The 57,671-nt window shown below is 53.1% G+C and carries 43 protein-coding genes (1 of these 43 running past the window's edge); 17 read left to right on the top strand and 26 right to left on the bottom strand.

Going from position 1 to position 57,671, the window contains the following annotated elements:
* Positions 1-923, top strand: the 3' portion of a protein-coding gene (locus C7445_RS08450) for a transglutaminase-like domain-containing protein (protein WP_134159635.1). Its footprint begins 205 nt before the window's first position; only the last 923 of its 1,128 coding nucleotides appear in the window; its start codon lies off the left edge, out of view; it ends in the stop codon at positions 921-923.
* Here C7445_RS08450 and C7445_RS08445 read toward each other — a convergent pair.
* The 3 genes from C7445_RS08445 to gmk all read right to left on the bottom strand — a co-directional run bounded on the left by C7445_RS08445 (position 908) and on the right by gmk (position 5,562).
* The gene (locus C7445_RS08445; protein WP_243835070.1) at positions 908-2,857 is read right to left on the bottom strand and encodes a sensor histidine kinase; all 1,950 of its coding nucleotides are present in this window, start codon (positions 2,855-2,857) and stop codon (positions 908-910) included. The genes C7445_RS08450 and C7445_RS08445 overlap by 16 nt on opposite strands.
* 65 nt (positions 2,858-2,922) lie before the next feature.
* Positions 2,923-4,668 (bottom strand): putative bifunctional diguanylate cyclase/phosphodiesterase, encoded by a 1,746-nt coding sequence (locus C7445_RS08440; RefSeq protein WP_134159634.1) that lies wholly within the window; start codon positions 4,666-4,668, stop codon positions 2,923-2,925.
* A gap of 105 nt (positions 4,669-4,773) precedes the next feature.
* Positions 4,774-5,562, bottom strand: coding sequence for a guanylate kinase (gene gmk, locus C7445_RS08435; RefSeq protein WP_134159633.1), 789 nt, complete (start codon positions 5,560-5,562; stop codon positions 4,774-4,776).
* Positions 5,563-5,726: 164 nt separating this feature from the next.
* Here gmk and C7445_RS08430 point away from each other — a divergent pair, with 164 nt between their 5' ends.
* Together C7445_RS08430 and C7445_RS08425 are read left to right on the top strand one after the other, a co-directional pair.
* Positions 5,727-7,013 (top strand): APC family permease, encoded by a 1,287-nt coding sequence (locus tag C7445_RS08430; RefSeq protein ID WP_134159632.1) that lies wholly within the window; start codon positions 5,727-5,729, stop codon positions 7,011-7,013.
* Positions 7,014-7,540: 527 nt separating this feature from the next.
* On the top strand, positions 7,541-8,731 hold the full coding sequence (locus C7445_RS08425; RefSeq protein ID WP_134159631.1) for a glycosyltransferase: 1,191 nt from the start codon (positions 7,541-7,543) through the stop codon (positions 8,729-8,731).
* Here the strand turns inward: C7445_RS08425 and C7445_RS08420 are convergent.
* On the bottom strand, positions 8,728-9,486 hold the full coding sequence (locus C7445_RS08420; RefSeq protein WP_134159630.1) for a trigger factor: 759 nt from the start codon (positions 9,484-9,486) through the stop codon (positions 8,728-8,730). The genes C7445_RS08425 and C7445_RS08420 overlap by 4 nt on opposite strands.
* Before the next feature lie 155 nt (positions 9,487-9,641).
* Here C7445_RS08420 and C7445_RS08415 point away from each other — a divergent pair, with 155 nt between their 5' ends.
* The 5 genes from C7445_RS08415 (at position 9,642) to mctP (ending at position 15,368) form a co-directional block, all read left to right on the top strand.
* Positions 9,642-10,769: an FUSC family protein gene (locus tag C7445_RS08415; RefSeq protein ID WP_134159629.1), complete on the top strand. Its 1,128-nt coding sequence runs from the start codon at positions 9,642-9,644 to the stop codon at positions 10,767-10,769.
* Between the two features lie 429 nt (positions 10,770-11,198).
* The gene (locus tag C7445_RS14995) at positions 11,199-11,717 is read left to right on the top strand and encodes a DUF5317 family protein (RefSeq protein ID WP_208320871.1); all 519 of its coding nucleotides are present in this window, start codon (positions 11,199-11,201) and stop codon (positions 11,715-11,717) included.
* A gap of 373 nt (positions 11,718-12,090) precedes the next feature.
* Entirely contained in the window at positions 12,091-13,383 is a 1,293-nt protein-coding gene (locus tag C7445_RS08410) for an ATP-binding protein (RefSeq protein WP_166669054.1), read from the top strand.
* A gap of 228 nt (positions 13,384-13,611) precedes the next feature.
* Complete coding sequence (locus C7445_RS08405; protein WP_134159627.1) at positions 13,612-13,824, top strand: DUF3311 domain-containing protein; 213 nt, start codon at positions 13,612-13,614, stop codon at positions 13,822-13,824.
* Between the two features lie 32 nt (positions 13,825-13,856).
* Positions 13,857-15,368: a monocarboxylate uptake permease MctP gene (mctP, locus tag C7445_RS08400; protein WP_134159626.1), complete on the top strand. Its 1,512-nt coding sequence runs from the start codon at positions 13,857-13,859 to the stop codon at positions 15,366-15,368.
* Positions 15,369-15,499: 131 nt separating this feature from the next.
* On the opposite strand, the gene C7445_RS08395 is transcribed toward mctP, so the two are convergent.
* The 16 genes from C7445_RS08395 to C7445_RS08320 all read right to left on the bottom strand — a co-directional run bounded on the left by C7445_RS08395 (position 15,500) and on the right by C7445_RS08320 (position 38,648).
* Complete coding sequence (locus tag C7445_RS08395) at positions 15,500-16,150, bottom strand: DUF2306 domain-containing protein (protein ID WP_243835069.1); 651 nt, start codon at positions 16,148-16,150, stop codon at positions 15,500-15,502.
* A gap of 95 nt (positions 16,151-16,245) precedes the next feature.
* Positions 16,246-19,773, bottom strand: coding sequence for an AAA family ATPase (locus tag C7445_RS08390; RefSeq protein ID WP_134159625.1), 3,528 nt, complete (start codon positions 19,771-19,773; stop codon positions 16,246-16,248).
* The gene (locus C7445_RS08385) at positions 19,770-21,047 is read right to left on the bottom strand and encodes a metallophosphoesterase family protein (protein ID WP_243835068.1); all 1,278 of its coding nucleotides are present in this window, start codon (positions 21,045-21,047) and stop codon (positions 19,770-19,772) included. Before C7445_RS08385 ends, C7445_RS08390 begins: the two co-directional genes overlap by 4 nt.
* 47 nt (positions 21,048-21,094) lie before the next feature.
* Positions 21,095-23,140, bottom strand: coding sequence for an alpha-glucuronidase family glycosyl hydrolase (locus C7445_RS08380; protein WP_134159722.1), 2,046 nt, complete (start codon positions 23,138-23,140; stop codon positions 21,095-21,097).
* Between the two features lie 83 nt (positions 23,141-23,223).
* Positions 23,224-25,320, bottom strand: coding sequence for a glycoside hydrolase family 52 protein (locus tag C7445_RS08375; protein ID WP_134159624.1), 2,097 nt, complete (start codon positions 25,318-25,320; stop codon positions 23,224-23,226).
* A 44-nt stretch (positions 25,321-25,364) separates the two neighbouring features.
* On the bottom strand, positions 25,365-26,132 hold the full coding sequence (locus C7445_RS08370) for an SDR family NAD(P)-dependent oxidoreductase (RefSeq protein ID WP_134159623.1): 768 nt from the start codon (positions 26,130-26,132) through the stop codon (positions 25,365-25,367).
* Between the two features lie 25 nt (positions 26,133-26,157).
* Entirely contained in the window at positions 26,158-27,378 is a 1,221-nt protein-coding gene (locus tag C7445_RS08365) for an enolase C-terminal domain-like protein (protein WP_134159622.1), read from the bottom strand.
* A 48-nt stretch (positions 27,379-27,426) separates the two neighbouring features.
* Entirely contained in the window at positions 27,427-28,149 is a 723-nt protein-coding gene (locus C7445_RS08360; RefSeq protein ID WP_134159621.1) for a GntR family transcriptional regulator, read from the bottom strand.
* Between the two features lie 266 nt (positions 28,150-28,415).
* Positions 28,416-30,299, bottom strand: a complete 1,884-nt coding sequence (locus tag C7445_RS08355; RefSeq protein ID WP_134159620.1) for a S53 family peptidase — start codon at positions 30,297-30,299, stop codon at positions 28,416-28,418.
* A 140-nt stretch (positions 30,300-30,439) separates the two neighbouring features.
* Entirely contained in the window at positions 30,440-31,540 is a 1,101-nt protein-coding gene (locus C7445_RS08350) for a DMT family transporter (protein WP_243835067.1), read from the bottom strand.
* Between the two features lie 65 nt (positions 31,541-31,605).
* On the bottom strand, positions 31,606-33,318 hold the full coding sequence (locus C7445_RS08345) for a glycerol-3-phosphate dehydrogenase/oxidase (RefSeq protein ID WP_424922999.1): 1,713 nt from the start codon (positions 33,316-33,318) through the stop codon (positions 31,606-31,608).
* Between the two features lie 161 nt (positions 33,319-33,479).
* The gene (gene glpK / locus C7445_RS08340; RefSeq protein WP_134159618.1) at positions 33,480-35,024 is read right to left on the bottom strand and encodes a glycerol kinase GlpK; all 1,545 of its coding nucleotides are present in this window, start codon (positions 35,022-35,024) and stop codon (positions 33,480-33,482) included.
* A 41-nt stretch (positions 35,025-35,065) separates the two neighbouring features.
* A complete protein-coding gene (locus C7445_RS08335; protein ID WP_134159617.1) occupies positions 35,066-35,899 on the bottom strand; it encodes an MIP/aquaporin family protein in 834 nt (277 codons plus the stop codon).
* Positions 35,900-36,236: 337 nt separating this feature from the next.
* The gene (locus tag C7445_RS08330) at positions 36,237-36,830 is read right to left on the bottom strand and encodes a transposase (RefSeq protein WP_341770546.1); all 594 of its coding nucleotides are present in this window, start codon (positions 36,828-36,830) and stop codon (positions 36,237-36,239) included.
* 261 nt (positions 36,831-37,091) lie between these two features.
* The gene (locus tag C7445_RS08325; protein WP_134159616.1) at positions 37,092-37,640 is read right to left on the bottom strand and encodes a glycerol-3-phosphate responsive antiterminator; all 549 of its coding nucleotides are present in this window, start codon (positions 37,638-37,640) and stop codon (positions 37,092-37,094) included.
* Between the two features lie 3 nt (positions 37,641-37,643).
* On the bottom strand, positions 37,644-38,648 hold the full coding sequence (locus C7445_RS08320; protein ID WP_243835087.1) for a LacI family DNA-binding transcriptional regulator: 1,005 nt from the start codon (positions 38,646-38,648) through the stop codon (positions 37,644-37,646).
* Between the two features lie 304 nt (positions 38,649-38,952).
* Here C7445_RS08320 and C7445_RS08315 point away from each other — a divergent pair, with 304 nt between their 5' ends.
* The gene (locus tag C7445_RS08315; protein WP_134159614.1) at positions 38,953-42,330 is read left to right on the top strand and encodes an alpha-L-arabinofuranosidase; all 3,378 of its coding nucleotides are present in this window, start codon (positions 38,953-38,955) and stop codon (positions 42,328-42,330) included.
* 57 nt (positions 42,331-42,387) lie between these two features.
* Here the strand turns inward: C7445_RS08315 and C7445_RS08310 are convergent, their stop codons facing one another.
* Positions 42,388-43,011 (bottom strand): LysE/ArgO family amino acid transporter, encoded by a 624-nt coding sequence (locus C7445_RS08310; RefSeq protein ID WP_134159613.1) that lies wholly within the window; start codon positions 43,009-43,011, stop codon positions 42,388-42,390.
* Positions 43,012-43,193: 182 nt separating this feature from the next.
* Between C7445_RS08310 and C7445_RS08305 the strand changes: the two genes are divergently transcribed.
* Complete coding sequence (locus C7445_RS08305) at positions 43,194-43,616, top strand: acyl-CoA thioesterase (protein WP_134159612.1); 423 nt, start codon at positions 43,194-43,196, stop codon at positions 43,614-43,616.
* 46 nt (positions 43,617-43,662) lie between these two features.
* Here the strand turns inward: C7445_RS08305 and C7445_RS08300 are convergent, their stop codons facing one another.
* A complete protein-coding gene (locus C7445_RS08300; RefSeq protein WP_134159611.1) occupies positions 43,663-44,295 on the bottom strand; it encodes an MBL fold metallo-hydrolase in 633 nt (210 codons plus the stop codon).
* 31 nt (positions 44,296-44,326) lie between these two features.
* Positions 44,327-44,893: a cysteine hydrolase family protein gene (locus C7445_RS08295; protein ID WP_134159610.1), complete on the bottom strand. Its 567-nt coding sequence runs from the start codon at positions 44,891-44,893 to the stop codon at positions 44,327-44,329.
* A gap of 221 nt (positions 44,894-45,114) precedes the next feature.
* On the opposite strand from C7445_RS08295, the gene C7445_RS08290 reads away from it, so the two are divergent.
* The 4 genes from C7445_RS08290 to C7445_RS08275 all read left to right on the top strand — a co-directional run bounded on the left by C7445_RS08290 (position 45,115) and on the right by C7445_RS08275 (position 49,938).
* The gene (locus C7445_RS08290) at positions 45,115-46,206 is read left to right on the top strand and encodes a BMP family lipoprotein (RefSeq protein WP_134159609.1); all 1,092 of its coding nucleotides are present in this window, start codon (positions 45,115-45,117) and stop codon (positions 46,204-46,206) included.
* Positions 46,207-46,349: 143 nt separating this feature from the next.
* Positions 46,350-47,876 carry an ABC transporter ATP-binding protein gene (locus C7445_RS08285; RefSeq protein ID WP_134159608.1) on the top strand — a complete coding sequence of 509 codons (1,527 nt, stop codon included), beginning with the start codon at positions 46,350-46,352 and terminating at the stop codon, positions 47,874-47,876.
* Positions 47,873-48,943: an ABC transporter permease gene (locus C7445_RS08280; protein WP_134159607.1), complete on the top strand. Its 1,071-nt coding sequence runs from the start codon at positions 47,873-47,875 to the stop codon at positions 48,941-48,943. Before C7445_RS08285 ends, C7445_RS08280 begins: the two co-directional genes overlap by 4 nt.
* A 74-nt stretch (positions 48,944-49,017) precedes the next feature.
* Positions 49,018-49,938, top strand: coding sequence for an ABC transporter permease (locus tag C7445_RS08275; protein ID WP_134159606.1), 921 nt, complete (start codon positions 49,018-49,020; stop codon positions 49,936-49,938).
* Positions 49,939-50,036: 98 nt separating this feature from the next.
* Here the strand turns inward: C7445_RS08275 and gndA are convergent, their stop codons facing one another.
* Positions 50,037-51,470 carry an NADP-dependent phosphogluconate dehydrogenase gene (gene gndA / locus C7445_RS08270; RefSeq protein ID WP_134159605.1) on the bottom strand — a complete coding sequence of 478 codons (1,434 nt, stop codon included), beginning with the start codon at positions 51,468-51,470 and terminating at the stop codon, positions 50,037-50,039.
* A gap of 257 nt (positions 51,471-51,727) precedes the next feature.
* On the opposite strand from gndA, the gene C7445_RS08265 reads away from it, so the two are divergent.
* From C7445_RS08265 to C7445_RS08255, 3 genes are all read left to right on the top strand, one after another.
* A complete protein-coding gene (locus C7445_RS08265; protein WP_134159604.1) occupies positions 51,728-52,576 on the top strand; it encodes a methyl-accepting chemotaxis protein in 849 nt (282 codons plus the stop codon).
* Between the two features lie 517 nt (positions 52,577-53,093).
* On the top strand, positions 53,094-54,863 hold the full coding sequence (locus tag C7445_RS08260; protein ID WP_243835066.1) for a peptide ABC transporter substrate-binding protein: 1,770 nt from the start codon (positions 53,094-53,096) through the stop codon (positions 54,861-54,863).
* Between the two features lie 424 nt (positions 54,864-55,287).
* Positions 55,288-55,485 (top strand): hypothetical protein, encoded by a 198-nt coding sequence (locus C7445_RS08255; RefSeq protein WP_134159603.1) that lies wholly within the window; start codon positions 55,288-55,290, stop codon positions 55,483-55,485.
* Between the two features lie 286 nt (positions 55,486-55,771).
* Here the strand turns inward: C7445_RS08255 and C7445_RS08250 are convergent, their stop codons facing one another.
* Together C7445_RS08250 and C7445_RS14990 are read right to left on the bottom strand one after the other, a co-directional pair.
* The gene (locus C7445_RS08250) at positions 55,772-57,022 is read right to left on the bottom strand and encodes an L-lactate permease (RefSeq protein ID WP_134159602.1); all 1,251 of its coding nucleotides are present in this window, start codon (positions 57,020-57,022) and stop codon (positions 55,772-55,774) included.
* Positions 56,934-57,254 carry a hypothetical protein gene (locus C7445_RS14990; RefSeq protein ID WP_424923001.1) on the bottom strand — a complete coding sequence of 107 codons (321 nt, stop codon included), beginning with the start codon at positions 57,252-57,254 and terminating at the stop codon, positions 56,934-56,936. The genes C7445_RS08250 and C7445_RS14990 overlap by 89 nt, the downstream gene beginning before the upstream one ends.
* Positions 57,255-57,671 lie beyond the last annotated feature (417 nt).

The following is a 57,671-nucleotide window of genomic DNA, read 5'->3' as shown; positions in this document are numbered from 1 at the left end:
TTCCCACATGGCTTACACACCTAGCCATAGCATGGCAACAAGCACCGCGCATGGGCAACTTGATCTGTTTTGCCGCGCTGTACCTCGTCCTTTCCAATTTCATCATGGCCATCGTGCGTCCAATAGGGAGCATGATATTTGCAAGATCGCAACGCACACCAGACATGTTCGGACGTATCGGCGGCGGAGGCATCGGTGCCATCGCAGGGTCCATTCGCGCGATGGCACTAGGCGCCTGCATTTTCCTTGCAACGCAATACTTGTCGCTACCCGCTCTCGCACAGGCGACAAACGCCTCCACTCCTTACACGATACTTGAACGCGACGTCTACAAACCATGGCTACAGCCGTTTGCCACACGTGAATTGCCTGTTCTTGCACAGGGTGCGTTACATCCCATCGCCGACAACATCTCGCTGTTTGCGATCCCGACGCCAGGCGCCGCCACGGAGACCGGTATCCTGATTGTTCCAAAAGCAGTTGCCGAGAAGGCACGACAGATCACCAAAGGAGACACGACACCAGAGCAAAAAGCCCGGGCATTGTACGAATGGGAAATCCACCATATCTCTTACAACTGGGCCAAATACGACGACTATGTGGAGCACGGTAAATGGGATGCTCAATCTCCTTTGCAGACCCTGAAAACCGGCAAAGGCGTCTGTGCCGATTTTGCCCTGTTGTACGCCGATATGGCCCATACCTGTGGTCTCACCGTGCGGATTGACGAAGGCTTGGGCGGTATCGCAGGGAATGAAGGGAGCCACGCTTGGAACGAAGTTTACCTACCGAACGAGCATCGCTGGATGCTCATCGACACCACGTGGGGCTCGGAGCAGGATGTTTGGTTCGACGTTCCACCTGCACAGTTCGACCAAACCCACCACGCAGAGACGTCCATCACGTTTTATGCCTCGTCTTGAACGACGCCGTCGATGAGCGGCAGGCGCATTCGCATGCGGGTGCCGCCAGGTCCGCTGTCGACGACTTCAATTGTTCCGCCATGTGCAATCGCGACCAAACCACTGAACGTCAGACCGAGCCCAAGCCCGTTTTTCTTCGTCGAACTATAGGGCATGAAAATAGAATCCCAGCGCTCCCTTGGAATGCCCACTCCCGTATCCACGACATCCAGGAGCAACTGTTCCCCTTGCACACCTGTTTCAAGGCGAACTTGGCGCACGGGTGCAGTTTCAGGTATCGCATCCATCGCGTTTTTCAACAAATTGACGATGGCGGCGAACAGTTTGTCGGCGTCGACCTCCAACTCGACGCGGCCCATCGCTGTCCGATTGTCCAGCGTCAAGTTGATGCCTTTGGCCTCCATCATCGGTCGACACATCCCCGCTGCATCGCTCACGATGGCAAGGATGTCGGCCCGTTTGACAGACAATCGGCCATGTTTAAGGAAGCTCGTGAACTCGCGGGAAACGCGATTCGCATAGTCAGAGGCCGCATGCATACGCTCGACGATCTCAATCGCCTTGCTGTTGAGCCCCGGTTGGACGCGCGGCAACAGTTCCGACATCTGGCGGATCGCCGCCAGGGGGGTACCGAGCTCGTGCACCAACGCGTGCGTTGCCATCACGAGATAATCCATCCCCTTGCCGCGCTCGCGAAGGGAAAGCTCGCGCAGATAACCAACCAACTTACGCGACATTTCATTGACGTGATCGGCCAATACGCCAATCTCGTCCGAACGGTGCACCTGCACCTGAGCCTCGAAATTGCGATCCGCAATCTCGTCCACGGCCTTTGTGATACGACGCAGTGGCTTCGCAATCAGATCCGACCCTAAGTAACTCAATAAAGCGGTGGCAAACAGCAATATGGCGGAAACGACCACCAGATTGTGGATGAGGAGCGTCAAGGTACTGCTGATGACGCGATAATCAGTCACCACTTCGACAACATAGCGAGTGCCTCGTACACTCTCCGGGATAAACGTCTTTAATACGCTGTGTCCGGACGCGCTATCGATCACACTCACCGTTCGATTGGAGCGGAGCGCTGTATTTTTCGACTTCACGTCCACCGCCATGTTACGGTATTTGTAATCGCCGTACATCACTGGCTCGTTGGCGACGTCCACCCACGACGTACCATGGTATGAATACCGAATTGGGGTCTGGCCGAACGTGCGATTCAACACCGCGATGGCTAGCACATCCGAATCCGCTGCCTGAATGTGCCGGATTGCCGTATTGACGCCTACTTCCTGTTCGTAACCGGGTATCGATGTCGAGACGTAGAAAGGATCAATGATGTAGTCGGTAGTCCCATCATAGTAGTAACCCCATTTATCTACTTTGGACGGGTCGGACGTGGCGTTGGAGAACGGGCCTGACCAGTAGTCCTTCGCTGCGGTGCCATAGCTGGAGGCCTGCGGATGCCCAGCCAGGAGATCGCGAAAGGCAATGTACCATTTGCCCATTCCTTTCGTGGAAAGGCCGATTTCCCGGGGATCTGTAGAACGCACACCGACGATGTCGCCGGCAGTCGGCTGAAACAAGGTGATGCCGCTAACGCCCAACTGTGCTGCGATCCTCTGTAACTGGCGATTGGTGACTTCCGCAACATGTCGCGGAAGTTGTTCCTCAATGGCGATGGAGGCAATCCTGAGCTCATTGCCAAGCAAATTGTCGATGTACGCTTCGCCAGTCTGTGATGAGGCAATCTCCAGGTCAATTTGATGAGCGAGCAACTCGGTCTGCTTCACAGCGTTATTGAGCAATTGCGTTCGAGTCGTGCTGTAAAACAGCGTGTCGCTCAGCAGTGCGATGAGCAACATCGCCCCAAACAGGATGGCCATGATCTTATACCGCAACGAGAAACGGACGCGGGTCCTGCGATCCACGTTAGCCTCCACCCCCTCCAATGCCTGCCCATAGCATAGCAGGCCCATCTGGAATCTGTGGAGTCTTATTTCCTGGATGCGGAACCCAACGTAAACACCTGTAGAAAGTCCCGGAGATGCAAGGGTCGACTGAACAGATAACCTTGGAAGACGTCGCATCCGCGATCGCGAAGCCACGTACCATGCAAATCCGTCTCAACGCCTTCAGCGACAACCACGGCACCCAGATGATGAGCGAGGTCGATGATGCTGGAAACGATAATTTCGCATTTGGGATCCAATCCTATGTAACGCACGAACGACTGGTCAATTTTCAGGATATCCGGCGCGAGATCCCGAAAATAGCGAAATGACGAGTATCCTGTGCCAAAATCGTCAATGGCCAAGAGATGCCCGTTATCCTGAAGAGACTGCAATACGGAGAGGCGTCGCCCGGAATCGGCGAAAACGCTTTCCGTCACTTCGAATACGATGCGCTGTGGCGCTATCCCATAGTTTCCCAAGACAGTGTGGATATTTCGCAAAAAGTCGGGATGATCCAGTTGGCGCACGGAGCAATTGACGGAGATCGGGATATTCGCCGCGGCAAGTATATCGTTCTGGACCAAGTCGCGACACACTGTCCCCAACACACGCAAACCGAGCTTGTGAATGAGCCCTAACTCTTCTGCGATAGGAATGAATGTTCCTGGGGAACATGGATATTCTGGATCATTCCAACGAGCCAAGGCTTCCGCACCCACGACATTCCCCAAACGATCAAACTTCGGCTGATAAACCACGCCAATCTGCCCTTTGTCAAGTGCCTCCATAAGGCGAAAGTACAGCGAATGTTTCTCTTCCATGCCACGTTTCAAGCTCGGTGTGTACCATGTACTGTTGAGCGATGCTTCCCCTGCTGTGTGCAGGGCAAGCAACGACTGGTGCAAGAGTTCGACAAAAGCCATCTTTGTCCCGTCTTCCGATTCTCCATGGACAGCGACACCAAATCTAGCCTGCAGCCGAAAGTTGAAATCTCGTACCTGTATTGGTTGCTCCACTAAAAAGGTAAGAAAGCTGAGCACCGTTTGGTCGATCCCTGCTGTGCGCAAGGCCACAACAAACTCGTCCGTCGCCACACGCGCCACGTATGACTTAGGCAGTGCCCTCTGCACGCGCATCAAAAGTTGGTGGAAAACCTCGTTCATCACCTCGTCCCCGTAACTATCCCGGAGACCTATGAACTTGTTCAATCCTACTGCGACCACCGAGACCTGTGTGCCTGTTTGACTTTGCAGCGACATAAGCTTTGCGTGCAGCCAGTGCTCGTTAGGAAAGCCTGTCCCCCTGTCGAAAAAAGGGCGATCCGCCAATTTCCGCACAGCACCGATGCGTTCGCCATACGGTCTGCAGGTGAACACCCAGAATTGCTTATCGTCCTCGGCGAAGTGGCTCACTGCTGTTTCAAAGGAAACAACACTTCCATCCCTATGTACGTGTGGTACTTCTACAGGCAACTCGGCCTCGCCCTGATGACACACCTCGCGCAAAACGTGGTGCGCATCTGGATGAACAATACACAAACCGCTTTGTCCAACCAACTCTTGTGGCTCATAGCCCAGTTCCCGACACAGCACGTCGTTTACAGCGGCAATCGACAGCAAACGCCCCGATCCATCTTCAAGGCACACGTATACCGCTTCTGGCAGATGTCGCATCACGCTATGTGAATTCAGAATATGCCCAAGCCCTGCATGCGTGTAAAACGTACCATCTTGCCGAACCCGAACCGCAGCGCTGGTTCGTGCATCGCCGGTGCGCTGTTGCGTCATAACCTTCCTCCCAGGGCAGGTCCGTCATCACTTCCCATCGGGAACCCTTTCGACATGGTTCGAGCAAGTTCCTCTCTGACGGTTGCGCGATCGCAAGAAAACCCCCTATGCACGCTTGCGCGTACACGTCCGGATAATTTGAGCAAGCTCTGCCGTCGCCGTGGGGATATCGTCGTTGAAAATAAGGTAGTCGAATTGATCACTGAGCGATTCTTCGTACTTCAAGCGATCCATCCGAATACGAATGTCGGCTTCTGCATCGCCGCGGCCATATAACCGACCCTCGAGATCGTTCAACGAAGTCGGACGCACGTAAATTAATACGACGCGATCGCCAAACGCCTTCTTCATGTTCAGGGCGCCATTGACGTCGATGTCCTTAATCACGATGTTACCTTCATCCAGCGCGCGCTCGTACGTCAGTAGATGCGTACCGTAATAATTGCCGTGGATGGATTCGTACTCGAGAAACTCACCGCGATCCGCCATCGCCATAAATTCTTCCGTCGATACAAAGTAATACGGATTTCCATTGCGTTCGCCCGGCCGCATTGGACGCGTTGCAAACGACGGGATAAAGGTCAAACCGAGATCGTAACGATCGCGCAACGAATTGATGAGCGTGTTTTTACCGGCCCCAGACGGCCCCGACAGAATAAACAATAGCCCTTTCGTCTCGTGCTCCCCCTTTGGCTCGTAGCTCATCAAGTCGGACAGCGCGCATTGCAAGGCATCACAAATGCTTTGCAAAACTTTGAGATCGACCCGAGAGATCTCGTTTTTCTTGATGGCATAGAGCGTGTTTTTATTGACGCCGGAACGCTTCATCAGATCGGGAATCTTCCAATTGCGTTCGAACAATAACCGATCAAGATGAAATTGCACTTTGTGCACACGAACACATCCCCGTTTGAAGTTTCCATCCAGTATACACACTTCCGGCGAACAAGTACATGTATCATTGGAATTTCATCGTCATTGTGATTTTGCACGAGTCGCGCTAGACTACGCTTATCAGGATGCGCACGAACATTTCGTCATAGAAAGGTCGACCCGCCATGCCAGAAAGGCCATTCTCTCCTCTCCCACAGACGAAACCGCTTTCCACCCTGGATTTGATCGTTTTTGGAGCTGTGTTGATGGTACCTATCGCGCCGATGTCCATGTACGTGTACATCGCACAGCAAAGCGGCGGGCACAGTTGGCTTGTCATCCTCCTTGGATGGTTCGGCGCTTGTCTTACGGCATACGCCTATCGGCGCCTTGCCCGCGCATTCCCCGGAGGCTCCATCTACAGTTACGTCGGTCATGCTCTGCAAAGCGATATCGGATGGATCGCCGCTTGGATTATCCTGGCGGACTACCTGTTCGTGCCGGCGACACTGTATGCCAATTGCTCCAGCCTGATCGGCGAGTACTTGCCGCAAGTCCCCAACTGGACATGGTATGCGCTGCTCAGCGTCATCAATCTGACGCTTGGCATGTTGCCTATCCGACGACAAATCCGCATCTATGCACTGGTACTCGTCTGCGAACTGATCGCTCTCTTCACTTTTGTCGTCGCTGCACTGCACGCTTTACCACATGCGAGTGCGCCGCCCAGCACACCTGTACCCGTTGGCCCGAATCGGTTGCTGTCACTTGTATCCGTCGGCGTGATTGGCTTTCTTGGCTTCGACGGTATAAGTACACTCGATGGTGAAGCGGATCGTCCGACACGATCCGTGGGACAGGCGACGACCTGGGTCGCAGCAGGCATGGGCCTTGTGTTCCTGCTACAATGCGCACTTGCCGGTGCCATCCATCCCAACTACGCCACACTGGACCCGGCGACAGGCTTTTTCGATCTGGCTCGTTCTATCGGCGGCCCGTTCAGCGGCTGGTTGCTCATCACGGTGTCTCTACTGGGATCCGGTATTGTGAACGCAAGCGCAGGGCAAGTTGCGGCTTCGCGCGTTTTGGGCGTGCTAGGTCAACACACCCAGCCAAAGTTGTCGGCAAGTCCTCTCCCCCTGCAAAAAGTTACGATGCCCGTCATATCGCTTCTTTCTTTTGTTGTAGCCACTTTCTTGCCCTTACAAACACTGAACGCGTTTGTCTCGTTTGGGGCGTTTACGGCTTTCATCATGATTCACGCATCTTTGTTTTATCGGTTCTATCTCCTAGGAGAGAAAGGGACGAAGCGGTTTTTGGATGGCGTAATCGCCATCTTAGGCTTACTCGTTATGATTGTGGCGCTTGTTTGCGAAGAGTCGCCGTGGCTCGTGCTCAAACTGGGCGTCCTCTGGTTGCTCTTGGGTGTAGCAATCTGGGCCGTACGCACGTGGCGTGAGGCTGAAACTTGACCCGAGACGTACGAAAAACCGCCCGTACCGTCCTATGGACGCCGATTGGGCGGCTTTTTATCATCAGCGTTTGAAACAAACCGTAACCCATAATCAGTGCGCATGGGTGTATCAACCGATGTCTCCGATACAAGCTGACCCGCGCCCGCCACCAGACGATTGTGTAAGTCCCACCAGTCTACCTTCACAGCACCGTTTTCGGACCAAGTACCTGGATTCTGCGGATACCCGTGAACACCGACATCATTCATTTTCGATCCGGCGATCTTTCACACAGTCGGATTCCACGGTTGCGGCGACTGATTGACGGGATCTTTACCGTCCGGATACGAAGTAGCCCCACCCTTTATGGTGGAGTCATCCAGACCATTGCCGTGTGCCGCTAGCACGGCGCCAACTTGGATAGTCGGGTCCGCCTTCTTCATATCCTGAATAACGATAGAATGAGACTATGATTGCAGTAATTCCTGTAACCTTCCATTTTGCTAGACTATAAACTGCATACATCGCATAGGACGGTGAGCGACATGCCATGGTTTGCAGAAATAATTTCATCTATCACGTTCATAGCATGGCTGTTCCTGCTGCTGTGCAGGGGCTTGTATTGGCGAATGGATGATAGACTCACGGCCACGGTCGCCGATGATTTGTGTGGACCCAGCAAATGGCCGAAAGTGTGTGCGGTGGTACCGGCCCGCAACGAGGCAGCAGTTTTACCCGAAACGCTGCCGTCACTTTTGCTTCAGGATTACCCGGGTGAGTTTCAAATTATCTTGGTGGACGATCACAGCGAAGACGAAACTAGCGATGTCGCCCGCGCAATTGCACAGACATTTCGACGTGCGGATCGATTGCAGATTGTCAAGGCACATCCTCTACCAAACGGTTGGGCCGGGAAGGTTTGGGCGATGCAGAACGGACTGCGCCATGTCCCTGCGGATGCTGAATACATACTGTTTACTGACGCTGACATCCGGCACCCTGCGTCGTCACTGTCATCTCTCGTAAGACATGCAAGGAAGCGGAGAAGAGATGCTGTTTCCTTGATGGTGCGCCTGCACGTGAAGTCCAAATGGGAGACCCTTCTGATCCCGGCCTTCGTCTACTTCTTCGCGAAGTTGTACCCGTTTCGTTGGGTCGCAAACGACAAGCGAAAGACGGCGGCGGCGGCAGGTGGCTGTATTCTAGTGCGACGCGAACTCGTGCAATCTGAGGAAGGGCTGACGCCCATAGCGGGCGCCGTGATCGACGACTGCTCATTGGCAAAACTCATTCAGTCCCGCGGTGGCAGACTGTGGCTGGGACTTGGCGATGACGTGATGAGTGTCCGTCGTTATGCAACGTTGGCAGAAATTTGGGATATGGTGGCACGTACCGCGTTCGTCCAGTTGAACTACTCCGTGTGGCTTTTGATCGGCACCGTGATTGGCATGATATTGCTCTATCTAGCGCCTATTGTTACAGGTATTGCAGGCGTCTGTCTCGCCCTTTCGGGATATACTGGTTGGATTTGGACGGGTATCCTTGGCCTTGCCGCATGGTGCATCATGTCGTGTACGTTTGTGCCGATTCTTCGCTGGTATCAGCTTTCACCGTGGCGGGCCATCGCATTACCCGCCGCTGGCTTCCTGTATACGCTGATGACCGCCGATTCTGCGATCCGATTCTGGCAACGACGGGCTGGCGCGTGGAAGGGACGACCGTATGAAATTCCCTAGGCCTGTCTGGCTGGTGCTTTCACGCGTCGGCGGTAGACCCACCGCTCAGCGTCTTCGATATCCCGCTCATCAAACTGACCGATGACCAGTCGTTCAGGGCTGTCTTCACAGCCAGCCAACCGCAGCTTGTGCCGCAAAGCCAGGAAACGTCGCCGTTTTTCGCGCACCGAAGGAACTGATTGCAGAGTCTCATCCAGAGCGTCCCAGGATCGGCCTAGCCTGTCGTACATAATGATCATCCAATAATCGCAGATTTGGAAAGGCGTTGCCTCGTCGGTTCCTGGCGAGGCCAACTCCATCCACAGTTCGTCACCGGTATACGGAATCCGCTCAATCAGCTGCAGATCCTTTCCCCCACAAACCTTGCGATACGCTTCATTCAAAACCGACGCGTCAATCTCCACATCGATTTTACCAAGATATTCGTAAAAATCGGACCACCGAGACATCATGCGTCGTGCATTGTCTAAGGTCAAATGGAATCGCTCTCCGTCGATGATATGACTCTCTATCCATTCCAAAGCCAATGAATATTCCCACCATGGAAGCTCCGCCAAATCATCGATACCAGTGCGTTCGAGATACATCATCAAAGCCTCCAGATCGCCCCAGGCCCAATCCAGTTCATCGCTCCGCTTTGCAAAGTACAATGTGTTTAGGTAAGAGACTACCCACCGTTCTGGAAAACACCGAACGTCGCCACGCCCACGGTAAAAGTCACGGACCTGGCGCATCACTTCGCTCATACGACTCATGCAAAATTCCCTCCAGCACCACTCTATCTATATTATAACAAATCGCAACGCTTACAAATTTGCACTGTGCTACGAGAAGGGTCACAATGATGTAGCGTAAATCAAAAGCTACCTTTCCCTAAACGATACACCCTTCGACCGCGAGGTATATCAAAATGAACAAACCAAAGAGATATCCCAAACTACCAGTGCGCTTAGATCAACCGACCACAACTGAGGCATTGACGCACGATTCACCCAAATTGCATCATGCGTTTCTGGTGAGAAAAGCGCCATGGCCTTGGCGTCGGGCCATTGGCGCAGGTCTGTGCCTTTTTGTCCCGCTGTTAACAGCAACTTTAGCCCACCGACCACTATGGGGATTGCTTGCAACCATCGGCGGCTTCACGGGTATCTATACCGCTGCCATCCCCTTGCGGCGATTGGCACTCAAACTGGCCATCGTCGCGCTGGGACTGTCGATATCGCTTGGACTCGGGACGGTTAGCGCGGGATCGCCTGGAACCATTGCTATCGTTTTCGCCTTCGTTGGGGGATGCGCTACCTTTCTCTGCGGATCACTGCAAGTTGCGCCACCGGGACCGTTCTTTTTCATCATGGCCTGTGCCATAGGCACCGGTATGCCGGTTGAGCCAACATTGGCACCAGAGCGTATGGGTATCGCATTGATTGGCGGCACGATCGCATGGATCATTTCGATGGCCATCGCCTGGGGTTTATCTTTGCGCCAACCACACCACCAAACCGAACCTGCAAAACATTTGATGCGCAGAGCACCGGTCCAGATCGCAGCCGCGCGACTGCGGCTGGCCATTCACGTGCGTTCACCGTATATGATGGCAGGAATCCGAATGGCAGTCGGTATATGTTGTGCAGTACTCTTTGCATATGCACTCGGAAACACACGTCCGTACTGGGTACCTATTGGTTGCGCGGCCACCTTGATCGGCACGACGGTCATGGGGACTATCCACCGCGCTATGCAGAGAGCGTTGGGTACAACGTTAGGGGTTTTCATCGCAGGCGCCATCTTGTCGATACACCCCTCGTATATCGTGCTAGCGTGTATTGTGTTTGCCCTGCAAACGGTGACTGAATTGCTCATTCCACGCAATTATGGCCTGGCCGTCATATTCATTACGCCACTCGCGTTGACCATTACAGAGATTGCACGAGTCGGCATGAGCGTTCCTGCGCTTATTCACGCAAGGTTCATCGATACACTAGTCGGGTGTGGTATTGGATTGGTCATTCGCTTGCTGTGGTGGTTACCTGAGAAATAGGTAACCACCTTCTCCGTGAATATTTCCCGGCAAATATCGACGAATGATTCCCCCATATTCGTTAACCCGTCAATCGTCGACAGATCATGGGTTGAAAAATATATAGTATTTTTCATAAATCGACCCATTTCGACAGCATTCGCCCTTTGGACATGCTATTGTCATGTTGTCGGTGTCGGATTTTACATCCATGGAGGTGAAATTCGATGAAAAAGCTCGCTATGAAGAAAGAGGTCATTGCGACGGCTGCAGTGCTCGTCGCGTTGGCCGCCGCAACCATCGCACCTTGGCCCTGGATATAATTTATTAGAATAAAGTGATCACGATTTCTGAAAAAGAATCGGTAACAGCCGATTCTTTTTTCTTTGCTTGCGGTGCGCTAGCCCCAACATGCTAATATAGGATTATACAATAAGGTGAGTGAGATTTATGCCATATTGCCTTGCCGTTCCGTTCTTACTAATGCTTATTTTCCGTCGATCTTTGTCATCCTTGCTCGAAATCCGATTTCGCTTGATATCGCTTTTATTCCTTGGCCTTGTTGGTCAGGTCATAGCTGACAACGTGCACCAGACATTGTCATATGGCCTGCTGCCCGTATCTATGGGGCTTGTTGTACTATGGCTATATCTCAATCGTAAAGTATCGGGACTGCCTTTCGTATTGTACGGAACCGCCCTCAACCTAATTGCAATTGTCGTGACAGGCGGTGCCATGCCAGTATTACTTTCCACAGTCCACCTCTTGCACCTATCGATTGCAAAAAATACTGGACTGCGCCATTCCTTTACGGCGATGGATGGATGGTGGTGGTTGGGTGATTGGATACCCGTTCCTCCCTTTGTCATGAGCCCAGGGGATATTCTTGTCGGCATAGGATTAGGTAGATTCGCGCTGGCAGAATCACAGAAGAGAGCGAGTTATCAACATGGGTCAGATTCGCAGTAGCTATCGTGCTGTACTGTTTCTTATCGGCGTGACGGTGCCCGTGTGGGCATTGTATACCAATGTTCTCCATATGATCCCCAGCATTTGGTTTGTTACACTGTTGGCATGCGTACTGGACTACTATCCCCTATACCTTCCTGGAGGGGCACAATGGAGCACCTCGATTTTATGCTATATATGGGCGGGTACAAAGTACGGCGTCATGGCAGCGGATCTCGTCATGGGAATGGGGTGCCTTTTTACATTTCTTCGCGCGTATCACTGGAATGTGCGCAAGATCCGTTGGTTTCGCTATATCACGACGCTCGGTATGTTTCAGGTATCGCTCTATACGAGCGTGGCTGTCTTTCAAGTTACGAAGGGGACCCCGAGCTTGTTTCAGTCCGCCCTAATCTTCGGCACCTTTGAAGCAGTAAACATCTTATTATTCCTCGGCGTGCACTGGTCGTTCGACCAGCTTGCATCCGCTTGGTCGACCGTCCGCAGCTTTAATTATCTTTCCGTCTCCATGAGTTCGATTCTGTTTGTATTGATTGGACGTTACGATCAGATCATGGACGCCATACTCCCTGTCGGGTTGTTGCTGATCTGTTTTATTCTCATGTGGCAGCAGTACTCCAGAGCCGTCAAATCCTCTTCGGAAGCCACAAAGAAATACCAATTAATTGCCAATCACACAGACGATCTCATCCTACTTGTCAATCCAAGTGCGACAATCACCTTTGCGTCACCATCGCATGCTCGCCTTTTTAACAAACCTCTCGACGAGATTGTCGGACAGTCACTGTATACGTTTATTCAGAATCCTGATTCCGTACGTGCAGCATTGGAGGACAACCGACTGCGCTCGTCGCTGCACCAGATACGCCTTCAATTCGGCGACAGAGTCGTCCCGACAGAAACAAAAATCTCTCCTGTTTCTACACCAGACAACGAGATCGAGTGCTTTATCGTTGTCTCACGAGATATATCAGAGCGCCTGCGCCAGCAAGACTACCTGTTGCAAACCGAAAAACTAGCTGTGGCGGGACAGCTGGCGGCCGGTATTGCCCATGAGATTCGCAATCCATTGACATCCGTCATGGGTTTTCTGCAACTGCTTCGGGAACACTTTGATCAGGTGTCACCCGAATCCTATCGCATCGTCTGGTCAGAGCTTGTTCGCATATCCGATATTGCAAGCTCTTTACTCGTTCTCGCAAAGCCAGAACCGGCGCAATTTTGCAACTATACGCTGGATACCATTATCCGTGATACGATCACGCTGCTTGAGGGACAGGCCCACAAAGTCAATGTCTACTTTGATTCTAGTCCGATACCGGATGTCACTCTACACTGCAGCCCTGGGCAGCTCAAACAGGTCTTTTTAAACCTTTTCAAAAACAGCATTGAAGCTATGGAAGACGGCGGAGGGACCATTCGTCTCTCATATGATGTTCAACCTGAACATGTCATCATCGAAGTGACCGATGACGGGCCTGGTATACCTAAACATCTTCTCGCTACACTCGGCCAACCTTTTTACACAACCAAAGAAAAAGGGACTGGACTCGGACTAATGGTGGTATACAATATTATCCAGGAACACCGTGGCCATATCCAATTTGACAGTGACGGGACGCATGGGACGCGTGTGACGATTCAACTTCCGATCGCACAATTCTAAATCGCTTTCTACCGTGATAGCTTTTGTAAGATTCCTGGATGAAAACACAGCGGAAAACCAATCCATATAATAGTTATAAAATCAATATATAGTATATCATGTGCGCATCTTTGACAGAGCCGTGACTTTTAGATATAAATATTCTTACTGCGGTGTAAGCGTTGCCACTAATGTATTGTGTGAAGTTTCTTCCATGTCCAAATCCAGTTGTTCAAGGAGGTGTTCTGTATGAACAAACCGAATCACACCGCTTCGCATCGCCGCCGCTGGTGGTATTTGCTGGTCTTCATCCCGCTCATCGGCACACTGTTTCCGCAATTCTATGCGTCTGCATCACCCACACTGTGGGGGATTCCCCTTTTTTATTGGTACCAAATGATGTGGGTCATCATTAGTGCCATCATCACTGGATTTCTATACTTCATACTTCAAGATGACTGATAAGTTTGATAAGGGGAGGGGGCGAACCAACGATGAATTGGACCGCGTTTACAGTTTTCATTATCTTCTTTATACTTGTTACTGTCCTTGGCTTCATAGCCGCAAGATGGCGGCGAGCTGACCTGAACCATCTGGAAGAATGGGGCTTGGCAGGACGACGCTTCGGAACACTGATCACATGGTTTTTGGTCGGTGGGGATCTCTACACCGCCTACACGTTCATCGCCGTTCCTGCGCTCATGTATGGGGCAGGCGCACTCGGTTTTTATGCCGTACCTTACACCATCGTGGTCTATCCTATGTTTCTCCTCATCTTGCCGCGCTTTTGGTCTGTAGCCAAACAGCACGGCTATGTCACCGCTTCTGATTTTATTGAGGGACGTTTCGACGACAAACTCTTATCTCTGGCCATTGCTATCACTGGCATTGTTGCAACCATGCCATACATCGCACTGCAGTTGACAGGTATGCAGGCGGTCATCAGCGCCATTGGTATCGGTGGCGACTGGCCGCTCATCATTGCATTTATCATCCTGGCCTTGTATACCTACACCAGTGGATTGAGGGCCCCTGCGATGATCGCGGTGGTCAAAGACTTGATGATTTACATCACCGTCATTGTATCGGTCATCGTCATTCCCATGAAACTCGGCGGCTTCGGGCACATCTTTCACGCAGCTGCGACGATATTGCCGACACATCATCCGTCAGGTTCGTACATCTTGTCACCGAAACAGTATGCGGCATATGGTACCTTGGCATTTGGTTCCGCGCTCGCTCTGTTCCTCTACCCACACGCGCTCACTGGCGTCTTCAGTGCTTCCAGCCGCCGTGTGGTCAAGCGCAATATGGCGTTGCTGCCGGCCTATTCGTTCGCACTCGGCATTGTGGCATTGCTGGGCTTTATGGCGCTGGCGGCTGGTGTTCACGCCAAATCGACAAGCCAAGCGGTTCCGCTGCTTTTTCTCAAGGAATTCCCAAGCTGGTTCACCGGCTTCGCATTTGCGGCGATCGCGATTGGGGCACTCGTACCGGCAGCTATCATGTCGATCGCGGCGTCAAATTTATTCACGCGCAATATTTACAAAACATACTTTGTAAAAGGTGCATCACCAGAACATGAAGCGCGCGTAGCCAAGATTGTATCGCTTCTGGTCAAAGTCGGTGCGCTGGTCTTCATCCTGGGCTTCCCTCAACAATACGCCATTAGTATGCAACAAGTCGGCGGCATCTTGATCTTGCAAACCGTGCCTGCTCTTGTACTCGGGCTGTACACGCGCTGGTTCCATCGGCGCGCACTGCTGATTGGCTGGTTGGTCGGGATTGTCTATGGTATCTACATGTGGGGAACGACAGGGTATAAGTCCACCACCTACGCACTTCACATCTTTGGTGGCACCGTCGCAGGTTATGCGGGTATTTGGGCACTTGTGTTGAATGTTATCGTCGTCATTGTTTTGACGCTGGCGTTCCGCGCGGCAAACCTGAGCAATGGCTCGGATCACACAAGCCAAAGCGACTACCACGTGGAAGCCTCACTTTGATTCAACCCTTACACGAAAACGGGCGAGCAAACGGAACCACCGTCTGCCGCCCGTCTTCATCGTGCCGGCCATTTTTTCTTCCTCAAATAATTCGATCATCAGGGCAATTGACCGTCGTATCACACGTACCCTTACATCCTTGAAGCTAAACGCCGATTCGCCCTTCTTTGTATGAATAGCCACCACTCCACAACCAAAACATTGACGACAATGCTCACGCATACCGCGATGGCGTAGGCAGTCGTATAGGGCAAATGCACCACATGCGCCCCCAGGTAGGTGAACCCGCGATTCAGGACGTTCGTATCACAAAACACATAACTACGCAGCATGAATGCGCGATGTCCTGCGACATCCCCCCGCCGTATCCGCACATAAGCCAGCACCGTAACGATTAGCCAATAGACATTCAACGTATTAAACGCCACAGTCGAGATTTCACCACCTGTGGCAAAAGGGGCCAAGTAACCCGATGTACCGTCTACGCCAAGAACAGACAGGACATAAAGGTAACCGACCATGCGATGCACACCGCACCTGTGTTTGGCCCCTGTCAGTGTCCAATTGAGCATGCCGCTAACAATGGCAACGACAGCGGCCGCGATGTGAATATGCAGCACCGCAATCCAAACAGGATGATTGAGATGGCGCGCAATTCCGACCTTATGGGAAAGGAACGATACATCCTGCGGGTCAGCGATGAAACTGCTAAATAGCATGTACAGGGCATATGCAATCGCGGCGGCTATCGCGATATCTCCCAGGTAACGTCGTACGACCATATGAACGCCTCCAGCGGGAATGATCATACCGCGAATAGCCATCGATCGCACGAGCGAGCAACTTCCCACCAAGATGCCGTCTCGGCGCTGCCCGCTCAGCGAACCTCCTCGGGTGCGCCAATGTCCATCAAATGGTGAACCGCGACGCGATCGCCGAGCATCTGCTTCGCGGCATCCACCACGAACTGATGATGCGTGAAGTACAACACCTGTGTATGTGCAGACAGTTCGCTCAACACAGCGAGCGTCGCCAATGTTCGCTCGTCGTCGAAATGCACGAGGATATCATCCATGACGAGTGGCAGTCCGGGTGCAAACTGAACGTGGTCCTCGATAAAACCGAGGCGCAGTGCCAGATAGAGCTGGTCTCGTGTGCCGTCGCTCAGTTGTTCAACGGTTCTGGCATGACCGGACGGATCTAGAACGACCAACCGCGATCCGCCTTCCTCATACACAATATCGACCTTCTTGTAGTGATCGCACGTCAGACGCCGAAACAGCGCCGAAGCCCGATCAAGCACAGTGGACGGATGTTGCTCGTGAAACCACTCGATGGCTCTTTGCAACAGGCGCCGTGCCAACTCCACTCGCAAGTATTCGCGCCAATAACGATCCGCTTCGGCCAACTTAGCCTCGGCCTCTTGACGTTTCGCTGCCGCATCCGCACGCTCCCGATTCATCTCTTCAAATTGCATTTCGCACTCGCGCAGCGAATCATTGGTACGATCCAGTTGCTCCCGAAGATCGTGCAATGTGTCGGCATGGGCTTGAAGCGATCGCTCGAGTTCGCCCGGGTCTGGGTATTCTGCCAGTTCCGCCTGTAATCTTTCCAGCGGCAGCCCATCCCCCGCGGCGATGGCACTCCTCTCAAGAGACCTCACCTTCTCCTCCAGCTGCCGATACCGCCTTGACTCAGCCATGACCCGTCTGCACTCTTCAGGTGTCACACCGCCTGTGATCCGACTGTAACGTTCCATCTCCTGCAGACAAAACGCCAAAGTTGACTCCTTTTCGCGCAGTTGTTCATGCAGTCGCTCGAGATCCCGCTCCACGCTCTCTAACCGATTTGCCGTCTCTAACGCCTGTTTGACGCGAGCCTGCAACCGGCGAACCAGAGCGCCACAAGACGTGTCGGGTGCCCACGGTTCACTCATATCCACGGCAATCCGACGCACCTGTGTTGCAAAGCGATCCCGTGAGGCCTTCGCGTCCTGCAACTCGCGCCCAAGCCGCTCGACCTGTGTGGCCTGGGTTTGCCATTCAAAGAGCAAACGAACAAACGGCACATCCGGCGTTTCGGGCAGAAACGGGAACTCTCCACGGAAAGCGTGCCAACGCCCAGCATATTGCGCAGCCTTTTCCTCGGCCGACGCAAGTTCCTGCAACTTGTTCTGCTGCCGATTCCGCTCCTCGGCCAACGCTTGGTTTGCGGCCTGTTTCTGCTGTGCTAACTCCGCGAATTCGTGGCATTTGTGCAGAAGTGCTTGCATCCACTCGGCAACGGTCCATTCCGGCTGAATTTCCACATATAAATCGGCTGACGCAAGTTGTAAGCGGGATCGCAACTGCTTGCGAAGCTCCTCGTACTGTTCAAGTTTCGCCATGTCCTCCCGCATACCCGCATGCCGCTCGCGCACGGGTTGTTGAAACTCCATCAACCACTGTTTCATTTCCCTCGGCGAGCCCGGCACCAACCCACAAGCCGACCAAACAGCCGTCCAATTGCTGGTTAGCTGATCCCTCTGCGCCAACACATCCTGCTCATGCCTTTGTTCCAGCTCGATCCGCCGAAGTGTCTGATCCTTCTCCAACGTCTTGGCTGCGCGGTCCGCAAATCGTGCGGCGTCCCGCAACATCGCATCCACAAGCTGGTCGGCCGTGGCGAGTGCCCGTTCAAACGCCAGCGGCAACGACGTCGCGCCCATCTCGGAGACATAGCGGGCCACGTCTGCTTGTGACGAAACACCGCCGCTGACAACCGCCTTGATGAGCGCCCAGCCCGCATCGCGTTGAGCACGAGCTGCCTGCAAGTCCTTGGCAGTCGGTACAAACGCGGACTGGTCGATACGCTCCAGTTCGTCTTCCAAATCGGTCACACGCCGCCGTTCCTTTTCCAACTCGCGACGGCATTCCCACAATTCCTCGCCTACTCTCGAAAAATCTTTCTCGTATTGGCTTATGGTCTCCTCGAGCGGAATCGGCAACTTGGCGACCCTCTCGATATCTGGCTCAACGAGCCGTTGCCGACTGAGCAGTTGTTCCAGCCTTCTGCGCTCCAGGCTGATGGTTTCGTTCAACTCTTGAATATCTGCGTCGATCCGATTGTGACCAGCTTGTAAGGCGTCTTCCAGCCATGTTTGCCAGCGAGCGAAGTCCGGTACATCACCGAAGGCGAAGCACGCTTCCTGACGCCGCTCGACCTCCTGCGTGGACACTTGCCAATCGCAGCGGACGCGCTGGCTGTCCTCCATCGCCTTTTGCCACGCCTCAGCAACTTTATATAGTTCTTCGTGCAAAAAAGTTCCGCGAAGGAGATCCGTTGCCACACCCTCGTCAAGGCGCGTGGGCATCTTCGCCATGATCGCGTCGCATCGGCGAACGGATTCAGCATATTCGGCCTCCAAACGCGGAATATCGCACTCTAGCAGGTCTTCATACCGCCCCACCCCTTCAAGCAGTGCGTGCACGGCATCTTCATTGCGCAGCGCTTCCTCGTCGATGACAATCTCCTGACGCTGCTCCTGCAGTTGTTCCATCTGGGTTCGCAGCACATGGAGGGCCTGCGCGGATGTAACACGAAGCTCGAGAATCTTCTCGAGTGCGCGTTCGTCCTCCTCAGTTAGCGGTGACACGTCCGCCAATGACCGCAATTCTCCTTGCAGAGCAGCCAACTCCTGCAAAGGCTCGCGAACGCGCTTCAACCGCTCAAGCCGTGTGCGCTCGCGTTCGATGACACGTTCCTGCTCCTGTATGTCCGCACGCTCCCGTCGGCATCTGTCGATCTCTTGCTGCAAACGCGTAAAGTCTTGTCCACGCAAGCTGTTTTGGTCGATTTCACGCACGAGCTGATGGTAGACATTTATCGCGCCCGTAAACTTCTTCGTGGTGGCATTGTTCCTTTGCGCGACCAGCTCTCCTGCCCGCTTGCCCAACGCGTCGATGTGCCGCTGCAACGTGGCGATCCCGCCACCCGCCGCAAACAGTGAAATGGCTGCGTCGCCATGGGACGCCAACAATCCTTCGCCACCCTGCCGCAGGCCTTCGTGGTTCAATCCATAAAGCAGCTCGTAGCGGCTGCGGTCGTGCCCTTGTAAACACGCGTGCAGAGCCTGCTCAAGTGCTGCATCGCCACCGACGGCAACGAGCTTGTTGCGATGAATCGATCGCGCAAAGTTGATCTCGCGGCCATGGGCATCCAACAATAGGCCCGAAAGCCTCGACCATTTGGTGTATGTGAGCGATGGCGTGCCACCAAACAACCAATCGAGGACGATGTGTAGCAACGTGGTTTTCCCCGCTTCGTTTGGCCCATACAACACATGGAGGTTGACATCGCCGCGAAAATCGAGAGCGAGATCGCGAAAATGTTGCACGTGCTGAACCTGAAGCCCCAGCATTTTCATCGCCGATCACCGCCCTTCGCCAACTGTGCGAACAGCATGGCTTCAGCCTCCTCCAACAAGCGCAGGACGTCGTCCCGAGAGCGAATGTATGGTATATCTGAGCCGTGATCGACATAACTATGGCGATTCTGCGTGTGCTGCATGTCCCTCACAAAGTCATCCAGCAGTGCCATATCGCCACGCGCAGCCTGTAATGCGCTGACGAGCCAGTCCGATGTCGCATGGTCAAGGTGTTGCCTTGACACAACCGGCTTCGTCTCGATGCGAACTTGCTCAATCCAAATGTTCGATCCGATATCCTGTCCAACGCCAATCATTTCGGCGTAGACGCGGTCTTCGTCCCCGAGCAACATACCGTGTATCTCTGTTTCCCCCTGGAGCACGACACGCACCGCCAGAGGATAACCTGGATGCGCGTTCGCCAATGCCGCCAGCGAAGTTGCCGCCCGATCCGCCACTTCTTCCAGATCCGTCACGCCGTCGATCGCGACGTCGCAGACTTCCCAGCGCAAAACGTCCAGAGGTTGCTGCCACATCTCGGTGACGCGCCCGCCGTCGACGCGTACGACGGTACAGCCTTTCGCACCTGTTTCGCGAATATGTCGTCCTTGCAGGTTACCGGGATACACGATATGGGGATATTCATGGAGGATTTGGCGCATGTGAACGTGCCCCAAAGCCCAATAGTCATAGCCCTTGCGGCGGAGATCGTCGATGTGACAAGGGGCGTACGGATCGTGGCCGGCTTGCCCTTGCACAGCTGTGTGCAAGAGCCCGATATTGAAATAGCCTGGGACCGGCGCCGGATATGAACGCGCGAGGTTTTCCCGCACATCGCGCATGGCAAAACCCTGCCCGTGGATGGCCACACCGATGTCCTCAAGGAATTTCGTCTCCGGCTCCGATACGGAAAACTCGAACACGTTATCCGGCAAACGCAGTTCCCGCGTAATCAGGCTTGCCGCATCGTGGTTGCCACGAATGAAGTAGACGGGGATATTCGCTTCGCCCAAACGAGCCATGCACTTGCGGAAAAACAGGCCTGTATGGTAGTCCTTCCAATCGCCATCGTAAACGTCGCCGGCGATCACGACAAATTGCACCGACTCCCGAACACAAAAATCGACCAGATTTTCCAGGGCACGCCGCGTCGCTGACCGCAACAGGTCAATCGGCGCGTCTTCGCGCCCTGTCAACCCATGCAAAGGACTGTCCAAGTGCAGATCTGCACAGTGCACAAACGTAAACAGATGAACCCCTCCTACCCCGCTCACAGTTCATGGTTGAATTCATTCGCGAGATCGGACAGGTGTTCCTTCTGTTAGAAGATGGTTCTCCCTTGCCTGTCAGGAATGCCAGATTTGCGATAGAAATACGTATTGATCACGTCCCGCCACTCGATCGCGTCTTGCAGCTGAACATCCAAGCGAGTACGCACGGCATGGTGGCGCTCCGGATCGACCTTGTCCGCAAGTTCCGCCCACATCCTGCGCATCTGTTCCACGGCTTCGACCCCGCCAAAGTGCGTATCGTAGATGTGTTGAATCACCGTCTTCCCCGAGCGCAGTCGATGCGTATAGGGTACGTGGTGGAAGAACAACAGCAACTCGTCCGGGCAGGTTTCCAGGTTCTCATACATGCTGCGATTCGGCTCATGATATTGCCCTGTGTAACCTGTGCCCGTCGCGATCGTGCGATCGACGCCAATGCCGTGGCAATCAGAGAAGTGGTACGTTCCCCACTTGGAATACTCGTACCCGTCGACATTGGGACCATAGTGATGGCCGGGGTTGACCATCCAACCGACGCCAAGCGGAGCCGTATAGTCTTCGTAAGTTCGCCACGATGCAAGCAGGATGTACGCCAGCGCGCTGACGACATCTTGATCATCGCCATACGTCAAGCGCACCCACTCGTCTGTAATAGTTTCCACAGACAGCGACGGATCCCAACAAAGCCGTCCGAAGCCATACAGGTTCGCTTGCGCGAAGGAGTGACCCGTCCAGTTCAAATCGTCGCCAACGTTGACGACACCCGCGATGCCACCGTGCGCACAGCCAAACAGGGCTCCTGACACGCAGCGGGCCACGGTCGATCCCTGTCCGCATGCGTGTGTATCAAAGTCCAAAATTTCCTTCCATTGCGGGACGAGGTAGCACACATGTTTCTGCTGCCCAGTGTACTCTTGCGTGATTTGCAGTTCGAGCATTTGATTCGTCCTTGCCAACCCACCAAACAACGGCGAAACAGGCTCGCGCACCTGAAAGTCCATAGGGCCGTTCTTGATCTGCAAGAGAACGTTGTCGTCAAACCGGCCATCAAGCGGCACAAAATGATCAAATGCCGCCCGTGCCCGATCCGTCTTCCTGTCCCGCCAATCCTGCAGGCAGTTGTACACAAAGCACCGCCAAATCACGAGTCCTCCGTAGGGTTTCAACGATCGCGCCAACATGTTCGCGCCATCTGCGTGATCGCGGCCATACGTAAAAGGACCCGGGCGAAACTCAGAGTCGGCTTTCACCAAAAAACCGCCGAAGTCCGGGATATGTCGATAAATCCGATCCGCCGTCGAGTTCCACCAAGCTTGCACCTCTGGGTCGAGTGGATCGGCCGTCGCAAGGTCGCCCAGCTCGACGGGACTTGCAAAGTTGACACTCAGGAAGATGCGGACGCCGTAATCGCGGAACAGATCCGCCAACCGCGCCAGCGACGGAAGGTACGCGTCGGTGACAAACTGGGTTTCCACGCGATGGACGTTGACGTTGTTCACCGCGATCGCGTTGATGCCGACAGAGGCGAGCAATCGCGCGTAGTCACGCACCCGCACCGGATCGAATTGCACCGTGTTCGAGCGATAAAACAGAGATTTGCCTGCATACCCGCGTTCAATGGTGCCATCGGCATTGTCCCAGTGATTGATCATGCGCAGCTCGTTGTGCGGCGACTGCACGATCGGCTCTGTTAGCGGTTGTGCCATGCGGATCGCCCGCAACAGGTGAAAGACGCCGTACAAACAACCAATATCCACGTGACCAACGACAGCGAGAGAACCGCCCTCGATGGGCACGATGACGTACCCATCACCGCAAACTTGTTGAACATATGCAGAGACTTGGTTGGCAACAAAGCCTGGAAGATCAGTTGGGAGGCCCAGATAGAGGCGGCAAGGGGCCAGCCGTGCGGCCTCCCCCACCTTGGGCTCGACCGCGAACGCTTCCGCGATGCCTTGACACAACTCGGCCGCCGCGGTGTCGAGGACACGACGACCCGTTCGCCAAACAATGGCTTGCGTAAACGGATACGCCTTGGCATCCAATGCAACAGGCGTCGCCTGCAGCCATGCAGCATAGTCCAGATTGACTGGCATCGTTGACGCACGATGATCTTGCACTGTCTTCACAGAGAAATTCCTCCTTTCGACGCCAAGGGTTGTTGCCTGCAACCCGCCAATCACTCGTCGAGCCAGAGGATACTCGTCACGCCGCGCGGATAGTACTTGCTGCCGTGAAATTCTCCGCGGACAATTTGGTCACTCCAACTCCACACAGACCATGTCGGGTGAGTCAACCACTCGACGTGTGCCGCGTCGGCCCGTCGGCCGGCCTCTTGCCAAGGCAGCCCGAAGACCTTGCGCGCAATAAACTGGCAGAGATAAATCTTGCTGAGCCACGAGTTGTCGCTCGTCGATGAAATCTTCCAACCGCCGTCTGGGAATAAACAAACGCCTTCCACCAGAACGGTCTCCAAATGGCGGCGCAAGGCTTGCATCAATTCGGCATATGGACCGCTTTCAGCGAGGACCTCGGGACACCCCATGTAGAGCGGAAAGACAAGCCCCTCGATGGCAGGGATGATGCGTGAATCATTACCTTCGCCCATCACAGCCGGGATGTACCCATCTTTCGTCTGATGGCGCACGATGGTCTGCGCCGTACGTCGAGCCTGCGCTTGCGCGGTGTCCGCCAAATCGGCCCGGCCTGCCCGCGCAAACAATCGCGCCAAGGCAAGGTACGCCGCCCATGTCTTACTTGCCAAGTAGAGATTATTCCGGGCCTGCCCGAGAGACACGTCCAGACTGTCGTAGGTCGTGATTTCACTGCCGCCCATTGTGCGATCGCTGTCGAGGCCCATCACGCCATTGCGCTGCGTCGGATCTGGGTGATCGCGATGAAGCAAACTCGTCAAGCACTGTTCCAAAATGGGCAACCGGTGTGTGAACCACGCTTCATCCCCCGTTTGTTCGACGTACACAGCGGCGCACAAGACCCAGTTGACCAACTGCTCGTGCGTCATGTGCGAAAAGCATCCTGTCAATCCGTATTCCTCATATGACGAGTAGTGCGGCCGCGAGAATGCGTTTGCAACACCCATGTCGTGTGTAAAACTGATGCCTCCCGGATGCAGCTCTTCCTCGCCTGGGAAACGAACTCGGTCCTCGTAGCTATAGCGCTCCACAAATAGGTCAAGCTCGTTACGCACCGTCCACGGATTCATCTTCAGCTCGAAAAACAGCTGATCGACGGTGAGATCGAACGTGTTCATCATGCGATACTCGCCTTCGTTGACAATCCATACCGGCTTGCCGCCGACGTCCAGCAATTCGGTCGATCCATAGTAGCTGCGAATGGCGTGTGCCATCATAAACTTTTGGTCGTCATTCAGCCTTGCCTCAGCCAAGCGCTGATTCGCCCGGTCCGCGCGGGACTTCACCTCACCAAATGAGGCTATCGCCGTCTCTGCTACTTCTTCGATATTTCGATAGTACCGCGTGTACCAATACGATCCGTCCATGCCCGTGGTCACGATTCCGCCACGGTAGAAACAAATGACGAACGGATATGTCCGCACTTCACCCGCTGGCACGTCCATGATGAGCGCACCCGTGCGGCCGAGTCCGAATGTCCAGTTTTCCTCGAGCGGGGTCGTTAAGATGTCTTCCATACTGAAATGAGTTGCAGGTCGAACATCCGGATGAGCCGTGGCAATGGCCGTGATCCGCCCCTGTCCGACACCGACAAACCCAGGGCCTGAGATGTGGCGCATGGCCGCATACGGGTCCCCACCTTCATAGCCGAAAAAGGCGCGGCGCGTCTTGGCACCAGCCCGGTTATCGACGGTCAATTCTGCGATCACGGCTGGAAGCAATGCGAGTTTCAGCGCATCCGTATCACCTTGCTCCGGATCGGGAACGCCAACGACCTGGTTGTACAACGTAAACGTCAGATCACCTGCCTGCCAGGTGTCGCTGCCAAGTTGGAAGTCGCGCGCCACAGCGGATCGCACAAATGGACGCAAGTGGCGATTGGCATTCGCATCGACTTCCTTCTCGACGTCATAACGGAGACTTTCGTCTGCACCGATTTCAAAGAACGGCAACGCCTCAAACTGCCCGCCCGTACGCGTCTCGAGGCCAATGTAGACACTGGTCTGGGGCGGCCGCCCGAGCTCCAAATCAAATCCCGCATTTGCGCCCGGAAAGCCGAGCGTAAAGCTGGAAAACGCCCCAATTGGGCTGTGATGTGCATTAAAAAACATATTCTTCGGCATCTTGATCCATTCACTCCATACTCTCTCGTCGCTATCTGCGCTCGTTACACATATCCGTTAGCCAAAAATCCGCCATCGACAAGGAGCGTCGTGCCCGTCATGTAATTGCTGTCAGACGACGCAAGAAAAACGGCCGGACCAGCAATGTCATCGACTTCTCCCATGCGTCCCGCCGGAATCCGCGCCACCATTTTCTCCGGCTTATGGACGCCACGGGCGATATAGTCGCGCACGATTTCGGTCATGATGAATCCCGGGCTAATGGTGTTGACCTGAATATTGTACTTCGCCCACTCCAAAGCCAAGTTTTGCGTAAGTTGTTTGACGCCACCCTTGCTCGCTGCATACGCCGCACGCTCTGGGATGGCCGCATGGGCGACGAGCGAGGTGATGTTGATGATCTTGCCACCCTGCCCGCGCTCAATCATCCGTTTACCAACCGCCTGACAGTACAGGAATGTGCCGTCGAGATTGACGTTCAGGCACTGTTTCCAGCGTTCAAACGGCAGATCCACCGAAGCATGGGCGATGGAAATTCCCGCACAGTTGACGAGAATATCGATGTGTCCGAAATGCGCCACTGCCTCTCTCACGGTGCGTTCGACGTCCTCCGGATTGCCCACATCCCCGACGGCCACCAAGACGTCCGCCTCCGTGTGTTCGCGAATCCACGCCGCCTGCGCTTGCAATTCCGCCTGTGTCCGGCTGACAAGGCACACCTTCGCACCTTCTGAAGCCATTCTCCGCGCGATCGCGGCACCAATCCCGCGCCCGCCGCCAGTGACCAATGCCACCTTATCTTGCAATCGCATGTCTCTTCATCCCCATCCTTTTCGATCACGCCCGGTGATTCGCCCAACGTGTATTTGGAATGAGCGGAAACCAGTCCTTGCGCGCTGGATCGCGATCGTACGGATATCCGCCAAGCCGTTTGTACAGCTCCGCATATTCGCCCAATTTTTCGTGATCGAGCTCAACGCCAAGGCCGGGGCCATCCGGCACGCGAATGCAGCCGTTTTCATAGCGAAGCTTGCCGCCCTGAATCACATCGTCAAGCAGATGATGATAATGGGCATCGGCGGCGTAGGTCAGATTGGGCAAGACAGCACCCAGATGAAGCATGGTCGCCAATTGAATGCCCAGTTCGCCAGACGAGTGAACCGCAATCGGAAGCTGAAATGTCTCGCAGACGGCAGCAGCCTTGACACACGGGCGAATGCCACCCCAAAACGTCGTGTCGAGCAAAATTACATCGATAGCTGGTTGTAAAATATTGGCTGATAGCTGCTCGAAATTGATCACGAACGTGTTGGTGGCAATTGGAATGCGAACAAACTCGCGAACACGGCGGTTACCGTTGAGCCCAAATGTCGGGTCTTCGTAATAATCGTTGTTCACGTGTTCAATCGCTCTTCCGAAGCGAATGGCATCTTCCACGCTCAGCGCGGCGTTTGGATCATAACGTAGACGATCCTCCGGGAAAGCGTTTGCGAGCGCTAGATAACATTCTAACTCATAATCTGGGTGAAAGACCCCGCCCTTTAGCTTGTGTACGCGAAATCCATACATATCCCGCAACTGCGCCGCATATTCGACCAACTGCTGCACGCTGCGAATCTCACCTTCACCTGTGTTCTCATTCGGAAGTCGAAAGAAAAGATAGCTTGCAAACTCGACTTCATCTCGTAACTTCCCGCCTAATAAATCGTAAACCGGCCGCCCCAGGTGCTTGCCCATGATATCGAGACATGCGAATTCAATCGCGGCAAGCAATTGGGTTCGGTTGTTATACAAACTGGCTGTCGGATTGGCAATTTTGAACCGAAGTTCCTCGAGCCGGTATGGATCATGACCGATTAAGTACGTCTTCAGTGCCGCAAAGGCCTGTTCGGCGCTCTCGCCGCCACCCCCCATCTCACCAAGACCGACAATTCCTTCATCCGTGTGAACCTGAACGATGGTTCGTACAAACCGCCCCCAATGTGCACCGTTGCTGTGCCGCAATGGAGCTTCCAGCGGAACAGTCACCGTGGTGGCGACAATATCGGTAATGCGCATCGCTTCATCCCCCTGGTCTTGATCGTCTGGCCCTTGCACGGCTTGGATTTAACGTGTGCTCGCAGTAGATGAGGGCTCGAAGTAATCCGGATGGCGTGACTTCACAATTGGCAAATCGTCCATCAGGCGACCAAGATGTGCCCGCATGGCGTGCGCTGCCCAGTCTGAATCTGCTGCGAGCACGGCCTGCACAATCTGTTCGTGTTCCTGCACCAATTGAGCCATCGCTTTCGGTTCATACAGGGACAACATCCGTACGCGATTGAGATGCCCCCTCATTTGCGTCACAATGGACGTCAATGTCACATTGCCCAAGACCCGTAAAAACGCTTGATGAAATTGATCGTCCGCGTGCAAGAACGAAACGGCGTCTGCTTGCCGCACGAAACGTCGCTGTTCCTCAAGTGAGCGTCCCAAATTCTCTTCGAGGTACGCCTTCACTTCGGAAGACCTGGCTTGATTGGCCACACAAGCGACCGCACTGACTTCGAGACTCTCTCGAATAAAGCGTGTCTCCTCGACCTGGCGCTCCGAAATCAGGGCAATCTTCATACCGCGCTGCGGAAGAACCTCAATCAGACGCTCCATCGCCAGTGCGCGAACAGCCTCGCGAACTGGTGTCCTGCTCATGTTAAGCATGCGAGTAAAGTCCGACTCGTAAACCGTTTGACCAGGGTAAAGGCGGAGAGATAAAATTTCTTCGCGGATAGATTCATAAGCTTGTTCGCCAAGCGTCTTTTTTGCTTCGCCATACGAGATTCCGGCAATCACGCCCACACCCCCTGTGCCTTCCTACAAGCGCAATCATACCGTATACTTGTATACAAGTCAATGAACACGAAAGCGTTGATGATCAACTCGTTTCACAGACCCCTGAACGGTTTGCACCTTCTTCATGACATCATTACATAAAAGCTACTTTGAGCCTCTACAGTGAACAGCACATCGGGCTGTCCCCGCCACCAAAATAACGGTGTAGGACAGCCCACAAGCGCACTGTTCAACGATGCGGGAGGTTCATGCCGGCAAACCGCACCTCAGTGCAGCCATTTCAATGCGGCAGCCAAGTTTGCCACATTCGGCGTCCCGATGCCCGATGCTGGATCATACCCAGGAACGGCTTGGTAGTACCAGTTCGTGCTGCCGTCGCTCAAGTCATTAAACGGTTTATCGGAGCCATATCCCAACGTCTTTTGCAATCCGTACAACACTGGGTTGATGAACCCCACACGCGATCCAGTGAATTGGTCAATCAACGCGGCAATGCCGTTCAACTGCGGTGCGACGAAACTCGTTCCGCCATACCCCGCAACCCAGCCCCCATCCGCACTATCATAGACTAAGTACCCTGTTTCAGGATCCGCATCCATCGACAAGTCGGACACGTTACGACCGGCAAAGTTGGCCGGTAATTGATACGTGAAAGGCGTTCCAAACAACAGCCCTTGCGAGTCTGTAAACGCCTGCCCAGACGCGCTATTTTGCATGCCTGAGATCCCCATTTGATACCATGGGCGCGGCCAGATGACACTCACGCCGCCACCCGTGCCAATTGGGAACAAACCCGTATAACCAAGGTTCTGCAGATAATCCCATGCCCAAGGCCGTTCCTTCTGGATGTTCACTGCACCCAGTTGGAAGTTTGCCGAAAACGGAACCGTTGTCCCGCCTGCCGCCGTGATATACGGATCAGAAGCTGGGAAATCGACCGTTAGCGGCGTCGTGAAACCGTCCGACGGTGGAAAGTCACGTGCAGTATCGTAAGCACCGGAATCGCCTGCCGCGGCGAACATGGAAATGCCTTGGGCCGCAGCTTCCATAAACGCCTGGTTGAAAGCGGCGAGTTCATCCGTATAGTCGACACCATTGTTCATGGCTGCCAAGTAGTCAATCTCGGGCTGCCCCCAACTCACGGACAGCGAATCGGCCACGTTGTCGGACACGGCTTGATAAAACGCATCGATGAAACCAGCGTCCGTGTTTGGCGCATCGTACACGACGATATTGGCGTCTGGTGCGATCCCACCAGCCTGCTCGACATCGAGCGTCGTTTCATCCGAACCAGCATCGATTTGGCCACCACCGTCGACCTGTACTTCGCGAATTCGATTCGCCGGTGTCTTCAGCCCGATGCCACTCCAGTACGCGTACGCATCTGACGGATTGAAGTCGGACAGTGTAACGATACCTACAGTTTCTCCCTTGCCCGTGATCCCTTTTTGATAGAGAGGATTGATATCGTACATGTTTGCAGTATCGCCCACCGTGTAGCTCCCCGGCGTATTGGTCGCTGTACTTCCGCTCTTCGGCAACACAACCTGAGGACTTGAAGCACCGTTCACATTCGGGGATTTTACGGTCAACGACTGTGCCGCCTGCTCTGTATCCAAACCGACGACCGCCAAAACACTGTTCAGCAACACGTTCGGAATGTGCGGGACATGCTTCGGTGCTCTGAATTCGTGGCCATCTGCACGGAAGTTATCGATGGTCGTATTAAGGGCGTTGTCAAATTGGGCGACCGTACCGCTTACCTGTATATCGAGCCCATCCGCATCGACCTGATCCACCTGAAGTCCCAGTTGGTGGATATCCCCCACAATCTGTTGAATGACTTGTTGTGATGGTGCATATTCTGCAGCAAACTGACTCGTCGTCAGAAATTTATGGTAATTCGGATTTCCCGGTGTCTCCGTTTGTTGAATGTAGTTCTCCAATCCTTGTTCGTTTTGGACCTTCAGGATGAGCGACGCAGTGATGGTCTCACCAGCACTGGCAGGGCCTAAATCCTGCGCGTTCTGTGTATTAGGATTCTGCACAGTGTCTGCCTGTACAGATGCCGCATCAACCCCCGGAACTTGCCACGCCAACAGTCCGATGGCTGCAGGTAACCCAACCGCGATATGTTTCCAAAAACCCACGACCTACTCCCCCACTCTGGTTGTAAAAATCGCTTTCATCATGATTTGTACTCTTGTTTCTGCATCGTGTCTTGTCTTTCCTCTTTCGAATCCTCACAACTTTTGATGAATCCCGGAGTCTTCTGTCGAATGTGCCAACACTACTGGTCCCACGGCTCGCCGTCGACACGCAACGAAACCGATCGCGCGGCTGCTTCCGGCGACACACGCTGCTTGAATTGCCCCATCTGCAAACTGTGTACACACAATCCCGCGACGACGATCGCGATACCAACATATCCGGCGGGAGTCGGCGCCGCACCAGGCAACACCAGCATCTGGCCGAAGAGTGTGAACAACACTTCCCCCGCCTGCGTCGCCTCCACGACAGCCAGCCACTTCGGAGAGTTCCTGGCCATATCGGTCGCAGCAAAGAATAATGCCGTTGCGATCACGCCGGACGACAAGGCCACGACCAGTGACCCAAGCACCTGACTGGGAGACGGCCATCCAGCGAACGGCACACCTATCGCGCATAGAGCGATCCAAAACGGAAGGCTGCCAATCGTCATACCAAGCAAGCGCTGATACGTATCGAGCGACGACGAAAACATCATCATGGTCTTGCGGTTGCCAAGTGGATACGCGATCGCGGCCAAAACGACGGGCAGAAAAGCGGCAAACCATGCACCCGGGCGCACATGCGTCGACTGTGCGGATTCCATGAGGGCGACACCCAACAGAATGACAGTAGACGTGACCAACTCTCTGCGCGGCAAGCGCGTACGCACCCCCGATGATCCCCTTGGCGAGAGCCAAGGAGTGAGCAGCACACCGCAAACAATGGTGATTTGCCACGATCCCGCCACAAGCCAAGCCGGTCCATACGCAGAACTAAAACAGAGCGGCGCATAAAACAGGCCGAAGCCAATCGTTCCCCAAACAAGCCACTGCCGGCCATGATGACGGATCGATTCCAATAATTCAGACAAGCCACCGCGCAAAGACACAACCGCGATGAGACATGGAAGCATGAAAAAGTACCGCAATGCGGCGCTCCAGAACCAAGGTCCCCCACGCAGACTCATCGCTTCGTTGAACACGAACGTCACCGCAAAAAAGAGGGAAGCGAGAATTCCCAACAACATTGGGCGGAAAATCCGGATGTGTGTCTTCTGTTGAGCCTGCATTCGGGCAAACAACCTTTCTTGCGAAATGGGGACAGCAAAATCGCCGTCCCCCGCCGCCAGCCAAGCAACCAAAGGCGCCTGGCCCCTGCAAATCGAATGACGCTATAGGTATGTTACACCCGAACAGGCCCTTTGTGTCAGGCTCCCACATATGCTCCTCGGTCTGCAGCCGACGAGGAACCGGGTTCCCCTTCGACGGTCGTCGCTTCACATATTTGGCGTGCAAGATCGGCCGCATGACGTTCCACTTCGCGCTCTGTCCAACCGAGCTCCTGAGCCATATACCGGACGACAGGTTCTTGCCAACGGCGCACCCAGTCTATATCGAAGTAAAGCGCCCCGGTGCGGCGAACAAAGAAGTCGGACGGTGTCATCGCCATTTCATACACCAGGGCATATTGCAAAGCCCCATACACCTCAAGCGACAGGCCCGATGCCGCCGCCTTATCCCGCCCATCCGCAATCAAGGCGTACACAGCGTCGACATTCGTGCCGTAGCGCCTGGCGAGTCTACGCGCCTCGCTCTCCGTCAACCCCAAGGCCGTGCCTTGTTGCACGCGATTATCTACAAAGGCTGGCATCTGGCCCGATCCGCCAAAGTCACCTCCCGAATAGGGGATGTGATCCGTGGCACAGGGCGCGAACGTACAACCACGGCGCGCGGCCAAGTCGGTCGCAATCATGGTTACAACTTTTTCGGCCATCTTCCGGTAACCCGTGAGCTTGCCGCCGGCAATCGTAATGAGGCCGCTGCCCGATACAAACACCTCATCTTTGCGCGAGATTTCAGATGGATCCTTGCCCTCCTCGTGAATTAACGGTCGCACGCCTGCCCAGCTGCTTTCGATGTCCGCGTCCGTCAAGCGTACAGATGGAAACATCGCGTTGACGCAGGCAGTCAGATAATCCCTGTCCTCCTGTGTCACGCGCGGGTTCTTCAAGTCGCCATGGTAGTTGGTATCGGTCGTTCCGATATACGTCTTACCTTCACGCGGGATCGCAAAAATCATGCGACCGTCCGGGACGTCGAAGTAAACCGAATTGCGAAGCGGAAAACGCCCGCCATCCACGACGATATGAACGCCCTTGGTATGATGCAACGTCTTGCCTTGCTTCGAACCGTCCATATCCCGCAGCTCGTCGACCCACGGTCCAGTCGCATTGACCACCTTCTCCGCGTAGACGTCAAGCGTATCACCCGTGAGCACGTCCTCTATGGACGCGCCGACGACGCGGCCTTCGTGATATAGGAGCTTCGTGACCTTTGCGTAGTTAAGCGCCTTTGCTCCGCGATCGACCGCCGCTTTCAGGATTTCGAGCGTCAGTCGGGCATCGTCCGTTCGGTATTCGACATAATAGCCTGCCCCTTTCAATCCTTCGCGCCGCAGCAAAGGTTCCTTGGCAAGCGCCTCGTCCACGCTCAACATCTTCCGCCGTTCCGAACGCTTCACACCAGCGAGCTTGTCGTAAACGTAAATACCAAAACTTGTGGCCAAGCGACCGTACGTGCCACCCTCGATAATCGGAAGCAGCATCCAAACCGGCGTCGTGATGTGTGGGCCATTCTCATACACGATGGCGCGTTCCTTGCCGACTTCGGCGACCAAACCGACTTCAAACTGCTTCAGATAACGCAAACCGCCGTGCACCAGTTTTGTTGAACGATTCGAAGTCCCAGCGGCGAAATCTTGCATTTCGACGACCGCGGCGTTGAGCCCGCGAGCCCTGGCATCGAGAAGAATGCCTGCTCCTGTAATGCCACCGCCGATGATTAGCACATCGAGCTTCTCGCTTGCCAACGAGCGTTTGATGTCCTGCCGATTCCGAAACGAAAATGCACTCTCTCTCACTGCCGCTTCCTCCCCAAAAGAAAAACCACAAACCAAGCGCACTCTTGTGCACCTGACTTGTGGTTCTCTCATGATCTCAACCAGTCTCATATGAACTTGGCAAGTGACAATCGGTCCGATTGTCTATCTGTGGATATCATACGCCGAATCGGCGATCATTGCTATACCTGTGCAACGGGATTGCGTGTGGTTGAAACTTTTTCGTCTTCGTCTTCGCGCGCCCATCCCATCGTTCGTTTCACTGCCTTTTGCCAGCCACGATAGAGATCATGCCGCGCCTGTTCATCCATTTCGGGTTCAAACTTGCGTTCGATCTCGCCATTCTGTGCAATCTCATCCATGGTCCAAAAGCCGACCGCCAGACCCGCTAAATAAGCCGCGCCCAAGGCCGTCGATTCCGTAACAAGCGGTCGTTCGACTGGCACGCCGAGGATATCCGCCTGGAACTGCATCAACAGATTGTTTGCGACCGCCCCTCCATCGACGCGCAGGGATTTCAAATGGATGCCGGAATCCGCCTGCATGGCGTCGAGGATATCTTTCGTCTGATATGCGAGGGATTCCAGAGTGGCACGCGTGATATGCTCCTTGCGTGTTCCGCGCGTCAACCCGAAAATGGCGCCACGCGCGTACATATCCCAGTACGGCGCACCAAGCCCGGCAAAGGCGGGAACAACATACACACCTTCTGTATCCCCAACTTTTCCCGCGAAATATTCGGAATCAGGAGCTGCATCGAAGAAGCGCAATCCATCGCGCAACCACTGAATAGCCGCCCCGGCGATAAAGACGCTGCCCTCCAGCGCGTAGGTCACCTTACCGTTGAGTCCCCACGCGATGGTCGTGAGCAGCCCGTTGGGCGACGCCACAGGTGTCTCGCCGGTGTTCATCAACATAAAGCAACCTGTGCCATATGTGTTCTTCACCATGCCAGGTTCGAAACACGTCTGGCCGAACAAGGCGGCCTGTTGATCGCCTGCGATCCCAGCGATCGGGATCCGTGCACCGCCGAACGTCCGCTCGTCCGTGTGTCCGTACACCTCACTCGACGGCCGGACATCTGGCAGCATGGCGCGTGGGATATCCAAAATTTCAAGCATCCTGTCATCCCAATCAAGGGTATGGATATTGAACATCATCGTGCGCGATGCGTTCGTATAATCCGTGACATGCACCTTACCTCGAGTCAGATTCCACACCAGCCAGGTATCGACCGTGCCAAATAGGAGTTCGCCACGCTGCGCCCGTTCGCGGGCGCCTTCGACGTGATCGAGAATCCACTTCAGCTTGGTGCCCGAGAAATAGGCGTCGATGACGAGTCCTGTCGTTTCGCGAATATAGTCGGTCAATCCCTGCGCCTTTAGATCGTCGCAAATGGCGGCCGTGCGCCGATCCTGCCACACAATGGCGTTATATACCGGCTTGCCGGTCTCCTTATCCCAAACCAGGGTCGTCTCCCGTTGATTGGTGATGCCAATAGCCGCCACTTCGTCCGGCGAGACGCCTGCACGCTCTAGAACTTCGCGCGATACGCCGCTCTGACTGCCCCAGATTTCCATCGGATCATGCTCAACAAAGCCCGGTTTCGGGTAGAACTGTTGAAACTCCTTTTGCGCTACGCTGTGAATACGACCAGCGCGATCGAACAAAATCGCACGCGAACTCGTTGTGCCTTGGTCAAACGCAAGAACGTAAGATTTGGCCATCCCCAGTTCCTCCTCAGATCATTCCCAGAATTTCTCTTCGATCACGCCTGAACAGTCGTCTGCACGGGTCCAGCGACTTTTGCACGCTTCGGATTGCCCGGCATGAACGGGCGCAAAAGGAAGTTATAAATCGCTCCAGCAACAATCCCGCCGAGAATCGGCGCCACAATTGGTACCCACCAGTAGCCATTGGGCCCTGGGAAAGCGTTCTGCCCCCATCCGGCAAACCAAGCAAAAATGCGCGGACCGAGATCACGTGCCGGATTGAGTGCCCAAGCCTCCAACTCGCCGCCGAAACCACCAACCATAGCTACCAGCAGCCCGACGATCAAAGGCTGGATCTTGCCTAATTGTCCGTTCGAGTTGTACGCATCACTGAGCGCCAGAATGCCAATCACCAGCGCACCGGTTAAAATCACTTCGTCTACGAATGCGTGCCCTGTCGTAATTCCAACATTCGGATGCGTGAAGAAGATGCCAGATGTCGTAAGGCCGGACGTTGCATTGCGAACGGCGTGATGCGCCGCGTTGTAGGCGTTGATGGCAGGGCTGAACAAGACGTAGGTCAGCGCACCACCGAGAAAGCCGCCGATCACTTGAGATACAATGAATCCCGGCACCTTCTTCCATGAAAATCCTCCATACACAGCAAACGCGACGGTAACGGCCGGATTGAGATGTGCCCCTGAGATGGCCCCAACCAAATAGCAAGCCATCGTGACACCCAAGCCCCACAAAATACAAATGCCCCAGTAGTCCCCAGAAAACGCGTTATAGACAATAGCCATTGCAGCAACACTGTCGCCGACCATCAGCAGGAATGCAGTGCCAATCACTTCGGCCAAATACTCGCCCCATACAGTTTCTCTCACCATGTACCCCCCTCTATGACTCGGCTTGTGTGTTGATCCAACGTCCGGATCGATGAACCAACGGGCTAACCTGTGCACTCTGCACAAATCCAGCCAAGCGCCGAGGCGTCCCTGAGACACAAATAGACGGCAGACAACGTCAGGCGGTAGTTAATACCACTCTCTCATTGCTGCCGTCTCCATAATCTCAGAGGCATGATATGAACTTGAGACCATCATACCCGTTTTCATTCGTGTTGTAAAGGCTTTCATATCGAAAGCTTTTATATTTGAGCCTTTTGCAGAATGGCCGATTTGATCAAATCAAAAAACGAACTGATACCGCACCGACGGATTGGTATTACAATTTTTGAAAGCAGGACATGATCGCCACGATGCGTGTAATCCATTGCAAGCAAACTGCTGGGTGGCTTAGGCGCTCTCCTTCTCTCGCCTGGCCGCGCTGACCGCCAAAGCCGCCGCCAGTAGAACAACGGCGTTGATGTAGACGTGGATCGTGACCTTCTGGATGCCTCGTACGTGCGCGTCGTTCATCGTGAGACGCTCTTTCTGCGTCGTAACCCATCGAGCAGCGGAGCGTTCCGTCGGATGCGATGCCGATAGGGGGTTCCTTTTCGCCTCGTTTGTTCAATGCGATGATGGCCTGCGCACCGTACTGACGAGCAGCTTCACCGTTCTTTGCCTGGTCATAACCAGCGTCCATCATGACGAATTGGAATCGCCAGTTACGCTCGTGGATCTCCTTCATGAGCGGTATAGCCATTTCGCCGTCGTATACGTTGGCAGGTGTTACGTCCAAGGCAATCGGAAGTTCGCTTTTGGCATCCACTGCAAGATGAACCTTGTACCCAAACCACGTCAGCTTGTTCCCAAACGTGTCGTACTTGGCACCCAGTTGGCGTTGCCGTCTCCTGAATTCGCGACTGCCGTTCACTAGGTTCAATTTCTAGCCACTCTTCGAAGGAAAACAGGAATTTTTGAAGAAAATACAGGTGGATTTCCGTCCTGTAGGGATTTTGGTTTCTAAACCTGAAATCCCCTCAAAGCTTGGGGTGAAGTCGTTTTTTATACCCCGAAATCCCTTGCCCTACAAGGACTTAGAAATCTGCAAAAGGCTCATACTTTATTTCCCATCCATATCATGCATGGATATCTATCCATTGGTCCTCACAACTGTCCAGCCTACGCGAGCGCATTAGGACTCCCACAGTTCTTTGACTGACGATGTTACGGCAGTGGCACCTGCCGCCAAGGCTGCTTCCACTTCGTCCCTGGTACGAATGAATCCGCCGGCCAGAATCGGAATCTTCGTCCTCTCGCGGATCTCGGCAATCAGATGCGGCAGCAAGCCAGGCAACACCTCGAGGTAATCTGGATTTGCCTGATCCAGGATGCGATAACTCGTACGCAGGCTGTGCGAGTCGATAAGAAAAACGCGTTGCACCGCAAGCACACCTTGTCTCTTCGCGGTTGCAATCACAGAGGCATGCGTGGAGATGAGGCCAAAAGGGCGGATCATTTGGCACAAAAACTGTGTCGCAGCCTCGTCGTGTTTTAGCCCTTGAATTAAATCTGCATGCAGAATCACCTTTTTCTGATGCTTATTTGCCATGCGCACCAGACTGGGCAAGGCAGACAGATTGCTTTCGAGCAACACGACGTACGTGGAATGGCCGTCCATCAACGACTCGTAATCTTTTAAGCTGCGCACAGCCGGCAATACCGCTTGCCCGTCAAAATGCATCGCTTACGATCCCGCCCTTTCAACAGATGCGCGCTCCACAACGATAGGCGAGATCCACTCGACAGCAGCCGCTAGCTCTTCTCCCTTAATCATTGTCATCAACATACTGGCCGCCCTCTGTCCCTGCTCAAACACAGGCTGTTGAATCGTCGTCAAGGCTGGGCTGCTAGCCTCAGCAACGTCGGTATCGTCAAAACCGAGGATGGAAATGTCATGCGGCACGTTCAATCCAACTTCCGATGCGGCCCGCAATGCGCCAATGGCCATATAGTCGTTAAAACAGAATATGGCGCTGGGTTTCTTGTCCGCGTCCAAAATGCGCTTCATGCCCGCATAACCGCTCTCGATATCAAAGTCCCCTTGCTGCACCCACACGCTCTTCCATGCTAAATCGAGCTCCTGCATCGTCTGATAGGCAGACTGCATCCGCAAAACGTTGTCGACATGTTCTACCGGCCCCGCGATCATTCCAATCTCACGATGTCCCTGCGCGTGAAGATAGCGAATGGCCAAGTTTACACCTTTCATTTGATCGATTGCGACACAATGGCGAGGCTTAGTGGCCGGATCAGATTGCATAAATACCACTGGAAAGTCATGTGGGAGATCTCGCATGATCTGCTCCGTAACGCCCGAAAATTGCGGAAGCACAAGCATGCCATCGACGGCATGCTCCAAGGCCTTTTTGATTAACACGTCAATGGTAGACGGAGTGATGATATCGAACTGCATAGAATACCCGTCGCTGGCCAAGACCTTTGAGATGCCCGCCAACATAGGAAACAGGTAGCCGTTGAGTCGTGGATCCAGGCTTGGGTTCACAATGTAAAAACCGATCGAAAACACTTTGCCTGCGCGCAGGCTACGTGCGCTCAGTTTCGGATGATAGTTCAGTGCTTGCGCTGCCTCCAAAACGCGCCGCAGCGATTCCTCGCTGACGCGCTTGCCGTTTAACGCCCACGACACAGTTGTCGGAGACACTCCCGCCAAACGTGCGATGTCCTTCACCGTCGCCAACTGTCAAATCCCCCCTTGTATACATGCTCACTTCAAGACTGACCCGTTGTTCAGCCTGCATGGTTATACCCTTGACGATGGCGATGGTGAACCCATACAGGTTTGCTAATTGACATTATAGACGAATGACGCTATAACGAAAGTAAATCGATTTTGCTAAATCGATTTAGGGATTTATTGAATGCGCTTACAGACATGCCAATTCTCTCTTCTAAGGGGTGATCGAGTTCTAGGGCTCCAAAACAATGCAACAACCGTTGTGGTTACAACCATACCCATTCCAGGGGGGGTACATTTGAAGAGGCAAATTGCCACGGCCGCAGCCGCGTGGTTGGCCATCGGGACGATGTTGATTCCAACCGCATTGGCGTCTGACTCGGCAGTCAAAGACTCTGTACATGCTGTAAAGCACTCATCAGCAGGGCGCCCATCCTTATATACCACCAACAAGAAGGCCCTCGACAACCAACCAAGCTCAGCCACAGGAAACGCGCTGGTCACCCATTTCACAACAAACATCTCTGCCATCCATGACGCACTGACGCTAACAGAACTACAAGCCGTCAAAAATGCCGCTACCGATACACAAAATCTCACCGGTGCCGACTGGAAAGCGATCGTCTATCCAAGTGAGTCATCTATTTCGGCCTCTCAACAAGCGATGGTGCAGGCGCTCAACGCTGTCATCCATCTGTTTACGTTCGGATCCGCCGCGGTGGACGGCGAAAATGTGCAACAATCGCTCACAGCGATTCAAGCAGCCGTGCCACAACTCAATCCACAAACCGTGTATCGCTTATATATGAGCTTCCTTGCAAGTATTGGCGGACAATCGAAGACCATTCTCGCTGGCCAAACCGATTCGCAAGTGATGGCAGAGGCATGGAAGAGCGCGGTCACCATGAATCCGGATATCCTCATCCTTCTTCAGAAATTCGGGATCACGCCCGATGGTCTTGGCCAAATTTGGTCTGCGTATGAGAGTAGAGTCGATTCGAGCGGCGCGGCGCAAAGTGGCTTTTTAACGCGTGTAGTGACCAACTATCTTAAGGTTGGCGCACCGACTGGGCATGCCACCGTGACGGTCAATGCGGCGTCCAGTACCGGCACCATACCCACCACCGCATTTGGCATCAACGCAGCTGTCTGGGACAGCGGCCTTGAAAACCCGACATTGATCTCCCTCACCAAAGCATTGGCGCCCGATTTGCTGCGCTATCCAGGCGGATCGATATCCGATAATTACGACTGGGAGACCAATACGCGCAACGACGGAGGCTACGTCAATCCGGACGACACGTTTGATCACTTTATGACATTCGCCCACAACACAGGGTCTCAGCCCATCATCACAGTCAACTACGGCACAGGCACACCCGCTGAAGCGGCGGCATGGGTCAAGTACGCCAATGTCACCAACCACTATAACGTCAAGTACTGGGAAATCGGCAACGAGATATATGGCAACGGCTACTACAACGGCAACGGCTGGGAAGCGGACGATCACGCTGTGCAAGGCAAGCCCGAGAAAGGCAATCCAGGGTTGAGCCCACAGACGTACGCAAGCAACGCAGAACAGTATATCCAGCAAATGAAAGCTCAAGATCCGTCAATTCAGATTGGCGCGGTCCTGACCATGCCGTACAACTGGCCGTGGGGCGCTACGGTCAATGGTAACGACGATTGGAATTCCACCGTGCTCAAAGCCATTGGCAAGGACATCGATTTTGTCGATGTGCACTGGTACCCCGAGTCACCAGGACAGGAGACCGACGCAGGGCTGCTGGCCGATACGGACCAAATTCCGGCCATGATTACCGAACTACGCAAGGAAATCGACGAATATGCCGGATCCAACGCAAAGAACGTCCAGATTTTCGTAACGGAGACAAACAACACTTCGTCAACACCTGGACAGCAGTCGAACAATCTGGTGAATGCGCTCTATTTGGCTGACGATCTCACCGGGTTCGTGCAAGCTGGCGTACAAAACGTCGACTGGTGGGACCTTCTCAACAGTGCAGGCGATGGCTATAACAGCCCGACACTGTATGGCCAAAATTTGTTTGGCGACGAAGGGCTTCTATCCTCTGGCCAGACCTCGCCAAAGGGCGCTGTAGAACCACCGGCTGACACTCCGTTGCCCACGTACTACGGCTATCAAATGGTTGCAGACTTCGCAAAGCCAGGCGACACCATGTTGGGAACTCTATCATCGGCAAGCGAGATCGACACACATGCCGTTAAGCTGCCCAATGGAGATCTCTCCCTCATGCTCGTCAACCGTGACCCAAGCAACATTTACGACGTCTCGCTCAATTTGGAGGGTTACTCGCCTGCCTTGATCGAGAAATCAGAGATTTACGGCGAAGGCAGTCCATCGGTGACCAACACCGCGCAACTTCCCTTTACGAATACGGTCAAACTTCCGCCATACTCGGTCACTGACCTGCTGCTCAAACCCGCCTTGCCCGGAGTCACCAAGCAGCAAATATCGGATCACACCACGATCTCCGCAAGCAGCATCGCAGCCGGGCAAACCGAGACGATCACATCCACCTTCACCAACCATGGCGGTTACGTGCCGGATGCGACGCTCGATCTCGAAGTATATGACGCAACGGGAGATCTCGTCGCACAGCAAATCGTGCCCCATGTGTCACTACCCTCCGGTGGATCGAAAGAGGTGACATGGAATTGGGTTACACCGAACAACCAACAGACGTTTACGGTAGAGGCATACGCCTTTAGCGCGATCGGCGGCTTGGTCTACGACGCAGATCGCAGTGCTGCGACATTCGCCGTCACACCCCCGCCGCTGACCAAGTACGGAGACATCGTCGCCACGAATACAGAGGTGACCGTTTCCGGCGCAGATGAAGGCACGTACAACATTCCGGATAACAATGGCCAGTACCAAAACGGACCTACGATCAAGATTTCACCTGGCGATACGGTGACCATCACAACGACGTTTAAGAACGTCTCATCGTTTGACTTTCTTCAGAACGCCATACTCGATATGGAGATTGACCCGGGCGCGTTCCAGTACTTTACGCAAAGTAACAACCTGGCGCCCGGACAAACGATCACGCTGACGAAAACGTGGATAGTGCCGTCATCTCTCGCGTCAGGCAACTACGAACTTGGATTTCAGGCTGACAATAACAACTCGTGGGGCGGATCGAACAACTGCTATTACCAGCCAAACGTCGCGACATTCGCCATGACCAACACAAATGGGGCCAAGCCTGCTGCCAAGTATGGGGACATCGTCACAGGCGACACAACGATTCGTGTGAACGATACCGTCTACAACGTTCCGGCGCCCGATAGCAGCGGACACTACCCAAGTGGAACCAGCGTCGCGGTTCACCCTGGCGATACGGTGACCATCACAACGACGTTCAAGAACGTCTCGTCCTCTGATTACCTCCAAGACGGGTTATTGGACATTGAAGTGGATGATTCATCCGGCGCCGCGTTCCAGCAAACTGTTCAACATGTCACACTCAATCCCAATGACACAAAAACGGTCTCGGTGACTTGGAATGTGCCATCATCCCAAGCGAATGGAACGTATTCGATGGTGTTCCAGGCTTTTGACAACAGTGACTGGACAGGAAACTGTTACTACACCAATGGCGGCGTGGCAGATGTTGATATCGGATGAATATGAAGTGCCATTTGTCGTGCAGGGCTGACCATTTCGTGGTCAGCCCTTTCGCAACTACCGAAAGGTAGAAAGAATGTATCCAAGGTAAACCGCTGAAGCACACATCATCAGCGCCGACAGACGATTGATGATGCGTTTCGTACCCATGCCCGCAGCGGCTCGGCTAGCCATGTGCCCAATGGTCATTAAGACGAAGAACCAAATCCATGATACAGCCGCACATGCCGCACCAAACGCCAGTTTCGTTGACCATGCTGTGTATACGGTTGCACTGCCGCCAATGACGGCTAAGGTATCGAGCAAAGCATGCGGGTTAAGCAATGAAACCGAGGCGGCAAACGTCACTTGACGCTTTATGTTCCAAACACCCTGATCACCTTGATCTGTATCCCTTGGCTCCTCCCGCCACGTCGCCCAGCCCATATACAGTAAAAAACAAATCCCGACGATCCCGAATGCCAAGCGTAACCAGATGATATGAAATGCGGCCGCTGAAACCCCCAGAACCGCCAACGCGATGAGCAGCGTGTCGCAAAGAGCTGCTGCAACCACGGCCGGTGCCGCGCCTAGCCAGCGTTTGTGCATGGCACCCTGACTGAGCAAAAAACCATTTTGCATGCCGATTGGCATAATGAGTGCAATCGAGAGAAGAAGCCCGTGCAGGGCGGCTGCAAGCATTTCCTACCACCTCCGCATCCAGACCATTGTTCTGTTCATATGTATCCAGTAATGAATATATCATACAGAAGTGTGAACCATAGTAGGGATGAAAGCGCCCACCTGCTTCGCTACAATGTTCCTAGTAAGGAAATGCAGCAGGGATAGTTTTCCACATGCTGGCTCATAAGGAGGAAGTGCCATTGAAACACGAAACCCGTATTCGCGTCCGCTTCAGCGACACGGATCTGAATGGCCATGTCAACAACGCGGTTTACGCCACTTACATGGAAGAGTCCCGCATCGCTTTTGTGCGCGACATTTTTCCGGATGAGAAACTTTCGTTAGTCTTGGCATCGCTGCACATCGACTATCGAGCACAAACCTATTATCCAGAACATCAGTGGGTTGTTGCGACAACGTGGCTGACTCGTATAGGGCGCTCCAGTTTTGAGTTTTACTGTGAAATCTGCAGTGAAGAAGGTGTGTTGCTCTGCGAGGGTACGGCCGTCGTGGTGAACTTCGACTTTGCAAAGCAAACAAGCCAGCCGTTATCCGATGAAGTCAAGGCGCGATTGTCACAATATCTCGTGGCAAAAGAGGATCGCGATCCGACCCATGTGTAAATCAAGAAACCACGACGCAACTTGTCGTGGTTCCTCCTCTCCCCAACTACTCCAGTAACGCTTCCCACAATGATCCCCGTCGAACGGGCTCACCGTGAGCAGGACAAACCCAATCAAACGGCAACTTGCCCACTTCGTGCAAGGAACGTTTGAGCGCTGCCTTGTCCCAAGTGAGCATTCCAGGTGATTTTTTAAGCCTTCCCCCGCGAGTTGTCACGAGATCGCCCGCCAATAACACGTCACCCATGCGCAGGCAGACATGCCCGGGCGTATGACCAGGGGTGGGAATGATTTCGAGATCGCCGACATGCCGACCGGGATCCAAGACTTCATCAATTCTCGGCCTATCGACCCTCATCATGCGTCCGATGAGGCGGCGAATGCCAGGAGCCCGTTCATCGCCGTGGATGTACGGAATGTCGTCTGCGGGCGCCCACAGCGTTGCGCCGGATATCTCCTTTAGATACTTGGCATTACCGATGTGATCAACGTCCTGGTGCGTCAAGACAATATGCGCGAGATCATCCGGCCTCATGCCCAGCTTCGCCAATGCCGATACGATCTCGCCCCCTCGCCCCGGCATGCCCGTGTCGATGAGGACTGGCTCTTGCCGCAATACAAGGTAGCAATAACTACCCTTTGTGCACTCGAGAAGATGCACATGTGGCGCAATCTCCATCCGCCGCCCCTCCTCCGGAGACCATATTGTCTCAAGCCAGCGTATTCGCCCACTCCTCGACCGTCATCACGTCCGCCTGGCGAGGGAAGACCTTCTCGACAAGAACCTGATGCACTTCGGGGTCGCCATCGAGACATGCGTCTTTGAGCACCGTGATCGCATAATCTTTGTCCGCCGCTTCCCGTACAGTGGAAAGCACCACGCCGCTGGTGGCGATCCCGCACAGCACCAGATTTGTGATGCCTTTTGCGCGCAAGATGACTTCCAAATTACTTCCCGCAAACGCACTTACGCGATACTTCGTAACCACGGGCTCGCCGGACTGAGGCATGACGGAGTCGTGAATCTGCGTACTTGCGTCAGCAATGGTCATGCCGCCAGCTTGGGCTAGATGGGAAAACATCTTGTTGCGGGGACCTGCTTCGGGATACCCTTCACTAAACGCAACACGGACGAAAATAACTGAAACTCCCGCCTTGCGCGCAGCACTTACAGCTCGTTGAAACGGTTGTAGTGTGGACTCGTCTTTCATGTAGCGACCTGCGATACCGTTTTGTACATCCATCACGAGCAGCGCAGTTTGGGCATGATGATTCATTTTGTCACAACCTTTCGGACCATAAGTTTAACTGTTCATCGACGCCTCATAGTGTACGCCTTTGTCTGTACCGGTTCAAAATTGTGAAGTTCACGATCCTGCGCTGAATTTGTAGGAGTTTTGTCTTCTAATGTCGAAATTAAGGGCGCAATTTGCGCGAATTGAATGCGAGTAAGAAACAAATTCTTCAAGTATGCAGACATTCAGAGGGGGTTTTCGTGATGAAACAGAGATTTTTGACCGTGGCAGCATCCATGTTGGCACTGACCGCACTTGTTACGGGCTGTGGCACAGGAGCGGCGAGCAACCAGTCGACAACAACCGGATCCAATGGTACGAATGGCACAACGACATCCAACAGCAGCGGAACAACAACGGCTGGAAAGACCATCAAAATTGGTCTCGTCACGGATACCGGAGGTCTGAATGACAACGGCTTTAACCACTTGGCCTATGTCGGCATGACGAATGCACAACACCAATTGAACGGTGTTTCCACAAGTGTGGTACAGTCGCAGTCGGAATCTGACTATGTGCCGAACTTGAGTCACTTCGCACAAAATGGCTACAACCTGGTCATTGCTGTCGGGTACCTCATGGAAGATGCAGTCAAGCAGGTTGCGAAAGAATATCCTAAGACGGATTTTCTCATCATTGACGACAACATCACAGGCATCCCGAACGTGGCTAGCGCCATTTTCCAATCTGAACAGGCTGGTTATCTCGCCGGCGTGGTGGCTGGACTCGTACAGAAGAACCACGAACTCAAAGGCTTGAACACGAAAAATGTGGTAGGGGTTATTGGCGGTCAGGACATCCCCCCAGTGGATACCTATATCGCGGGCTTCCAGCAAGGATTTAAGAAAGAGGATCCAAACGGGAAAGTCCTCTTGCAATACACGAACAGCTTTTCGGATGAAGCTCTCGGCAGCCAATATGCACAGAACGAAATCTCGCAGGGAGCAGACATCATCTTCCCAGTGGCTGGCGGCTGCGGCATAGGTGCCATCAACGCAGCCAACAGCGCGAAAGTATACGCTATTGGTGTCGACACGAATCAGGCTTATCTGGCACCCAAAAGTGTGATCACGAGTGCCACCAAAGGAGTGGACACAGCAGTCTTCGACACCATCAAGGCTGTTCAAAGCGGAACATTTAAGGGGGGCGTCTCCACCTTCAATTTGGCAAATAACGGCGTCGGTATAGCGCCGCTGATGAAAGGCTTGCCACAGTCGGTACAAACTACGGTGAATCAGGTTAAACAACAGATCATCAGTGGCCAGATCAAAGTTTCTACAACGGTTCAAAAGTAATCGTACGCTGTCAAGATGATTTGTTGAACCGCGATGGCGGCCTTTAGTCATCAAGCGCCGCCATCCGTTACGGATAGATCCTGAGCATTGATGGTTTATGTCAGTTATTGCTGGGTCAGAGGAAAGAGAGGTCGGCACCGCGATTGGAGAACTTTTTGGAGATTGTCGACTTGAAGAAATGGTTTCCTGGCGTCAAAGCCAACGACGGAGTGAACTTGACACTGCGCGGCGGAGAAGTGCATGCCATTCTCGGAGAAAACGGCGCAGGCAAATCGACGCTCATGAAAATGATCTACGGACTCCTGGAGCCAACATCCGGAGAGATTCGATTTATGGGGAAAGCGGTACACTTTCGCAGCCCTCGGGAAGCTATTCATGCTGGGATCGGCATGGTTCACCAACATTTTATGCTGATACCCGCGTTGACTGTCGCCGAAAATGTGGTGCTCGGCGATGAACCAGGACGCATCAAGTTTGATCGTAAAGAAGCGCAAAAGCGCGTTCGCGAATTGTCTGAAAAGTATCGACTCGCCATTGATCCATCGGCGAAAGTTGCTGATCTTTCTGTTGGGCTACAACAGCGTGTCGAGATCTTGAAGGCCTTTTACCGCAAAGCAAAGCTCATTATTCTCGATGAACCCACTGCGCTTCTGACTCCGCAAGAGACGCGCGAACTTTTCTCCATTATTCGTGGTTTGAAAGCAGAGGGCGTACCTGTATTGTTTATCAGCCATAAGCTTGACGAAGTTCTGGAGATTAGTGACAGGGTCACGGTCATGCGCGCCGGTAAGACCGTCGAAACGGTGGAAACAAAGGGTGCGACACCACAAACGCTGGCCAATCTGATGGTGGGACGCGAAGTCGTACTACGTGTCGAAAAGAGCGATGCTCATCCGGGCGAGCCGATTTTGCAAGTTCATGACCTACACGTACGCGATTTCGGCAGAATGGAACGCGTCAAGGGTGTCAACTTAGAATTGCGACGCGGAGAAATTCTTGGCCTCGCAGGAATCGACGGCAACGGCCAGTTTGAATTGGCAGATGCCATAGCGGGTTTGCTCAAGCCCGAGCAAGGGCAAATCATCTTCGACGGTGACGACATCACACGCTGGTCCCCTGCTGAGCGCACTGAGCGCGGAATCGCATATGTACCACAGGATCGCCAATTGGATGGACTTGTATTGTCGTTCAATCTCGTCGAAAACACCATTTTACGTGACTTTCGCAAACGCCCCTTTGCAAAGAACGGCGTGATCGACCGGACGGCTGCCACAAACTATACGGAGCGCCTCATTCGGGAATTCGATGTACGCCCACCGGATGCGTCACGCAAGGCTTCCGAGTTGTCAGGGGGAAATCAGCAGAAGGTCATCCTTGCTCGCGAAGTGTCGCGCGATCCGCTCATGTTGATTGCGGCCCAACCAACGCGCGGTTTAGATGTCGGTGCCATCGAAGGTATCCATCGTCAACTCGTACGCTTGCGGGATGAAGGCAAAGGTGTATTGTTAGTGTCGCTCGAATTGGAAGAAATCCTGAGCCTGTCGGATCGCATTGCGGTCATTCATGACGGACGCATCGTCGATATTGTGCCGGGAGCCCAAGCCACAAGGGAGCAAATCGGTCTACTGATGACAGGGTCGCGCGGGCATTCGGAGGTGTCAATGTCTTGAAATCACTACGTTCCATTCTCTTACCCATGGGCGCCTCGGTGTTGGCCATCATCATTGGGGGAATTCTTGTCGCTGCCCTTGGATATAACCCGGTGACCGTGTATGGGTCCCTCATATCAGGCGCGTTTGGAAGTGGTATCAACATTGGAAACACCATTACAGCCAGTCTTCCACTGATCATTGTTGGCCTGGGTATCGCAATTTCATTTCAATCTGGCTTATTCAACATCGGTGCCGATGGCCAGTATTGGATTGGTGCTACGGCTGCCGTCTGGTTTGGCTATCACTTCAACAGCCTTCCCGGTTGGCTGCACATGATCCTCTGTATCGTCGCCGGGATGATCGCAGGGGCGCTATGGGCAGGCATTATTCCTGGCCTCACCAAGGCATACGTCGGTTCGCACGAGGTCATCACAACCATGATGATGAGTTACATCGGCATCTTGTTGGCACGCTATCTCATTGAAGGAGGGCCGATGCAACAGAAGGGCTTTAATCCGCAGTCTCCTGAAATCGCACAGAACACACAGTTCCCGTATTTTACGCAAGGTTTGATGCAATCACAGTTGTCGCTTGTGGCCGTAGCTATCGCCATCATCGCTGTCATCGTGGTATGGTTCTTGCTTTATAAGACCACTCTGGGCTACCAACTGCGCACGGTGGGCCTGAATCAACGAGCTGCACGTTATGCAGGCATCAATGTGAAGTTGTTCACGGTTGTAGCCCTCTGTCTATCAGGCATGTTTGCAGGCCTTGCAGGTGCCGTACAAATGTTGGGTGTCGATCACCGACTTCTCGACGGGTTTTCTTCGAATTATGGCTACACGGCCATTGTGGTGTCTTTGCTCGCACGCAACAACCCGATTGGCGTGATCATTGCGGGACTTTTCTTTGGAGCTCTAACTACAGGTGGACAAAATATGCAAATGGTGTCGAACGTTCCGGCCGCGCTGACCGACGTCCTGACAGGTCTTATCATCTTCTTCGTCGCCTGTGAACGCATCATCCCGCAGGTCATTGGTTGGTACCGTCGGCGCCGTACACTAAAATCCACATCCGCTGCTTGATGAACATCACTCACTGATATAGACGAGACAGGAACAGGTGAGCAGAGACTGAATGAAAAGGAGTGAAATACCCTGTGATCTTCTCCGATCCGGAAATTTGGGCAGCCACTTTGTCCATGGCGGTTCCACTCGCCCTGCCAGCCATCGGAGGTACATTCTCCGAACGCACCGGTGTCGTCAACATCGCTATGGAAGGTATTATGCTGATTGGCGCCTTCTTTGCCGTCGCCTTCTCCTACTGGACAGGGAGTGCCTGGTTAGGCTTGCTCGCCGCCCTGATCTGCGGTGGACTCACAGCCGCCGCACTCGCTTGGGGAGCAATACGCGTCTCTGCTGATCAGACGGTGCTAGGAATGGGCATTAATATCTTTGCTGCGGGCTTGACCACGTTTTTGCTGAACACATTGTTTGGTTTCAACGGTACGCCCATCAGCACACCCAAGCTACCGAATATCAGCATACCTGGCTTAGACAACATTCCGTACATCGGTGTCATCTTTCAGAACCAAAGCATTCTCGTTTACATCATGATTGTTCTGGTGATTGTCTCGCATTGGTTCCTGTTTCATACGCGCCTCGGTTTACGCATGCGATCCGTCGGTGAACATCCATTGGCGGCCGATACACTAGGTATCAACGTGTGGCGCATTCGTTACTTTGGTGTCATTCTGAGTGGTCTGTTCTCGGCACTCGGTGGCGCGTACCTGTCCATCGGCGTCCTCAATGGATTCACCGCCAACATGACAAACGGACGCGGTTACATCGCACTCGCCGCCATGATTTTCGGCAAGTGGACACCACTCGGATCATTTGGTGCAGCGTTGATCTTTGGCTTCTCCACAGCGCTGGGAATCGTCCTGCAAGGTCAAGGCATCTCTTCAAACCTACTGCAGATGATCCCATATGCACTGACCATTCTCGCGCTCGCGGGTCTTGTCGGTCGAGCTGTAGCCCCAGCCGCAGATGGCATACCTTACGATCCTCGCCGCTCATAAAACCCGCCCCGCTCTCGTTGTTGCCGGAGCGGGGTCTTTTCGCTTCATACAGCCAGCTCATCGGATTCATCCGTGATGTACGCCCGAGTCGCTTCCGACTAATTGCGACCAACCGTTGTCTCTGCCTGCATCCAGTGAAAATGAAACACGCCATCTCGATCGACCCGCTTAAATGTGTGTGCTCCAAAATAATCGCGCTGTGCTTGCAGCAAATTCGCAGGCAACGTCGGAGAACGATAGCTATCATAGTACGCCAGGGCACTCGCAAACGCCGGAACCGGTACGCCGTATGTCACCGCCGTGGCCACCACCCTGCGCCATGCCATCTGATAGCGTTCGATCACGCCGCGAAAGTATGGATCAAGCAGGAGATTAGGCAGATTCGCATCGCGATCGTAAGCGTCCTTGATGTTCTGCAAAAACTGAGCACGGATGATGCATCCCCCACGGAAAATCATCGCAATGTTGCCAAGCTCGAGGTTCCATCCATATTCCTCAGAAGCCTGCCGCATCTGAGCGAATCCTTGCGCATACGAGCAAATCTTACTCGCATACAGAGCCTGACGAACATCTTCGATGAAAGCCTCTTTCTCGAGCGCCGCCGCCGGCACATCAGGGCCTCGCAATATCTGGCTCGCCTGTACACGTTCATCCTTCATTGCGGAAAGAAAGCGCGCAAACACACTCTCTGTAATCATCGAAAGCGGTACACCGAGATCGAGTGCACTCTGACTCGTCCACTTGCCCGTACCCTTTTGCCCTGCTGTATCGAGGATGACGTCCACCATCGGCTTCCCCGTATCCGGATCGTACTTGTTAAAAATGTCAGCCGTAATCTCAATCAGATAGCTGTCGAGCTCACCCTGGTTCCACTCGCTGAAAACCGCATGCAGTTCGGGCGCAGAAAGGCCAAGCACGTCTTTCAATAGATGGTACGCCTCACAGATAAGTTGCATATCTCCATATTCGATCCCGTTGTGCACCATCTTGACATAATGGCCTGCGCCGTCGGGCCCAATGTAGGCGCAGCAAGGATCATCGCCTACCTTCGCGGAAATGGCTGTTAAAATCGGCTCCACAAGCGCGTACGCATCGCGCTGACCGCCAGGCATGATGGCCGGACCACGAAGAGCGCCTTCCTCACCGCCAGAAACCCCCGTGCCAATATAGCGGATACCCTTCGCCTCCAAGGCTTGATTGCGCCTCCGAGTGTCCTCGAAAAACGAATTGCCACCGTCGATGACGATGTCGCCTTCGACGAGATACGGCAGTAATTGCGAAATCGCCTCATCCGTGGGCGCCCCCGCCTGCACCATCAAAAGAATTTTACGGGGCGACTCCAAGGAATTGATAAATTCCTCGATAGAGTACGTAGGCCGAATCCGTTTGCCAATTGCCTCTTCTACCAATTCGTCCGTTCGCGTCCGCGATCGGTTATAGACGGAAACCGAAAATCCCCGACTTTCAATGTTGAGTGCCAAGTTCTTGCCCATCACAGCTAATCCGATCACGCCAATGTCCGACTTCTCCATCCACTCGTTACCCCTTTTAGGAAGAATGAAAGACTGGTGTAAGCTATGATATAATATTCTGAAATAAACAACAATAAACCCGAAGGTTTTACTGTGTCGACACAATCATCTGGTTTTGCTACGATACAATTGATGGTTTATTTCTGCTCATATGCCAATTGATTCGTATTGCCTGAATCAATGGGAGGCTCGCCTACTCCCGTGCACAAAACTCGTGACGCAAAACGGATCTTTATCCTGATTTGAGAAGGGTACACATGCATAAGAAACTTCAAGAAGTCCTTCAAGTAGCAGAGATATGGAAGACCAGTTTTTCCGAACCAACTTCCATTCTAGTGACGGATCGAGAACAGGTGCTCATTCATCTTCCAGCCGACTTTGATCGCGCCAATATTCCCCCAAATACACCTTTGAAAAGCCTGGCTAGCAGTGAGGAAGAAAATCGCAGGTTCCTTATCGCCTTTCAAACAGGAAAACCGCAGAGCATTGAAGTTGGCCCTGAGAAATTTGGGTTCCCATTTGTCGTCACCTACAATCCGATTCGGGATGAAGGCCAAACCGTAGGGATGATCATCACCACGACATCTCTCGAAAAGATCGATACATTGCGTGCCATGTCCGACAACCTTGCTGCCACGGTACAGGAAATGAATGCGACCACCGATGAAGTCGCGCAAATGGCTACTATCATCTCCGGGCGATTACAAAGGCTAACCGATGAGTCACAACGAATTGCACAACTTGCCGAAAAGGCATCTAAGGTGATCCATGTAGTTGAGAACTTGGCAAGAGATTCTCATCTGCTTGGCTTAAATGCAGCCATCGAAGCAGCCCGGGCTGGAGAATATGGACGTGGATTCGGAGTCGTCGCAAATGAAATCCGGAAACTAGCAACTGACAGTCAATCTGGATCGAAGGAAATTGTTTTCTTTCTAAAAGAGATCAACGAAAGCACACGAAACAGTTCTGATTCCATTCAGGAGATTGCCGCGACCACACAGGAACATTCGGCATCTCTGCAAGAGTTGAAACAGGCTTTCGAATCCATTTTGGATGTGGTTGAAAAACTCACCGTGGCCGCAAGCATTAGCACTGATGGATGCTGAGTCAACTTGTTAGGATACTGCGTATACAGACGTCCTGCTGGGCCAAAATCGTGTCGAAACAGCAGGGCGGCACTGTTTTCGACCTTCCGCTTTTCACGTGATCTTGAGATTGCAGTCCTGCAAAGCTGAATGATTTCTCCCGGAAAGAGTAACCAACGGCAAAGACAGGGCCTGACGCAGGTGGTATACAAACCAAAACGGTCAAACGTTTACAGACTATAAGCCTGGTGAACGCGATTTGAATTTCCATCAGGCCCCTCCAGCGCTAACTAACAGTATATCCCCCTGCATAATTACACAACCCATGACCATATACGGGGCTGTGCTTTCATTCCCTGGCCCATTTCCAAACAACTTCACTCCATTGATTCATACTGGCTAGTTATCTCCAAAACGATAAAAGTCACCAACGATTAAACCCTTGTCACAGTTCAACTTTTGATGTAGTGTTATCTAGCATATTTATTCAATGGGTTGATTATATATAATACACCTAGTGTTCGAAGGGGAGACATCTATGAACAAGCCCATTCGTGTTACGGTTGCCGGACTTACGACGTCCGCCCTGGTCCTTGGGATGGCCGGCTGTGGAACAAATGCAGTCAACCATGCAAATAACCAATTAACAGCAGGCCAAACTGGTTCGGCGTCAACGGCCACGCCTGAAAAGGGTGGTGTGCTGATCTATGCCCTTCCGCCGGCGACCAATATCACATGGTATTTCCCTATTGAAAATGGATCGAATGATACGGTAGCAAACGCTATGTTGTCTCAACAGTTATACCCTGGGCTGTTCACAATCAATAATCAGGATGCCATCGATTTCCGTAACGGATTCGCAACCAAAATCACGTACAACCCATCGGGCACGGTTTACACAATCTATCTGAAGAAGAACTGGAAATGGTCTGACGGTAAGCCGGTGACTGCACAAGACGTTGTCTGGGATTATAGCCTAATTCAAGCAATGGATGCTCCCAACGCTCCAGCTCCATGGCCCGATTACAACAATGGCAGTGGCGGCATACCTAAAGACGTGAAAAGTGTCACAGCGGTTGGCAACTATATAGTCAAGGTGACATTGAACAAGCCAGTTAACCAGCAATGGTTTATCTACAATGGCATTGGTCAACTGCAGCCACTCCCTGAACATGCTTGGAACAAATACCCTAACGACATTACCAAGGAAATAACCTATTTGGGTAAGGTCGCAACAGATCCGACATTCTTCACAGTCGTTGACGGTCCTTTCAAGCTCCAAAGTGCGGTTTCGAACCGCTCATGGACACTCGTGCCTAACCCCCTGTACGGCGGTCACAAAAGTCTTCTTGGCAAGCTAGTCTTCGAGTACGAAGCCTCGAACGACGCCGAGTTCGCAGCGTTAAAGACTGGTTCTATCAATCTCGGGTACTTAGATCTATCTCAATACGGTTCGGAGAGAGAGCTTACATCCATGGGCGATACCATTGAACCCGGATACTCGCTCGGTTATAACTTTGTGAACGTCAACTTTTTGAAAGGATCACCTCTTTATTCAGCAATGAAGGATCTCAAAGTTCGACAAGCGCTGGAAATGGGGATTGATCAAACTACCATCGATAATGATATCTATCATGGTTACGCACCACCGCAATATGGCCCTATTCCAAATGTGCCAAAAACGGTATTTTACGATCCGAAGCTCTCCAAACCAATTTACCCGTATAATCCGGGCAAAGCCATCAAATTGCTCGAATCTGACGGGTGGAAATTGGTAAACGGTGTCATGACAAAAAATGGCCAGCAATTGAAGTTCGACATGTTATACCCTTCAGGAAGTGAATCGTATACACAGACGGCCGAGCTAATGGCACAGGACTGGGCAAAGATGGGGGTTATCGCAACCTTAAAGCCCGAGCCGTTTGCAACCGAAATCAGCACCATGACCAACACCAACGATCCCGGCGGCTGGGTTGCCGCAGCCGAAACCGGTATTTTCTACGGTGGAACGTATCCCTCTGGCGAATCGCAATTTGAACCAGGGGCAATGGATGATTACGGATATGAAGACCCGACGGAGGATAAGCTGATTGCGAAGACAATTGAACCTTCATCATCAGCTGCGGAGACGAAGAAAAACTTCTTTGCCTACGAGGAATATACCGCGAAAATGGTTCCTGTTTTGTGGACAAATGAGGTTGCGAATTTGACCGTGGTAACACCACAGGTGCACAATGCGACGCCGGATTACTTAATCCCAACAACTGGGTACCCGATGTTTAATTATCTGTGGGTGTCGAAGAATTAATTTGGGTTTACAATGTATCCGCCTAAATTGAATAGCGTTTAAAGGATGGCTGCTCCCAATTCTGTGGGCAGTCATTTAACAGCAGCGCCAGCCATTTTCAAGATCGATTTCTGTTTTGTACAAACACGATTTTTGCAACAATCTGAGTGTCTTTTGTATCCCGTCCATTGTCAACATCAATGAGACGGGATTTTTCCTTTTCTGGCACTTCCCCGCCGTAGCGTACAATTTCTTCAGCATCACGCGACGTCCTTTGAGCTCAAGTTTGACAGTAAAACGCCTCGTGAGGATATCCGAACCGCGCTACAGCGCGGTTTTTTCGTCGTTTGGGGGCGTTTTGTTTGCGAAAATGTAGGTCAAACTTTTTTCGTGAAATCTTTGATACATAAGCGAATTTTTAATATGATTGTGGATATAAATCCCTGTGGCGGTGATCCTCTTGTTCGCGCAAATTGTATCCACAAAGAAGCCCGATGGTAAGACCTACCAGTATCTCCACATCGTTGAGTCCTACCGTGAAGGTCGGACGGTCAAGAAGCGGCGTGTCGCAAGCCTGGGGATTCCGACGCCGAACAAGACCTTGTCGGTGACGAAAGCACAACACATGACGTCTGCCGAGTAAACCGCACAAGATGCCACAAGACGAATCGATCTCCAACGAGCCCCGCAGCCACGCAGGGCTAAAGTGCGTGTGGTACAAACTTGCCCTTACAATCCACGCCATATCAAGCGTACTGTCAAACTTGAGTGAAAGACGACGAACTATACCGAAAACTTAGAGCGCAGGAATAACTCCTCCGCGTTTTTACACGATGAGCACCCCAGATTCAGCCGAAGTGTTGGTGACGGTACAGGTGGTACGTTGATTTCTTTGCTAACGCCAGCAATACGCGGGCGGCAAGCACGGATCAATGATAATAGATTATGTTAATGCCTACGGCACAGATGGTGATTATCACAATGGCCAAGATGCCTAGCGGAACCGTTCGGCGTGTTAATGTCCCTTCCCTCCCGGCTAAGTCAGTGATGGAAGCTGCGAGTGCAATGCGTGACGGAGACTCCATCGTTAAATTAGAAGCTGCCACATTCTGTGTTACTGCATACAGCAAAGGAGACTGATGCAATTCATGCGCCATCATACTTTGAAGCGGTGCAAACATTGCGTTTGAAGCCGAATTGCTACCGGTAATCAGCCCCCCTAGCCCACCTATGATCGGTGAGACGAGAAGAAATCCACTTCCAACCCATAGTGCTAGATTGTGAGAAAAGGAGTCGGTCATCCTAGCCTGTTGCATCACTGTTGACATCGCCACAAATCCAACCGTGGAAATAGCAGCAGGGTATACCTGCTTCAACGTCCTGAGTGCACAGTCCCGGATTTGAGCCCAAGAAAGCCTATACATCACAATACCTACAATTGACGCCATAAGTAGAGCGAAACCTGGACTATAAAGTAGTTCAAGTTGAAACTGAAGTGATGGTACCCTCCATACGAGTACAGTATGCAACCATCGGTACAACGGAGGCCACAGGTTTGCGGCCAAGCTGAACACGATCAGGAAACCATAAGGGAGTACGGACTTCCAAAGCGGTAAGTCCGCGTTATCTTCTTTGGCCGCTGCGGTTTGCTTAATCGTTGGATTTATTCTCAATGATGTAATTCGAAAATAGATCAACAACAATGAAGCCGTCACGAAACCGGCCAGCACACCAGCCAATGGCGGGGAGACATAAGCATTCGCGGCCCATGTGGATACACTTAGAGATGCCCACAAAAAGAGAATTGTGAGAGCATTCCTCCATACCGTTCTCCAGCCGCCAGCAATACAAACTACTGCGATCGTATAGATCAAGTAAAGTGGAATTGTGAAGAGAGCACTTCCTACTCCCAAAGCCTTGAGTGATACATTTGAGAGTTCAGCATTGAGTACTGTTCCAACTGCCAAAGCCCCCCAAGGTACCGCTGATTGTGTGAGCAACGACAGAATCGCTGCTTTCGACGGTTCAAATCCCATTGCCAAGTACAATGGCGCTGCAATGACTATACCGATGCCAAAGCCTGTCGTGGCTTCAAGGAACAGTCCTAACGCGGCAGAAATAAGTAATGCTTGTTGAACAGGGGTTTGTGCATAACGTGCGAAGAGACTGGAAAAAAACATCCATAGCTCGTCCTTCGCGAAGGACGTTGTATAGGAATAATCCAAACACCAGGACGTATATCACGATGAGCGCAAGCAACAGCCCCTTGACTGAAGCTAACATGATCGATTTTGCAGACGTATAAAATTTCCAATGGATAGCCGCAATAAGTACCGACAGAATATACGACAATCCAGCGGTCTTAACGCTCGATAATTTGAATCCTACCAGACAAATAAGTGTGAAAAGCACTGGTAGTACCGCAATAATCGTATATAAGATAGTCACCTTATCCAACACCCCGCCTGCTGAGCATTGTGCAAAGCACGGTTTTCGGATTGTATGCCGGGCTTGATATGGAGTGACGAGCGGATAGCCCAAGGGAATAGCTAGGGCTCCGGGTCTAATTAGCCCCGATAGCGCGGATTCACGCCCGTAGCTCCATATCAAGCGCAGCAGCGTGGAACATGGGATTGTCAACAACGGATTTAATTCCTCAAAAAAATCGGGTTGATTTCCCCAAAAACACCGGTTTGGATTTCCTCAAAACCATCGCTTAAAATTCCCCGGACATATTGAGTGGTCAGCTGTGTTCGACGGATACCGGAGAAAGCCAAGGGCGGTGATGTACTCCGACCTGGCGAAATTCATGCCTGCTTCCGTACGCAC

It is taken from the genome of Alicyclobacillus sacchari (assembly GCF_004366795.1).
GTDB lineage: Bacteria > Bacillota > Bacilli > Alicyclobacillales > Alicyclobacillaceae > Alicyclobacillus > Alicyclobacillus sacchari.
The sequence above is the reverse complement of the archived record's forward strand: the minus strand, read 5'-3'. Positions and strand labels throughout refer to the sequence as shown.

Bases quoted from the DNA above. Each gene is read 5' to 3' on its own strand.
- C7445_RS08415 (WP_134159629.1), top strand. From the start codon at position 9,642: ATGAACAAACCAAAGAGATATCCCAAACTACCAGTGCGCTTAGATCAA.
- C7445_RS08430 (WP_134159632.1), top strand. From the start codon at position 5,727: ATGCCAGAAAGGCCATTCTCTCCTCTCCCACAGACGAAACCGCTTTCC.
- C7445_RS08405 (WP_134159627.1), top strand. From the start codon at position 13,612: ATGAACAAACCGAATCACACCGCTTCGCATCGCCGCCGCTGGTGGTAT.
- glpK (WP_134159618.1), bottom strand. From the start codon at position 35,024: ATGGCCAAATCTTACGTTCTTGCGTTTGACCAAGGCACAACGAGTTCG.
- gndA (WP_134159605.1), bottom strand. From the start codon at position 51,470: ATGGAGAAGTCGGACATTGGCGTGATCGGATTAGCTGTGATGGGCAAG.
- C7445_RS08380 (WP_134159722.1), bottom strand. From the start codon at position 23,140: ATGCCAGTCAATCTGGACTATGCTGCATGGCTGCAGGCGACGCCTGTT.
- C7445_RS08440 (WP_134159634.1), bottom strand. From the start codon at position 4,668: ATGACGCAACAGCGCACCGGCGATGCACGAACCAGCGCTGCGGTTCGG.
- C7445_RS08390 (WP_134159625.1), bottom strand. From the start codon at position 19,773: ATGAAAATGCTGGGGCTTCAGGTTCAGCACGTGCAACATTTTCGCGAT.
- C7445_RS08375 (WP_134159624.1), bottom strand. From the start codon at position 25,320: ATGCCGAAGAATATGTTTTTTAATGCACATCACAGCCCAATTGGGGCG.
- C7445_RS08420 (WP_134159630.1), bottom strand. From the start codon at position 9,486: ATGAGTCGTATGAGCGAAGTGATGCGCCAGGTCCGTGACTTTTACCGT.
- C7445_RS08265 (WP_134159604.1), top strand. From the start codon at position 51,728: ATGCATAAGAAACTTCAAGAAGTCCTTCAAGTAGCAGAGATATGGAAG.
- C7445_RS08250 (WP_134159602.1), bottom strand. From the start codon at position 57,022: ATGTTTTTTTCCAGTCTCTTCGCACGTTATGCACAAACCCCTGTTCAA.
- C7445_RS08260 (WP_243835066.1), top strand. From the start codon at position 53,094: ATGAACAAGCCCATTCGTGTTACGGTTGCCGGACTTACGACGTCCGCC.
- C7445_RS08290 (WP_134159609.1), top strand. From the start codon at position 45,115: ATGAAACAGAGATTTTTGACCGTGGCAGCATCCATGTTGGCACTGACC.
- C7445_RS08370 (WP_134159623.1), bottom strand. From the start codon at position 26,132: ATGCGATTGCAAGATAAGGTGGCATTGGTCACTGGCGGCGGGCGCGGG.
- C7445_RS08425 (WP_134159631.1), top strand. From the start codon at position 7,541: ATGCCATGGTTTGCAGAAATAATTTCATCTATCACGTTCATAGCATGG.
- C7445_RS08395 (WP_243835069.1), bottom strand. From the start codon at position 16,150: ATGGTCGTACGACGTTACCTGGGAGATATCGCGATAGCCGCCGCGATT.
- C7445_RS08335 (WP_134159617.1), bottom strand. From the start codon at position 35,899: ATGGTGAGAGAAACTGTATGGGGCGAGTATTTGGCCGAAGTGATTGGC.
- C7445_RS08325 (WP_134159616.1), bottom strand. From the start codon at position 37,640: ATGCATTTTGACGGGCAAGCGGTATTGCCGGCTGTGCGCAGCTTAAAA.
- C7445_RS08300 (WP_134159611.1), bottom strand. From the start codon at position 44,295: ATGGAGATTGCGCCACATGTGCATCTTCTCGAGTGCACAAAGGGTAGT.
- C7445_RS08295 (WP_134159610.1), bottom strand. From the start codon at position 44,893: ATGAATCATCATGCCCAAACTGCGCTGCTCGTGATGGATGTACAAAAC.
- C7445_RS14995 (WP_208320871.1), top strand. From the start codon at position 11,199: ATGCCATATTGCCTTGCCGTTCCGTTCTTACTAATGCTTATTTTCCGT.
- mctP (WP_134159626.1), top strand. From the start codon at position 13,857: ATGAATTGGACCGCGTTTACAGTTTTCATTATCTTCTTTATACTTGTT.
- C7445_RS08310 (WP_134159613.1), bottom strand. From the start codon at position 43,011: ATGCTTGCAGCCGCCCTGCACGGGCTTCTTCTCTCGATTGCACTCATT.
- C7445_RS08365 (WP_134159622.1), bottom strand. From the start codon at position 27,378: ATGCGCATTACCGATATTGTCGCCACCACGGTGACTGTTCCGCTGGAA.